This is a genomic window from Paracoccus sp. DMF (assembly GCF_004407025.1).
GTDB lineage: Bacteria > Pseudomonadota > Alphaproteobacteria > Rhodobacterales > Rhodobacteraceae > Paracoccus > Paracoccus aminovorans_B.
This window is the reverse complement of record NZ_SOKV02000015.1, coordinates 1-55236: the sequence shown is the minus strand read 5'-3', so window position 1 is coordinate 55236 and position 55236 is coordinate 1. Positions and strand designations below refer to the sequence as shown.

The window sequence follows — 55236 nt, the reverse complement described above, 5'->3', positions numbered from 1 at the left end:
TCGCAGGCGCAGACCACCAACCTGGCCGTGGTGGCGCCGGGCATCGCCGAGGCGCTGCTGGCGACCGCCATCGGCCTGGTCGCGGCCATCCCGGCCGTGGTGATCTACAACGTCTTCGCCCGCGCCATCACCGGCTATCGGCTGCGGCTTGCCAATGCCTCGGCCGGGGTGCGCCGGCTGGTCAGCCGCGACCTCGATTTCCGTGGCGCCGTCGCGCGCTCGGAGGTCTGAGCCATGGCCGGCGGCATTCGCGAAACCCAGGGCGACGATCTGGTCGAGAACCACGAGATCAACGTCACCCCCTTCATCGACGTGATGCTGGTGCTGCTCATCATCTTCATGGTGGCGGCGCCGCTGGCGACGGTCGATGTGAACGTGGACCTGCCGGTGTCGAACGCGACCCCGGCGCAGCGGCCGGACCAGCCGGTCTATGTCACCGTCAAGCCCGACCTGACGCTGGCGATCGGCAATGAGGACGTGCCCGCCGGCGGGATGGCCGCTGCCCTGGGCGCGGCGACCGAGAACAACAAGGAAACCCGCATCTTCCTGCGTGCCGACAAGGAAGTGCAATATGGCGACCTGATGGGCGTCATGAACACGCTGCGCGAAACCGGCTATCTGAAGATCGCGCTGGTCGGGCTGGAAGCCGCGCCCGCGGCGCCCGGCACCGCACCTGATGCGGCGGCGGCCCCTGCCCCGGCCGCGCCCACCGCTGCCGCGCCCGCAACCGGAGGAGCACCCCGGCCATGACCACCAGATCCGCCATGGCGCTGCGCGACGGCGCGCTTTGGGGCGGGGCGGCCGTCCTGGTCCTGGCGGCGCATCTGGGCGGGGCGCTGTGGCTTTTGCACAGCGCCGAGGCGGCCGCGCCGCCGGGCCTGCCCGAGCCGGTCTTCGTCGAGCTGGCCCCGCTGCCCGAGGCCGCCGCGCCGCCGGAAGAGGAAGAGATGCCCGAGCTGGCCGAGGCCGAACCGGAGCCCGAGCCCGAGATCGACCTGCCGCTGCCGGAGCTCGAACAGATCCCGGACATGAACACGCTGTTCCCGCCGCCTCCCGACGCGGTGGTGCTGCAAAAGTCCGAGCGGCCGCGCGAGCGCCCCGAGAAGCCCGAGCCCGAGCCCGAGCCCGAGCCGAAGATCGTCGAAAAGAAGCCGGTGGAGAAAAAGCGCGAGGTCAAGGAGCGCGCGCCCGAGAAGCAGGAGGCCCGCAAGGCCACCACGCAGGTGCGCGCGCCGAAATCCGACCGCACCGCCGCGCCCACCGCCGACGCCGGCGTCGCCAGTCCGCGCCAGATCGCCAGCTGGCAGTCCAAGGTGAACTCGACCGTGTCGCGCCACATGAGACGCACCCGGATCAAGGGACAGGGCGCGATCGTGGTGAACCTGAACTTCACCGTGGATCCCAGCGGCCGGGTGGCGGGCGCCAGGCTGGCCAGCTCGACCGGGAATGCGGCGAATGACGCGGCGCTGAGCCGCCAGGTCGCGCGGATGCCGCGCCTGCCCGCGCATCCCTCGGGCAGGAGCATGACCCTGACCCTGCCGGTCAGGATCGACTAGCCGCGAGCCGCCGGCCGCCTTGGCCGGCGGTTTCCATTGCAGCCGTCCCCGCCGCGTCAGGTTGGAATCGCCGCCACGCCCAGCACCGGCGCAAGGCCGCGCACCACCTCGGCCAGGGCGCGGGCATCAGCCCCGGCCTCGGCATTGCGGCGCCAGACCACCGCCAGGTCGCGCGAGGGCGCCGGATCGGCAAAGGGCACGATCCGCAGCCGCCCGTCGCGGTTCTCATCCGCCAGCGCCAGTTGCGGGATCAGCGTCATGCCCATGCCGCTGGCCACCATCCGCATCAGCGTCGCCATCGAGGCCGCCTCGAGGTTCAGCTTGCGGCGCGGGTTGCGCAGCCCGCAGACCTCCAGCGCCTGGTCGCGCAGGCAATGCCCGTCGGCCAAGAGCAGCAGCCGCTCGGCCTGGATGCTTTCGGGCCGCGCCGGGCCGGACAGATAGGTGGTGTCATCCTCGGACAGCGCGATCAGGAAGCTGTCGCGCAGCACCGGCACGGCCTCGAGCCCGGCCTCGCCCACCGGCAGCGCCATGATGCCGGCGTCGAAACGGTGGCTGGCGACGCCGGCGGTCAGATCGTCGGTGACGACCTCGTGCAATTCCAGCTCCAGCGCCGGATGCGCGGCCCGCAGCGCCGGCACCAGATGCGGGATCAGATAGGGCGCCACGGTCGGGATGATCGCCAGCCGCAGCCGTCCCGACAGCGCCGAACGCCCGGCCCGCGCAGCCGCATCCAGCCGCTTGGCGGTGTCGATCAGCTCTTGCGCCAGCGGCAGCAGCCGCTCGCCCAGGGCGGTCAGCCGCACCGGGCCGGCGCCGGCGCCCCGCTCGAACAGCGCGCCGCCCAGACGGCCCTCCAGTTGGGCGATCTGGCTCGACAGGCCCGGCTGCGAGACATGCACCGTCTCGGCCGCACGGCCGAAATTGCCCATCCGGGCGACGGCAAGGAAATAGGTGATCTGGCGCAGGGTGAAGTTCATAACCCCAGCCTATCACCGGCAGCCGTAATGACAATCCCGGCTTAAACGGGCAGCCGGTCCACCAGCAGCTTGTCGATGCGGCGGCCGTCCAGGTCCACGACCTCGATGCGCCAGCCCTGCCAGTCGACGCGGTCGCCGGCCTGCGGCAATTGCCCGGCCAGCTCCAGCACCAGCCCGGCGGCGGTGGAATAATCGTGATCCTCGGGCAAGGGCACGCCCAGGCGGTCGGCGAATTCGTCGGCCGGCATCCAGCCGGCGACCAGCAGGCTGCCGTCGTCGCGCTCGACGATCTTGGGCTCGTCGTCGTCCAGGCCGGCATATTCGCCGGTGATCGCCTCCAGCACGACCATCGGCGTCACCACGCCCTCGAAATGGCCGTATTCGTCATAGACCAGCAGCATCTGTCCCGGCGCGGCGCGCAACCGGGCGATGACCTCGGGCGCATCCATGGTTTCGGGGATGATCGGGGCCGGATGCATGACCTCGCGCAGGTCGATGGCCTGGGCGCGGCTTTGCGACATCAGGTCGACGCTCGCCACCACGCCGATCAGGTTGTTCGGATCGCCGTCGCCCACCGGCAGGCGGGTGCGGCGGCTTTCGTGGAACTTGCGCGCCATTTCCTGCCAGCTGTCGGCGACATCGATCACCGGGATGTCGCGGCGCGGCGTCATCAGCCCGCGGGCCGAGCGGTCGGCAATGCGCATGACGCCGGCGATCATCTCGGTTTCGGCGCGGTGGATGACGCCCGCCGTCTCGGCCTCGGAAATCATCAGCCGGATCTCTTCGTCGCTGATGCCCTGGCGATCGCCACCCGACTGGCCCAGCGCCGCCAGCACCAGCTTGCCCGAGCGATCCAAGAGCCAGACCAGCGGCGCCGCCACCTTGGAAATGGTCCGCATCAGCGGCGCGACGCGGGCCGCCATCTGCTCGGGCGCGCGCAGCGCGATCTGCTTCGGCACCAGCTCGCCCATGATCAGCGACAGATAGGTGATCGCCACCACCACGCCGCCCATGCCCAAGGGCTGCGCGACCGAGACCGGCACGCCCCAGCCCGGCAGCGCCGCCGCCAGCCGCGCGCCCAGCGTGGCGCCGGAAAAGGCGCCCGACAGCACGCCGACCAGGGTGATGCCGATCTGCACCGAGCTCAGGAACCGTCCCGGATCCTCGGCCAGCACGAGCGCGGTCGCCGCGCCCCGGTCGCCACGCTCGGCCATCACCTTCAGCCGCGCCGGGCGGGCCGAGACGATGGCCAGCTCGGACATGGCCAGAAGGCCGTTCAGCAACGTCAGGACAAGGACAATCGCAATCTCAATCCACATGGGAGGGACTCGGGTGCTTTCTGGGATGGGCCGGGCCGAGAGCGCGGCGGAAGGCCGCCCGTCTCTCACAAGGATCGTCGATCATGCGCGTATCGGCGTCTGGCTCCGCTTGGGTCATGCGCCAATATAGACCGCCCGCGCCGCAGGGCAACGCTTGTCGCGGCTTTTTTGCCCGAAAGCCCCGGCCGGGCAGAGGTTTGCGCAAGTTGACGTTGCGGCAAGACTTTCCCCCGGATTGCAGTGGCTTATGGAAATCCGCCTGCCGGCGCCCTAGCCTGCCACCCCGAGATGCGTGTTGAATGGTGTCATGATGGTCGCAAGCGAAAGCCGAGATCCCGAGAAAATCGTCTTCGTCCTGCAGGGCGGCGGGGCGCTGGGCGCCTATCAGGCCGGCGCCTATGAGGCGCTGTGCAGGGCCGGGCAGGAACCGGAATGGCTGGCCGGGATCTCGATCGGCTCGATCAACGCGGCGCTGATCGCCGGCAACCCGCCGAGCCAGCGGCTCCAGGCGCTGCGCCGCTTCTGGGAAGGCGTGACCGGCGCGCCCTGGCTGATGGGCACGCCGCTGGAGGGCGCGCTGCTGCCCGACCAGATGCGCGCCTTCTGCAACGAAAGCCGGGCGACGATGACCACCATGCTGGGCGCGCCAGGCTTCTTTCGCCCGCGCATGCCGGACGTGTTCTCGTTCCTGCCCGGGCTGATGCGCCAGACCAGCTGGTACGACACCGCGCCCCTGCGCGAGACGCTGCTGGAGCTGGTGGACTTCGACCTGCTGAACCGTGCCGGCCCCCGGCTGACGGTCTGCGCCGTCGATGTGCAGACCGGCAATTTCACCAGCTTCGACAGCAGCGAGACCCGGATCACCGTCGATCACATCATGGCCTCGGGCGCGCTGCCGCCGGGCTTCCCCGCGGTCGAGATCGACGGCCGGCACTATTGGGACGGCGGGCTGGTGTCGAACTCGCCCCTGCAGGTGGTGCTGGAAAAGCCGCACCAGCGCCCGCTCTGCATCTATCATGTCGATCTCTATCCCTCGCGCGACGGCCTGCCCCATACCATGGCCCATGTCGAGCAGCGCGAGCGCGAGATCCGCTTCTCCAGCCGCACCCGCCTCAACACCGACGAATTCCGCGCCCGCCATGCCCTGGCCCGCGCCGCGCGCCGGCTGCAAGCCCGGCTGCCGGCCGAATTCCGCGACGATCCCGATCTGAAGCGGCTGATCGAGGCCGGCCCCTCGCAGCCGGTCAGCCTGATGCACCTGATCCATCGCCACGCCGATTACGAAGGCACGTCCAAGGATTACGAATTCTCGCGCCTGTCGATGCTGGACCATTGGCGCGACGGGCTGGACGACGCGGAACGCTCGCTGCGCCATCCGGCCTGGACCGGCCGCAAGCTGCCCGAGGACGGCATGCTGGTCTTCGACATGCACGACCCGCATCGCGACGACCTGGCGGGCTGAGCCCCCGGGGCCGTCGCGAGCGGGGCGCACGGCCTCAGCGGCGCTGGAACAGCCCGCGCGCCTGGCGCGGCGCGGCGGTCAGGTATTGCGGCGACACCGGCAGACTGTCGCCCAGCTTCGCCGCCGCATGCCAGGGCCAGCGCGGATCGTAAAGCGCGACGCGGCCGATGGCGATCAGGTCGGCATCGCCGGTGCCCAGGATCGCTTCGGCCTGTTCGGGCTCGGTGATCAGCCCCACGGCGATGACCGGCATCGAGACGGCCGCCTTGACCGCCCGCGCCAGCGGCACCTGGTAGTTCGGCCCGACCGGGATCGCCTGCCGCGGGTCGAGCCCGGCCGAGGAGACATGGATCGCATCGCAGCCCCGCGCCTCGAGCGCGCGGGCAAAGGCAACGGTGCTCTCGACGTCCCAGCCGCCCTCGACCCAGTCGGTGCCCGAGACCCGGACCGTGACCGGATAGCCCTCGGGCACGGCGGCGCGCACGGCGTCGAAGACCTCCAGCGGAAAGCGCATCCGGTTCTCCAGGCTGCCGCCATAGTCGTCCTCGCGCCGGTTCGACAGCGGCGACAGGAATTCGTGCAGCAGGTAGCCATGCGCGCAATGGATCTGGATCGCGTCGATACCCAGCCGCAAGGCGCGGCGCGCGGCTTCGGCAAAGGCGTCGCGGATGCGGGCCAGCCCGGCCGCATCCAGCGCCTCGGGCGGATTGTCATCGGCGGCATAGGCCAGGCCCGAGGGCGCCAGCGTCTGCCAGCCGTCCACCGCATCCGGCGCGATCTGCGCCCCGCCGTCCCAGGGCCGCGCGGTCGAGGCCTTGCGCCCGGCATGGGCCAGCTGGATCGCGACCGGCATGTCCGCCCAGTCGCGGATCGCCCGCATGACCCGGCCCATCGCGGCCTCGGTCGCCGCGTCGTAAAGCCCGACATCGGCATGCGAGATGCGCCCCTCGGGCGTCACGGCGGTCGCCTCGATGGTCAGGATGCCGGCGCCGGACTGCGCCAGGCTGCCCAGGTGCTGCATGTGCCAGTCGGTCATGCAGCCATCCTTGGCGGAATACTGGCACATGGGGGCGATGACGATGCGGTTGCGAAGGCTGTGCCGACCCAAGGTGATCGGCTCAAATAGCTTGGACATGAGGCGCTCCTGCAAGTTGCCCCTGTCAGTTATGCCGCCCGCGCCCCGGCGCAACCCCCAGCACCCCGGCTTTCTTTCTTGTGGAAATATCCCGGGGGACGCCTGGCCGGCCCCGTCGAGGGGCCGGCCAGGCGGGGGGCAGAGCCCCCGCGCGCCCCGCTCAGAAGCTGTTGCGTTCGTGATAGGTGCGCAGGAAGTTCTGGATGCGCGCGTCCTTCGGCACCTGGAAGATGCCCTGCGGGCTGTCCACCGCGACCAGCTCGCCCTTTTCCATGAAGGCGACCTGGTCGGCGACATGGGCGGCGAAGCCCATCTCATGCGTCACCACGACCATGGTCATGCCCTCGGCGGCCAGCGCCTTCATCACGTTCAGCACCTCGCCCACCAGCTCCGGGTCCAAGGCCGAGGTCGGCTCGTCGAAGAGCATCAGCCGCGGCTCCATGGCGATGGCGCGGGCGATGGCGACGCGCTGCTGCTGGCCGCCCGACAGCCGCGCCGGGTGGTTGCCCATCTTGTCGGCCAGGCCCACCTTGGCCAAGGCCTCGGCGGCGCGCCGCTCGGCCTCGGCGCGCGCCAGGCCGCGCACGCGGATCAGCCCCTCGGCCACGTTCTGCTGCGCGGTCATATGCGGCCACAGGTTGAACTGCTGGAACACCATGCCGATGCCGCGCCGCATCTCGCGCAAGCGGCGGCCGGTCATCTTGCGGCCCGGGCTGTCATAGCCGATCAGCTGGCCGTCGATGCGGATCTCGCCCGAGTCGTATGCCTCGAGGAAGTTGATGCAGCGCAAGAGCGTCGACTTGCCCGAGCCCGAGGGCCCGATCAGGCAGGTCACCTTGCCGGGCGGGATGGACAGGTCCACGTCCTTCAGCGCGTGGAAGGGGCCGTAGAACTTGTTGACCTTGCGGATCTCGACGGAGGATGCCTGCATCGCTCAGGTCCTTTCGATCAGATGTTGGGTGATGCGGCGCTCGAACCGGCGGCCGAGCCGGCTGATCGTCTCGACCAGCAGCCAGAAGAACAGCGCCAGCACCAGGTTCGCCTCGACATAGCGGAAGGTCTCGGTCGACATGCGGCTGACCTGATACATCAGCTCGGGCACGGTGATGATCGACAGGATCACCGTCTCCTTGGTCAGGATGATCGAGAAATTGACCAGCGCCGGCAGCGCCGAGACCAGGCCCAGCGGCAGAAGGATGCGGCGGATGATGGCGGGCTCGGCCATGCCGATGGCACGCGCCGCCTCGATCTGACCATGCGGCACGGCGCGGAAGCCCGAGCGGAAGATCTCGGCGAAATAGGGGCTGCCATAGATGGTCAGGCCCAAGAGGCCCGCCGGCAGCGCGTCCAGGCGCAGCCCGACCAGCGGGCCGCCGTAATAGAGCACGAAGAGCTGGACCAGGAAGGGCGTGCCGCGGATCACCTCGATATAGACCTGGATCAGCCAGCGCACCGGGCGCGGTGCGTAACGCTGGATCAGCGCGATCACCAGCCCCAGCGCCATGCCGAAGATCGTGCCGAGGATCCAGCACAGCACGGTGATGCCGAAGCCGCGCAGCAGCATCGGGCCGTATTGTTCGATCAGGTCCATCACACGGCCGTCCTGTGTTCAAGGTAGCGTCCCAGCGCCGCAAGGCACAGGTTGATCGCCAGATAGATGCAGGCCGCCGCGATATAGACTTCAAGCGGGCGGAAGGTGGTCGCGGCCTGGGCCTGGCTCGCCCGGGTGATCTCCAGGATGCCCACGACCGAGACCAGCGAGCTGGCCTTGACCAGCAGGATCAACTCGTTGACCAGCGCCGGCAGCGACAGGGTGAAGGCCTGCGGCAGGATCACCCGGATCCAGGTGTCGCGCGGGGTCATGCCGATGGCGGTGGCAGCCTCGGTCTGGCCGCGCGGCAGGGCGGCGATGGCGCCGCGCCAGATCTCGCTGATATAGGCGCTGGCGCAGACGCCGACGCAGATCACCGCGGCGGCGGTGGCCGGGATGTCGACCCCGATCACCGGCAGCGAGTAATAGAAGACCAGAAGCTGCACCAGCAGCGGCACGCCGCGCAGGAAGCTGACCCAGAGCCCGCCGAAGGCGCGCAGCGCCGGATAGGGCGACAGCCGCGCCGCGCAGACCAGCGTGCCGATCACCAGCCCCAGGCCGATGCCCAGGACCGAGATCAGCAGCGTATAGCGCGCGGCCCAGAACAGCGGCTGGAAGCTCTCAAGAAAGACAGGGATGGAAAACATGCACGCCTTGTCCTGACGATGGCGGGCGGGGACCATCCCCGTTGCCCGCGTCTTGCGTCCGGCGCGCGGCAGGGCGCCGGAAGGTCCGGGCGGGGCGCTGGCCCCGCGCCGGCATGGCTTGGGTGGCGGGGCTCAGTTCGCCGGGACTTCGCGCGGCAGTTCGGTATAGCTGCCCAGCCATTTCTCCTGGATCGCCTTGACGCGACCGTCGTCGGTCATCTTCAGGATGGCGTCGTTGATCGCCTTGGCGAAGCTGTCGCTGTCGGCATCCTTGCGCAGCACCCAGGCGAAATAGGTCGGCTGGCCGAATTGCGCCGGCTCGAACAGCGCGAAGCTCTCGGGGCGGTTCTTGACCAGATAGGTCAGGTTCGGCAGCGAGCCCGCCACCGCGTCCAGCCGGCCGGCGACCAGGTCGGCATAGGCCTCGTCGGTGGTGCCGTATTCCTTGACGTCCACGCCGCCCAGGCTTTCGCCATAGGCTTGCAGCTGCTTGAACTGCGCGGTGCCCTGCTGCACGCCGACGGTCTTGCCCTTGATGTCCTCGGGCTTCTTCAGGTCGCTGTTCGCGGCCTTGACCAGCGAGACGGTGGCATCGGCGATCGGCAGGGTGAAGGTGTAGCGTTCCAGCCGCTCGGGGGTGATGGTGACGGGCGCGATGACGATGTCGAATTTCTTGACTTCCAGGCCCGGCAGCTCGGCGGTCCAGGGGATGTCCTGATAGACCGGCTCGACGCCGATTTCCTTGGAAACCTCGTCGAACAGGTCCTTGGTCATGCCCTCATAGGTGCCGTTCGACAGCATGTCGAAGGGGGCATAGTGCATGTCGGTCGCGGTGACGATCTTGCCCGCCGCCTTGATGTCGGCCAGCTGGTCGGCCTGCGCGGCGGTGCCCAGCGCGATCAGGCTGATGGCGGCGGCTTTCAGGCTCATGTGAAAACTCATGTCTTTCTCCGTTGTTGGACAGGTGACGGGCCGCGGGGGCGGTGCGTTGCGCACCCGCGCCCCTTGGATCAGAGAATCCCGGGCAGATTCAACCCGTGCTCCCGCGCGCAGTCCAGCGCGATCTGATAGCCCGCGTCAGCATGGCGCATGACGCCGGTGGCCGGGTCGTTCCACAGCACGCGCGCCAGCCGCGCATCGGCATCCTCGCTGCCGTCGCAGCAGATCACCATGCCGGAATGCTGCGAGAAACCCATGCCGACGCCGCCGCCATGATGCAGCGACACCCAGGTCGCGCCCGAGGCGGTATTCAGCAGCGCGTTCAGCAGCGGCCAGTCGGACACCGCGTCCGAGCCGTCCTGCATCGCCTCGGTTTCCCGGTTCGGCGAGGCGACCGAGCCCGAGTCGAGATGGTCGCGGCCGATGACGATGGGCGCTTTCAGTTCGCCGTTCCGCACCATCTCGTTGAAGGCGAGGCCCAGCTTGTGGCGGATGCCAAGGCCGACCCAGCAGATCCGCGCCGGCAGGCCCTGGAAGCTGATGCGCTCGCGCGCCATGTCCAGCCAGTTGTGCAGATGCGGGTCGTCGACCAGTTCCTTGACCTTCTGGTCGGTCTTCAGGATGTCCTCGGGATCGCCCGACAGCGCCGCCCAGCGGAACGGCCCGATGCCCTTGCAAAACAGCGGCCGGATATAGGCCGGCACGAAGCCGGGGAAGGCAAAGGCGCGCTCGAAGCCCTCTTCCAGCGCCATCTGGCGGATGTTGTTGCCGTAATCGACGGTCGGGATGCCCTGGTCGCAGAAGGCCACCATCGCCTCGACCTGCTTGCGCATGCTGGCGCGGGCGGCGCGTTCGACGGCCTTGGGATCGGTTTCCTGGCGCGCGCGCCATTCGGCGACGGTCCAGCCCTGCGGCAGATAGCCATGCACCGGGTCGTGGGCCGAGGTCTGGTCGGTCACGATGTCGGGACGCACGCCACGCTTGACCAGTTCCGGGAACACGTCGGCGGCATTGCCGATCAGCGCCACGGATTTCGCCTCGCCGGCCTTGGTCCAGCGGTCGATCATCTCCAGCGCCTCGTCGAGGCTGTGGGTCTTTTCATCGACATAGCGGGTGCGCAGGCGGAAATCGGCGCGGGTCTCGTCGCATTCCACCGCCAGGCAGCAGGCGCCGGCCATGACCGCGGCCAGAGGCTGGGCGCCGCCCATGCCGCCAAGCCCGGCGGTCAGGATCCACTTGCCCTTCAGATCGCCGCCATAGTGCTGGCGCCCGGCCTCGACGAAGGTCTCGTAGGTGCCCTGCACGATGCCCTGGCTGCCGATATAGATCCAGGAACCGGCGGTCATCTGGCCGTACATGGCCAAGCCCTTCTTGTCCAATTCGTTGAAATGGTCCCAGTTCGCCCAATGCGGCACCAGGTTCGAGTTGGCGATCAGCACCCGCGGCGCATCCTTGTGGGTGCGGAACACGCCGACCGGCTTGCCCGATTGCACCATCAGGGTCTGGTCGTCCTCGAGCTTTTTCAGCGCATCGACGATCAGGTCGAAATCCTTCCAGGTGCGGGCGGCGCGGCCGATGCCGCCATAGACCACCAGCTCATGCGGGTTCTCGGCCACGTCGGGATGCAGGTTGTTCATCAGCATCCGCATCGGCGCCTCGGTCAGCCAGCTTTTCGCGGTGATCTCGGTGCCGGTGGCGGGAAAAATGTCGCGGGTATTGTGACGGGGATTGTCCATGGTGCTCTCCGTTCAGGCCAGCATATTGCCGGAAATGATGATGCGTTGGATTTCGCTCGACCCTTCGTAGATGCGCATGATGCGCAGGTCGCGGGCGATGCGTTCGATGGGGAAATCGCGGGTATAGCCATAGCCGCCATGCAGTTGCAGCGCGGTATCGGCGATCTTGCCGGCCGCCTCGCTGGCGGCCAGTTTCGCCATGCTCGAGGCCAGCGAGAAGCGCCCGCCGTGGTCATGGGCATGCTGGCGCTGGCGCGCGGCATCCTGCGACAAGAGCAGCGCCGAACGCCAGGCGACGCCCATGTCGGCGATCATCCAGCGGATGCCTTGGCGGTCGGTCAGCCGCTCGCCGCCGATGACGCGGTCCTTGGCATAGGCGATGGCGGCGTCCATCGCGGCTTTCGCCAGCCCCAGGCATTGCGCCGCGACCTCAATGCGGCCGTTGTCCAGCACCTGCATGGCGGTGCGAAAGCCCCTGCCCTCCTCGCCCAGCAGCGCGTCCTGCGGCAATTGGCAGTCGAGGTTCAGGGTGAACACATGCCCGCCCTTCAGCCCCATGGTCTTTTCCGGCGCGCCCGGCTCCAGCCCTGGCGTGCCTTTCGGCAGGATGAAGGCCGAGATGCCGCGATGGCCCTTGTCGGGATCGGTCACCGCATAGACGACGATGAAATCCGCCACACCGCCGTTCGAGATGAAGCATTTCGTGCCCTTGAGGTGCCAGCCGGTTTCCGTGCGGCGGGCGCGGGTCTTCATGTCGGCGGGGTCCGAGCCGGCGGTCGGCTCGGTCAGGGCGAAGGCGCCCAGCGCCTCGCCCGTCGCGGCCTTTTGCAGCCATTCCTGCTTCTGCGATTCAGACCCGCCGATCAGGATCGAGTCGGTCGCCAGGTAATGCGCCGTCAAGGCCGAGGCCGTGGACCCGCAGGCCCCCGCCACGATGGCGACCGCGCGCAGCAGCGCCGGGGCCGAGATGCCGCTGCCGCCATAGGCTTCGGGCAGGTTCGCACCCATCATGCCGGCCTCGCCCAGCACGGCAAGCTGGTCATGGACGAAACCCGAAGTCTCATCCGTTTCCGCCGCTTTGGGCGCGATCTGCTCGACGCAGATGCGCTCCAGCACGTCGCAGAACAGCCGTTCCTCCTCGGCCAGCATGGGCCAGTCGTCGCTCATGCGGTTTCCTCCAATCCGAATGCGCGCAGGATGGCGGCGCGGTCGCCGCCCAGCGCGGGGGCCGGGCTGCCGGCCAGGGGTTTCTCGCCGTCGAAACGCACCGGCTGGCCGACGACCGGAGTGCGGCCCAGCAGGCTGACCAGACCGCGCGCGCGGGCGTGGTCACTGTCGGCCGCCTGGGCGATGTCCCAGATCGGCGCGGCGGGCAGGCCGGCACCGGCCAGCGCCGCCACGGCGGCCTCGGTGCTCAGGCGCGCGGACCAGGCCTCGATCAGCGCCTTGATCTCGGGCTCATGCGCGGTGCGCGCTTCGTCGCTGGCGAAACGCGGGTCCGCCGCCGCCTCGGGGGCACCGATCAGCTGCGCCAGCGCGGCGAATTGCTTGCCCGACAGCACCGCGATCACCACCTGCCCGTCGCTGGTGGCAAAGCAGCCAAAGGGCGTCGACAAGGGATGGCGGTTGCCGACCCGCTGCGGCAGCTTCCCGGCATAGAAATGCAGCGCATGGCTGGTGGTCAGCATGGAAAACAGCGCGTCATACATCGCCACGTCCAGCACCGCGCCCTGCCCGGTGGCGTTGCGCCCGACCAGCGCCGCCATGATGGCCCAGCTCGCGAACAGGCCGGCCAGCAGGTCGGCGATGCTTTCGCCGGTCTTCAGCGGCGCGCCGCCCTCCTCGCCCGTGCCGGCCATCAGGCCCGACATGGCCTGCACCACCAGGTCATAGGCCGGCAGGTCGCGGAACGGGCCGTCCTGCCCAAAGCCCGAGATCGAGCAATAGACCAGCCGCGGATTTTCTGCGCGCAAGTCCTCGGCGCCCAGCCCCAGCCGGGCCGCGACGCCGGGGCGGAAGTTTTCCACTACCACGTCCACCTGCGCCGCGATGGCACGCGCCAGCGCCAGGTCGGCCGGGTTCTTCAGGTCCAGCACCAGGCTTTGCTTGCCGCGGTTGTTCAGCGTGAACAGCGCGCTTTCGCCGTCCTTGACCGGGCCGATATGGCGGTAGTCGTCGCCCGCGGGCGGCTCCAGCTTGATGATCTCGGCCCCCAGGTCGGCCAGCAGCGCCGTCGCATAGGGCCCCGCCAGCACCCGCGACAGGTCCAGCACCTTGATGCCCGCAAGCGGCTTCATGGCCGCAACTCCGGCGCCAGCGCCGCAAGGCGGGTCAGGATCTCCTTCAGCGGCCCCCGCAGCGCCTCGGCCTTCTGCGCGTCATAGGCAAAGGGCGGGGCCTCGGTCGCCAGATGCGTCACCTGCGCCAGTTCCATCTGGATGGCGTGGACGCCCTGCCCCGGCTGGCCGTAATGCCGCGTCGTCCAGCCGCCCTTGAAGCGGCCGTTCAGAACATGGGTCCGGCCCGTCGCGGCTGCGACCTCCTGCGTGGCGGCCTCGATGGCCGGCGCGCAGGACGCCCCGCCGTTGGTGCCGATGTTGAAATCCGGCAGCACGCCCTGAAACAGGAACGGGATCACCGAGCGGATCGAGTGGCAGTCGTAAAGGATCGCAACCCCGTGCTTCGCCTTCACCCGCGCGATCTCGGCGGCCAGCGCGGCGTGATAGGGGGCGTGGAACTGCGCCTTGCGCGTGGCGATCTCCTCGGCACTCGGCTCCACCTCCCAGATCGGCGCGCCGTCGAAATCGGTCAGCGGCACCAAGCCGGTGGTGTTCTGGCCGGGATAGAGGCTCGCGTCGTCCGGGCCGCGGTTCGCGTCGATGACATAGCGGTGAAAGGTCGCCCGCACCGTGGTCGCGCCGGGCAGCAGCCCGTCGTAAAGCCGCTCGATATGCCAGTCGGTATCGGCCAGCACCCGGCCGCGCGGGTTCAGCGCCGCCTCGACATGGGCCGGCAGCCAGGTGCCGGTGTGGGGCAGGCCCAGGATGACCGGGCTGTCCCCCTGGACGACCTCGACCGGGATCATGCCGTCACCTCGGCCAGCAGACCCGCGGGCACCGCCGCGACCAGGGTGCCGTCATGGATCAGCCGCGCCGCCTCGGCCAGGTCGGGGGCCATGTAGCGGTCCTGGTCCAGCGCCGGGATGGTCGCGCGCAGCGTGGCGATGACCTTCTGCAGCGGACCCGAGGTCTTCAGCGGCGCGCGGAACTCGACGCCGGCGCTGGCGCACAGCGCCTCGATGCCCAGGATATGCGCGAGGTTCGCGTTCATGCGGCGAAGCCGGCGCGCGCCATGCGCCGCCATGCTGACGTGATCCTCCTGGTTGGCCGAGGTCGGCGTCGAGTCGGTGCTGCACGGCGTCGCGAGATGCTTGTTTTCCGACATCAGCGCCGCCGAGGTGACCTCGGCGATCATCAGCCCCGAATTCAGCCCCGGATCGGGGGTCAGGAAGGGCGGCAGGTCGTGGCTCAGCGCCGGATCGACCATCAGCGCGATGCGGCGCTGGGAAATCGCGCCGATCTCGGCGATCGCCAGCGCGATCTGGTCGGCGGCGAAGGCCACCGGCTCGGCATGGAAGTTCCCGCCCGAGACGATGCGGCCGGCCCCGACCAGCACCAGCGGGTTGTCGGTCGCGGCATTGGCCTCGATCTCCAGCGTGCGCCCGACTTGGATCAGCAGGTCGATGCAGGCGCCGGTGACCTGCGGCTGGCAGCGGATGCAATAGGGGTCCTGCACCCGGCTGTCGCCGATCCGGTGGCTTTCGCGGATCTCGGAGCCCTCCATCAGCGCCCGGATGGTCCGCGCCGCGACGATCTGGCCGCGATGGCCGCGCAGGGTGTGGATCTCGTCCAGGAAGGGCGCGGTCGAGCCCATGATCGCATCCGTGGACAGCGACGAGGTGACCAGCGCCGCCCGGGCGCTGGCGAAGGCATCGAACAGCCCCGCCAGCGCGAAGGCGGTCGAGACCTGGGTGCCGTTGATCAGCGCCAGACCCTCTTTCGCGGCCAGCACCACGGGCCTCAGCCCGGCGGCAGCCAGCGCCTCGGCCGCGGGCATCTCGCAGCCGTCATAACTCGCGCGGCCCTCGCCCAGCATGGCGGCGGCCATATGCGCCAGCGGCGCCAGGTCGCCCGAGGCGCCGACCGAGCCCTGCGACGGGATCACCGGCAGCACGCCGCGGGCCAGCATCGCCTCGATCAGCGCGATGACCTCGGGACGCACGCCCGAGGCGCCGCGGCCCAGCGACAAAAGCTTCAGCACCATGATCAGGCGCACGGTTTCCAGCTCGACCGGCTCGCCCACGCCGCAGCAATGCGACAGGATCAGGTTGCGTTGCAGCGTCGCGGTGTCCTTGGACGCGATCTTGATCGAGGCGAGCTTGCCGAAGCCGGTGTTCACGCCATAGACCGGCACGTCGCCATTGGCGGCGGCCTCGATGCGGGCGGCAGAGGCGGCGATGCCGGGCCGGGCGCTGTCGGCCAGCCGCACGGCCAGGCCCTCGCGCCAGACGCGCTCGAGCTGCGCCAGGGTGGTTTCGCCGGGGATCAGGATCAGTTCAGACAAAGTCGCCTCCGAAGATGCGGGAGTGAAGCGGGTTGAAGCCGATGCGATAGGTCAGCTCCGCCGGATGGGCTGCGTCCCAGACCGCCAGGTCGGCGCGCAGATCGGCGGCGATCACGCCCCGGTCGGTCAGGCCCAGGGCGCGGGCGGCGTTGCGGGTGACGCCGGCCAGGCATTCGCTGGGCGTCATGCGAAACAGCGTCGCGCCCATGTTCATCGTCAGCAGCAGCGAGGTCAGCGGCGAGGTGCCGGGGTTGCAGTCGGTGGCCAGCGCCAGCGCCACCCCGGCATCGCGCAACGCCTGGACCGGCGGCAGCCTGGTCTCGCGCAGCGTATAGAAGGCGCCGGGCAGCAGCACGGCGACGGTGCCGGAGGCCGCCATGGCATCGACCCCGTCCTGGCCCAGCCATTCCAGGTGGTCGGCCGAAATCGCGCCATGCTCGGCCGCCATGGCCGCGCCATGCAGGTCGGACAGCTGCTCGGCATGCAGCTTGACCGGCAGGCCGAGGGTCTTGGCATGGTCAAAGATCGCCGCCATTTCCGCGCGCGAAAAGGCGATGCCCTCGCAGAAGCCGTCCACGGCATCGGCCAGATCCTCGGCATGGGCGGCGTCCATCCCGGCCAGCACCACGTCGCGGATATAGCCTTGGCGGTCGTCCTTGTATTCCGGCGGCAGGGCATGGGCGGCCAGCCAGGTGGTGCGGACCTGGACCGGGCGGCGCGCCTCGATCAGCCGGGCGACTCGCAGCATCTTCAGCTCGTCGGCGACGGTCAGGCCATAGCCCGACTTGATCTCGATGGTGGTCGCGCCCTCGGCGATCAGGTGGTCGACGCGGGTCAGCGCGGCTTTCAGCAGCGCGGCCTCGTCCGCCGCGCGGGTGGCGCGGACGCTGGACAGGATGCCGCCGCCGGCGCGGGCGATCTCTTCATAGCTGGCGCCCTCTAGCCGCATCTCGAACTCGCGGGCGCGGTCGCCGCCAAAGACGATATGGGTGTGGCAGTCGATCAGCCCCGGCGTGACCAGCCGCCCCCCCAGATCCTGCCGCGTCGCGCCGGCATAGCGCGCCGGCAGATCGGATTCGGCGCCGACCCAGCTGATTCGCGCATCCTCGACGACGACGGCGCCGCGCTCGATCAGCCCGTAACCCCCTGACGGATCAGCCATGGTCGCGATCTGGGCATTGCTGAAAACCTGCATCGGCCATTCGTCCCGGATTGATTTCTCGTTGGCTCTATGTCTAAACTTAATTCCAGTCTATGTCTAAACTTATTTTTGCACAGAAAAGGGCGGCGCAATGGAAAAGATCTGGGCAGAGCGGGCCTTGCTGCCCGATGGCTGGGCGGAAAATGTCTGCGTGACGGTGGATCGGGGCCGAATCGCCGCCGTCGAGGCCGGCGTCACCGGCGGCGCGGCCGTGCCGCTGCTGCTGCCGGCGCTGGCGAACCTGCACAGCCACGCCTTCCAGCGCGCCATGGCCGGGCTTAGCGAGGCCAGGGGGCCGGAGCCGCGCGACACCTTCTGGACCTGGCGCCAGATCATGTATCGCTTTCTCGACCACCTGACGCCCGATGACGTCGAATCCATCGCGGCGCTGGTGCAGATGGAGATGCTGGAGGCCGGCTATGCCACCAATGTCGAGTTCCATTACCTGCACCACCGTCCCGGCGGCGGCCACTACGACAATATCGCCGAGATGGCCGAACGCATCGCCGCCGCCGCCGCGCGCTCGGGCATCGGCCTGACGCTGCTGCCGGTGCATTACCAGTTCGGCGGCGTGGACCGTCGGGCCTTGGCGCCGGGCCAGAACCGGTTCGGCACCACGCCCGAGGAATTCCTGCGGCTGGTCGAGGGGGCCGAGACCGCGCTCAGCGCCCTGCCCGCCGACGCCGGCATCGGCATCGCCCCGCACAGCCTGCGCGCCGTCTCGCCCGAGGGGCTGGCGGAATGCGTGGCGCTGCGCCCCGGCCGCCCGCTGCACATGCACCTGGCCGAGCAGGTGCCCGAGATCGAGGAGATCAGCGCCGCCTATGGCCGCCGCCCGGTCGAATGGCTGCTCGACAACCACAGCCCCGACCGGCGCTGGACCCTGATCCACCTGACCCACATGACCGAGGACGAGACCCGCCGCCTGGCCGCCACCGGCGCCGTGGCGGGCCTGTGCCCGATCACCGAAAGCTCGCTGGGCGACGGCATCTTCAACGGCACGATCTGGACCCAGGCCGGCGGGCGCTACGGCTTCGGCTCGGACAGCAACATCCGCATCTCGCTGGTCGAGGAGTTGCGCACGCTGGAATACAGCCAGCGCCTGCGCGACCGCGGCCGGGCGATCCTGGCCACCCCGGAACGCTCGACCGGGCGGGTGCTGTATCAGGCCGGGCTCGACGGCGGCGCCACGGCGGCGGGGCGCGAGACCGGGGCGATCGCACCCGGGCTCTGGGCCGATCTGGTCGCCATCGACCGCGCCAATCCGGTACTGGCGGGCCGCAGGGGCGACCAGATGCTCGACAGCCTGGTCTTTGCCGGCCATGACGGTCTGGTCCGCGATGTCTGGGCCGCCGGCCGCCATGTCGTGCAGGGCGGCAGACATATGGACCATGACCGCATCATCGCCGATTATCTGGCCACCATCGCCCGGCTTCAGGACCGCATGTGACCGAGAAATCCGCCAGCAAGGCGCAAGCCATCACCAGCGAGGTGCGCCGCCGCATCGTCGACCGCGAATGGCGGCAGGGCGACCGCATCCCGGACGAGGCCGAACTGGCCGTCGAATTCGGCGTCGCCCGCGCCACGGTGAACAAAGCCCTGCAACTGCTGGCCGAAGAGGGGCTTCTGGACCGCAAGCGCCGGGCCGGCACCCATGTCACGGTGAACCCGGCCCGCAAGGCCACGCTGACCATTCCCATCGTGCGCGAGCAGATCGAGGGCGCGGGCATGGAATACAGCCACCGCGTCGTGGCGCAGAAGCGCTCGCCCCTGCCGGCCGAGGCCGCCGCCCGCATGGCCCTGCCCGAGGGCCGGATGCTGATCCACCTGCGCACCGTGCATTACGGCGACGGCCGGCCCTTCCAGGTCGAGGACCGCTGGATCAACCCGGTCGCGGCGCCGGGCGCCGAGGCCATCGACTTCCAGCGCATCAACGCCAACGAATGGCTGGTCAGGAATTTCCCCTGGTCGCGGGCCGACATGGCCTTTTCGGCCGAGAACGCCGATGCCCGCAACGCAAGGCTGCTGGAAACCCGGCAGGGCACCGCGCTTCTGATCCTGCAGCGCACCACCTTCAACGACCTGGGCGCGATCACCTCGGCCCGGCTGGCCTTTCATCCCGGTTACATGCTGATCGCCACGCCCTGACCTTCGCGTCCGCCCGACCTTCACTTCCGCCTGGCCTTGCCCTATGAGGGCGCCAATCCCGAAAAAGGAATCCCCATGGCCAGCGCCAATCTCAACATCATGATCAAGGCCGCGCGCAAGGCGGGCCGCAGCCTCGTCAAGGACTTCCGCGAGGTGGAAAACCTTCAGGTCTCGGTCAAGGGTGCCGGCGATTTCGTCAGCCGCGCCGACCGCGAGGCCGAACGCATCATCAAGGAAGAACTGCGCAACGCCCGCCCGAACTATGGCTGGCTGGGCGAGGAGACCGGTGAGGAAGCCGGCGAAGACCCGACCCGGCGCTGGATCGTCGACCCGCTGGACGGCACCACCAACTTCCTGCACGGGTTGCCGCATTGGGCGGTCAGCATCGCGCTGGAGCACAAGGGCGAGATCGTCGCCTCGGTCGTGTTCGACGCTGCCAAGGACGAGCTCTTCACCGCCGAGCGCGGCGACGGCGCCTTCCTGAACGACCGCCGCATCCGCGTGTCCGGCCGCCGGCAGATGATCGAGGCGATCTTCGCCACCGGCGTGCCCTTCGCCGGGCGCCCGACCCTGCCCGCGACGCTGCGCGACCTCGGGCGGCTGATGCCGCTGACGGCGGGCGTGCGGCGCTGGGGCGCGGCCTCGCTGGACCTGGCCTATGTCGCGGCCGGCCGCTTCGACGGCTATTGGGAACGCGGCAACCAGCCTTGGGACATCGCCGCCGGCATCCTGCTGGTGAAAGAGGCCGGCGGCCGGCTGGAGCCGATCCGGGGCGAGAACCCGCTGGAGACCGGCTCGGTCGTGACCGCGAACCCGCAGCTTTTCGGCGAATTCGCCGAGATCATCCGCCGCCCGGACTAAGCCCCCGGTTGACCTTTCCGCCGCCGGGGCGCATGGCGGGGGTCCAGCCTTGGAATCGCGCCATGCCAGACAATCCCCAGACCGGGCCCCAGGCCGGGTCCCAGACCGGACCGCTGATGTCGCCGGCCTCGCAGCCCCCTGCCGTCCCGCCGCCGCTGGCGCGCCCCCGCGCCGACCGGCAGGGCACGGCCATCCTGATGATCTGCGGATCGACCTTCATCTTTGCCGCGCAGGACGGGGTGTCGCGCCATCTGGGCGCGGTCTACTCGCCGATCTTCATCGTCATGCTGCGCTATTGGTTCTTTGCGCTGTTCGTGATCCTGCTGTGCGCGCGCAGCCCGGGCGGGCTGTCCCGCGCGATCCATTCGCGCCGGCCGCTGGTGCAGATCGGGCGCGGCGTCCTGCTGGTGGTCGAGGTCGTGGTGGTGATCGAGGCCTTTGTGCGGCTGGGGCTGATCAACACCCATGCGATCTTTGCCTGCTATCCGCTGCTGATCTCGGCGCTGTCGGGGCCGATCCTGGGCGAAAAGGTCGGCTGGCGCCGCTGGGCCGCCGTCGCGGTGGGCTTTCTGGGCATCATGATCGTGCTGAACCCCGGCAGCGGCGCGCTGAGCCATGACGCGATCCTGCCCTTTGCCGGGGCGCTGATGTATGCGGTCTACGGCCTGCTGACCCGGCTGGTGGCGCGCGACGACAGCGCCATGGTCAGCTTTTTCTGGACCGGCATCGCCGGGGCATTCGCCAGCACGCTGGCGGGGGTCTGGTACTGGCAACCCATCGCCGGGCCGGACATCCCCTGGCTGCTGACGCTGTGCGTGACCAGCGTGATGGGGCATTTCCTGCTGATCAAGGCCTATGAACTGGCCGAGGCCTCGGCCTTGCAGCCGTTCTCCTATACCCAGCTCGTCTGGATCAGCATCTTCGGCGTGACCATCTTTGGCGAGACGCTGGCCCCGAACGTGGCCATCGGCGGCGGCATCGTGGTCTTTGCCGGCATGTTCACCTGGTGGCGTTCGCGCCAGCGCGAGCGGGCGGCGGCGGGGCGCTGACCGCCGCCTCGACCAGCGGGGGCTCGAGAGACGGCCCCAGCACCTCGGCCAGCACCCCGCCCGAGCCATAGGCCGCCAGCGTCCGCGCCGGCATCAAGGGCCGGGCCGAGCCCGCCAGCAGGATCGGTGGCACCTCGGGCGCCGGCAGCGCGCCGCCTCCGGTCAGATCCCATGTCGGCACCAGCGGAACGGCCGCGCCCTTGATGCGGGCGCGATAGATCGGCAGCGACTCGGCCACGCGCATGACATAGTTGCGGGTCTCGTCAAAGGGGATCATCTCGACCCAATCGACCGGATCGACCGCGCCGCGCAGATCGCCGAAATCCTTGAGCCAGCGCGCCGAACGCCCCGGCCCGGCATTGTAGCCCGCCGCCACCAGCGCCACCGAAGGCCCGAAGCGGTCGCGCAGCCCCGCCAGATAGGCCGCGCCCAGCCGGGCGTTATAGGCCGCGTCGCGGGTCAGCCGCGCCTGATCGAAGGGCTCGCCCAGCTTGCGCGCCATGGAGCGCGCGGTATCGGGCATGACCTGCATCAGCCCCAGGGCGCCCGCATGCGACGAAACCGTGTGGTTGAACTCGCTTTCGCGCCGGGCGATGGCCATGACCAGTTCCGGCGGCAGGCCCAGCGGCTTGCTTTCAAGCCCGGTCAGCGGGAAATAGGCGGCGGGATAGACCACCCCCTTGGCGGCGGCGGCCTTGGCCAGCCGCAGCGCGTGCCATGGCATGCCCATTTCCAGCATCATCCGGGCCATGCGGCCGATATCCTCGGGCGCGGCGGTTTCGGCCAGATGCAGGAAAAACCGCTGGCCCTGATCGGGCTGGCCGGCCACGACCAGCCAGACGCCGGCCTGCCAGACCGGATTGTCGCGCAGGGCAGAGCCGCGCCATTCCGGCAGGCTGGCCTCGGACCGGCCGGGGATCGCCAGCGCGGGCTGCATCGGCAGGCCCAGCTTTTCGGCGGCAAGCTGGCCATACCAGGCCGATTGCCAGCCGGCGGCGGCGGTATAGGCGGCCTCGGCCCCGGCGCGGTCGCCCTTGGCCTCCAGCGCGCGGCCCTGCCAGTAATGCGCCCGCGACAGCGAAATCGGGCTGGCGACGGCCTGTTCCAGCGCGTGGAAATGCGCATGCGCCCGGTCGAACGCCCCGGCCCGCAGCGCGGCATAGCCCGCCAGCCATTCGAGGTCGGAAAATTCGTCGCTGCCCGGCGGCATGAAATGCCCGCCCGCCAGCTTCTCGGCCAGTGCCCAGTCGCCGTGCCGCAGCGCCAGCCGCGCGTAATCGGCGCGCTTGCCGGCCCATGCGGCGGGGTCGCGCAGCGCCTCGGCGCTGGTCGAGCGTTCCAGCATCAGATCGCGCGCCAGATCGGGCATCTTGGCCCAGACCCGCCAGCGGAAGCGGTCCAGCGCCAGACCGGCATCGCCCCGCTGCGCCTCGGGCAGCGCCAGGATCAGCGCATCGACGCCCGCCTGCCCCGATTGCAGCGCCAGCCGCGCGCGGCCCAGGGCCTGCGCCGGGATCGAGGCCAGAGGCAGCGTCACCTGCGCCGCCTGCCATTCGCCCAGATCCAGCAGCCGCATCAGCCGCGCATCGTGCAGCGCGGCGACCTGCGTGCCATGCGCGGCCAGAAACACCTCGGTCTCGGGCTTGCTCAGCGCCTGCTCGGTCCAGAAGCGTTGCGCCTCGGCCGTTGCGGCGGCGGGGTCGGTGGCCTGCAAGGCGGCGATCAGCGCCATGGCGCCGGTCAGCGTGTCGGGCCGGCGCGCGCCGAACCAGCCGATAATCTCGGCCGGGGGCAGGTCGGCGCGCAGCAGCCCGTCGCCGCGCTTGTAGAACAGCGCCATGCCCGGCCAGTCGGCGTGGCGGGCGGCGAAATCGCGGTATTCCGGCCAGTTGCCCTGCCCGGCGCGCAGCCGCTGCCAATCGACCAGATCGCGGGCGATGGGGCCGGATTGCGCGGCCTCGCGCCCGGCAGCGGCCCAGTCGCGGGCGCCGGCGGCCGACAGCGCGCGCGCCAGATGGCCGGCATCCTCGGCCCCTGCGGGCAGGGCAAAGCCCAACCCCAGCGCCAGCAGCGGTCCCAGAATCCTGTCGCGGAAAGGATACATCATGGCCTCATTTCTGCGGGACGCGGGCGGGCGGCGCAACTCACATCCTTGGCAAGCCGCGCGTCGGGATGTAAGCCCCTTTGCATCACAAAGCTCAGGATACCCACATGTTCAAAGGCTCCATGCCCGCGCTGGTCACGCCCTTCACCCCCGACGGGGAGCTGGATCTCCCGGCGCTGGAGAAGCTGGTGGACTGGCATATCGCGCAAGGCACGCACGGTCTGGTGCCCGTCGGCACCACCGGCGAAAGCCCGACGCTGAGCCATGAGGAACACCGCAAGGTCATCGAGGAGGTCATCCGCATGGCCGCCGGCCGTCTGCCGGTGATCGCCGGCGCCGGCTCGAACTCGACCCGCGAAGGCATCGGGCTGGTGCAGCACGCGCAGGCCGCCGGCGCCGACGCCGCGCTGGTGGTGACGCCCTATTACAACAAGCCGACGCAGGCCGGGCTGATCGCGCATTATGCCGCGCTGCATGACGCCAGCGACCTGCCGATCATCATCTACAACATCCCCGGCCGCTCGGTCATCGACATGACGCCCGAAACCATGGGCGAGCTGGCGAAACTGCCGCGCATCATCGGCGTCAAGGACGCCACCGGCAAGCTGGAGCGCGTCTCGATGCAGCGCGCCACCTGCGGCGCCGATTTCGTGCAGCTGTCGGGCGAGGATGCGACCGCGCTTGGCTTCAACGCCCATGGCGGCGTGGGCTGCATCTCGGTCACCGCGAACGTCGCGCCGAAGCTCTGCGCCGAGTTCCAGGAGGCGACGCTGGCCGGCGACTACGCCAAGGCGCTGGAATACCAGGACAGGCTGATGCCGCTGCATGTGGCGATCTTCCTGGAACCGGGCGTCGCCGGGGCGAAATACGCCATGTCGCGGCTGGGGCTGTGCACCGACCGGGTGCGGCTGCCGCTGGTCGGGCTGAGCGATGCGACCAAGGCCCGGATCGACGAGGCCATGGCGCATGCCGGGCTGATCTGAACCGGCCTTCGCCAGGGGGCAAGGGGGCGGCTGCGGGCCGCCCTTTTTCATGCGCGGGGCTCGTCCTCTTCGGCATGGGTCGCCCAGACCTGGCCCGGCGCGGGCGGCGGCAGGTCCTCGGGGCGCCAGCCCAGATGCATGTTCGCCTTGGCGATCATGTAGCCGGTGATCGGCGCGGTCAGGAACAGGAACAGCGCGATCAGCAGCTCGTGCCAGGTGAACTGCCCGGTCCGCGCCGGAAACCAGACCATCGAGGCGATCAGCACCGCCCCCACGCCCAGCGTCGCCGATTTCGTCGGCGCATGCAGCCGCGTCATCGGGTCGGGCAGCCGCACCAGCCCCCAGGAGCCGACCAGCCCGAAGAAGCCGCCCACCACCAGCAGCACCGAAACGATGATCTCGGCCACCATGCCCACCCCTTCCTATTCGATGATGTCGCCGCGCAGGACAAATTTCGCATAGGCCACGGTCGAGATGAAGCCGACCATGGCGAAGAGCAGCGCCGCCTCGAAATAGATGCCGGTGCCGCGGTCGATGCCGAAGATCGCCAGAAGCGCGATCATGTTCAGCGCCATCGTGTCCAGCGCCAGCACCCGGTCGGCCGGCCCCGGCGCAAAGACCACACGGTAAAGGCAGCAGAGCAGCGCCAGCCCGAAGCAGCCATAGGCGAAGAGAAGCGCATAAAGGATCATTCGAAGATCTCCTTCAGCCGGGTCTCGTAGCGGGTCTTGATCTCATCCCGTACGGCATCGGGGTCGGGGGCATGCAGGCAATGCACCAGCAGCGCGCTCCCGTCCTGCGACAGGTCGCAGCTGACCGTGCCGGGGGTCAGGGTGATGGTGCCGGCCAGGGTGGCGATGGCCTCGGGGCGGTGCAGCGCCAGCGGCACGGCGATCCAGGCCGGACGCAGCGCGCGGCGCGGCTTGAACAGCACGATCAGCGCCACGGTGACATTGGCCTTGGCGATGTCCAGAAGCACCAGCGCCAGATAGGCCGGGATGCGCCAGGGCCGGCGAAAGCCCTGCGTGCCCGGCCAATAGGGCGCGGTCAGCAGCGGCACGGCGATGCCGACCAGCACGGCAAAGACCAGCGAGCCCCAGGCCCAGCGGTTGACCAGCCCCAGCCAGACCAGCGCCAGCACCAAGGACAGCACGGGATGCGGGAACAGCCGGCGCATCATTTCGTGCCCTCCTGCCCCGAAAGCACGGCCTCGAGATAGGCCGACTGGTCGTGCAGCTGCAGCGCCGTGTCATGGGCCAGGCGCATGGCCGGGCCGGCAAAGACGGTCAGCGCGACAATGCCCGCCAGCAGCGCGGCGATGGCGGCAAGCGACAGCCCCTGCCCGGCCGGGGCGCGGGGCGCGGCGGTGCCGGCCTCACAGCCCTTCCAGAACAGCAGCGAGCCGGCGCAGGTCATGCCATAGATCGCGACGAGCGAGCCGAGCAGGATCACCGCCCAGACCCAGATGACCGCCGGCGTCTCGGCCGTGGCCTGCATCACCAGCAGCTTGCCAATGAAGCCGGACAGCGGCGGCATGCCGGTGACCGCGATGGCGGTGGCGAAGAACAGCACCGCGACCAGCCCGTTGCCGGGCATCGCCGGGCGCGGGCGCAGCCACAGGTCGCCCCGGCGCGCGCCGATCAGGTCCACGACCAGGAACAGCGCGCCCGCCGCCAGCGTCGAATGCACCAGGTAATAGACCGCCGCCGCCGTGGACTGCGGGTTCTGCTGCGCCACCGCGATCATCAGCGTCCCGACCGAGCCGATGGCCGCGAAGGCCGCCAGCCGCCCCAGGTGCCGGCTGCCCAGCACGCCGATCTGCCCCAGCGCCAGGGTGAACAGCGCGGCGGGCAAGAGCAGGTCCATGACCACGCTCTCGACCACCGTGTCCTGCGGAAAGACCAGCGTCATGAAGCGCATGATGCCATAGGCGCCGACCTTGGTCATCACGGCGAACAGCGCCGCCACCGGCCCGGGCGCATTGGCATAGGTCGCGGGCAGCCAGAAATGCAGCGGCACCAGCGCGGCCTTGATGGCAAAGACCAGCACCAAGAGCACGGCGCCGGTGCGCAGCAGCGCGGAATCGCCCGGCGGGATCGCCGCCACCCGCGCCGCCATATCGGCCATGTTCAGCGTGCCGGTCACCGCGTAAAGCACCCCCAGCGCCGCCAGGAACAGCACCGAGCCCGCCAGGTTATAGGCGATATACTGCACGCCCGCGCGCAGCCGCATCTCGCCCCCGCCATGGACCATCAGCCCGTAGCTGGCGATCAGCAGCACCTCGAAGAAGACGAACAGGTTGAAGGCGTCCCCGGTCAGGAAGGCGCCGCAGATCCCCATCAGCTGGAACTGCCACAGCGCATGGAAATGCCAGCCGCGCCGGTCCCAGCCCGAGCCCACGGCGTAAAGCTGCACCGCCAGCGCCAGCACCGCGGTCAGCAGCAGAAGCAGCGCCGCCAGCCGGTCCAGCACCAGCACGATGCCGAAGGGCGCGGCCCAGTTGCCCAGGCGATAGACCCGGATCGTATCGTCCGCGGCCAGCAGGTTCAGCCACAGCGCCAGCCCGACCAGCGCCGCCGTGCCCAGCAGCGACAGGCCGCGCTGCCAGCGCAGGTTGCCGCGCAGGCCCAGGATGATGACGGCGCCCAGCACGGCGGGCAGCAGCACGGGGGCGATTAGCAGGTGGCTCATGCGTCGCCCCTCTCGTCGCTCTCGGGCGGGCGGCGGTCGGCGCGGGGCATGTCAACGCGGTCGTCGCCTCCGGCCAGATAGGCGCCCAGCGCCATCATCACCGTGACCGCGGTCATCCCGAACGAGATCACGATGGCGGTCAGCACCAGCGCCTGCGGCAGCGGGTCGGTATAGGTGCCCGCGCCCTCGCGCAGCACCGGCGGGGCGTCGACCACCAGCCGGCCGGTCGAGAACAGGAACAGGTTGATCGCATAGCTCAGCATGGTCGTGCCCAGCACCACGGCAAAGCTGCGCTTGCGCAGGATCAGATAGATCCCGGCGGCGGTCATGACGCCGATGGCGCTGGCAAGCAGGAATTCCATCAGCGCCCCCTGGTTCCGGCGGCCCGCGCCACGCGCGACAGCGCCTCGAGCGCCAGCATCACCGCGCCCAGCACGCACAGGAACACGCCCAGGTCGAAGCCCATGGCCGAGGCCAGCTCGAACGGCTCCAGCCCCGGCAGCGTGACATAGCCATAGGTCGAGGTCAGGAAGGGCAGCCCCCAGGCCCAGGCGCCGATGCCGGTCAGCCCGGCCGCGATCACGCCGGCGCCGATCAGCGCGTGATAGGGGATGCGCTGGCGATGCTGCGCCCAGGCCAGGCCCGAGGCCATGTATTGCGCGACCAGCGCGATGGCGACCACCAGCCCGGCGATGAAGCCGCCGCCCGGCGCATTGTGGCCGCGCAGGAAGATATAAAGCCCCGCGACTAGCAGCAGCGGCAGCACCAGCCGCGTCGCCACCACCATCAGCAGCGGATGCGGATCACCGGCGCGGCGCGCGGCCCGCCAGCCGTCCAGATGCCAGCCGCCGGCGCCCTTCAGCAGGCTTTCGGTCAGCGCGAAGATGGTCAGCGCGGCGATGCCCAGCACGGTGATCTCGCCAAAGGTGTCATAGCCGCGGAAATCCACCAGGATCACGTTCACCACATTGTCGCCGCCGCCCAGCTTGTGGCTGTTCTCGATCATGTAGCCCGAGATCGGCGGCAGCGCGAAATCGCTGCGCATCATGGCATAGGCCAGCCCGCCGAAGCCCAGGCCGCCCAGCGTGGCGATGAAGGCGTCGATGCCGCGCTTGCGGTCGCGGCTGTCGATGGGCGTGCGCTTGGGCAGGAAGTTCAGCGCCAGCAGCAGCAGGATCACCGTGACCACCTCGACCGAGATCTGGGTCAGCGCCAGGTCCGGGGCCGAAAGATAGACGAAGCTGGCCGAGACCATCAGCCCGACGATGCCCACCAGCACCAGCGCCAGCAACCTCTGGCGGTGAAAGGCCACCATGCAGCCGGTCGCGACCAGCAGCGCCAGCCAGCCGATCAGCGGCATCGCCTGCACCTGAAGCATGGGCCGGGTGGCGCCGCGCCAGTTTCCGGTCGAAAACGCCCAGAGCCCGCAGGCCAGCACCGTCAGGGTCAGCGCGGCAAAGGCGCGCGACATCGAGCCATTGGTCAGCCGGTCGGTGACGAAGCCCGATGCCGTCGCCGCCGCCCGCGTCACCGCGTTGAAACCGGCCTTGCCGTCCGGCCGCGCCATGCCGTCGCGCACGCCGATCAGGCGCCGGTTCAGCGCCAGCAGCAGGACGCCCGCCGCCACCGCCGTGCAGGACATCAGCAGCGCCGGGGTGACGCCGTGCCACAGCGCGAAATGCGGATGCGCCTCGGCCCCGGTTGTCGCCTGGGTCGAGGCCTCGACCAGCCAGCCCGCCACCAGGTTGGGCATCAGCCCGATCAGCACCACCAGCAGCGCGAGCAGCGCCGGCGGCAGCCACAGCCCCGGCCCCGGATCATGCGGGTGATGCGGGTAATCCTGCCGCTGAGGCCCCAGGAACACCTGCCAGACCAGCCGCAGCGAATAGCAGACCGACAGCGCCGCCCCCAGCGTCGCCAAGGCTCCGATCAGCCAGGGATTGCCCTGCCAGGCGGCATGGCCGGCGTTTTCCAGCATAAGTTCCTTGGACAGGAAGCCGTTCAGCGGCGGGATGCCGGCCATGGACAGCGCCGCGACGGTGGTGATGGCGAAGGTCAGCGGCATCAGCCGCCGCAAGCCGCCCAGCCGGGCGATCGAGCGGGTGCCGGCCTCGTGATCGACGATGCCGGCGGCCATGAACAGCGCCGCCTTGAACGTGGCGTGGTTCACGATATGGAACATCGCCGCCAGCGCCGCGGCCTTGGTGCCGAAGCCCAGCAGCATGGTGATCAGCCCCAGGTGCGACACGGTGGAATAGGCCAAGAGCGACTTCAGGTCGTCGCGGAACATGGCGATCCAGGCGCCCAGCACCATGGTGACAAGGCCGGTGCCGGCGACCAGGTGGAACCACTCGGGCGTCCCCGAGAGCACCGGCCAGAGCCGCGCCAGCAGGAAGATCCCGGCCTTCACCATGGTTGCCGAATGCAGATAGGCCGAGACCGGCGTCGGCGCCGCCATGGCATGCGGCAGCCAGAACTGGAACGGGAACTGCGCCGATTTGGTAAAGGCGCCGAGCAGGATCAGCAGCAGCGCCGGCAGATACAGCGGGCTTGCCTGGATCGCCTCGCGCGCCAGCAGGATCTGCGAGATGTCGTAGCTGCCGGCGATCCGGCCCAGGATCAGCATGCCGGCGATCATCGCCAGCCCGCCCATGCCGGTCACGTTCAGCGCCATGCGCGCGCCCTGCCGGCCCTCGGGCAGGTGCTTCCAATAGCCGATCAGCAGGAACGAGGACAGCGAGGTCAGCTCCCAGAACACCAGCAGCAGCAGGATGTTGTCCGACAGCACGATCCCCGTCATCGCGCCCTGGAACAGCATCAGGCAGCTGTAGAACACCGGCGCCGAATCGCGCGCCGCAAGGTAGAAGCGGGCATAGGCGATGATGAGCAGCCCGATGCCCAGGATCAGGATGCCGAACAGCAGCCCCAGCCCGTCCAGCCGGAAATTCGCATCAAGCCCCAGGCCGGGAAGCCAGGCGATGCGCGTTGCCACAGCCTCGCCGGCCAGGATGGCGGGGATGTGCAGGCACAACCCGATCAGCGCCGCCAGCGTGACCGCGCCGCAGGCCAGCGCGATGATCCCGCGCCCCTGGCGCGCAAGCAGCCCCGGCAGCAGGGCGCCCAGAAAGGGCAGGACGGCGATCAGTGCTGGCGACATGGTCCCTCGTTCCGGTTCCCGTCTATCTCTGGACCGGGGGACGGATTGTCAACCGAATGACAAAGCCGCTAGGCGATGTTCGCCTTTCGTGCTAGCCATGGCGAAAAAGGGAATGAGGCATGAAGATCATCGGCATAGACCCGGGCCTGCGCAACATGGGCTGGGGCGTGATCGCGGTGGACGGCCCGCGCCTGCGCCATCTGGGCAATGGCATCGTGCGTTCCGAGGCGGGCGAGCTGGGGCCGCGGCTGGCGACGCTCTATCGCGGGCTCTGCGCGGTGATCGCCGAATTCCGCCCCGATGCGGCGGCGGTCGAGCAGACCTTCGTCAACAAGGACGCCACCGGCACGCTGAAGCTGGGCCAGGCGCGCGGCATCGCCCTGCTGGCCCCGGCCGAAGCCGGGCTGGAGATCGGCGAATATGCCCCGAACGCGGTGAAAAAGACCGTGGTCGGCGTCGGCCATGCCGCCAAGGAGCAGATCCAGCACATGGTCCGCTTCATGCTGCCCGGCGTCGAATTCGCCGGCCCCGACGCGGCCGACGCGCTGGCCGTCGCCATCTGCCATGCCCACCACAGCCAGGGCCGGGCGCTGCGCATCAAGGTGCCCGCATGAGGAGGTTCGCATGATCGGGCGCATCGCCGGCATCATCCTGCACCGGGCCCAGGATCACGTACTGATCGACGTGCGCGGCGTGGGCTATATCGTCCATGTCAGCGAACGCACCGCCGCCGCGCTGCCCCCGGCCGGGCAGGCGACCGCACTTTATACCGAGCTGCTGGTGCGCGAGGATCTGCTGCAGCTCTTCGGCTTTCCGACGCTCTTGGAAAAGGAATGGCACCGGCTGCTGACCTCGGTCCAGGGCGTGGGCGCCAAGGTCGGCCTCGCGATCCTCGGCACGCTCGGCCCCGAGGGGCTGGCCCGCGCCCTGGCGCTTGGCGACTGGTCGGCGCTGCGCAAGGCGCCGGGCGTCGGGCCGAAGCTGGCGCAGCGCGTGACCATGGAGCTGAAGGACAAGGCCCCCGCCGTCATGGCCATGGGCGGCAACCTGACCGTCGATCCCGGCCCCCTGCCCGAGCCCTCGGCCGAGGTGATCGAGACGCCCGCCGCCCGGACCGCCCCGGCAGCGCCGTCCTCGGCCCAGGCGACGTCGGATGCGCTCTCGGCCCTGGGCAATCTGGGCTATGCTCCGTCCGAGGCCGCCTCGGCGGTGGCCGAGGCCGCGGCGCGGGAACCGCAGGCGGCCACGGCGGCTTTGATCCGCGCGGCCCTGCGGCTGCTGGCCCCCAAGGAGTGACGACCATGACCGGAAACCTGCGCACCTTCGTCCTGATGGCCGCCCTGACCGCGCTGGTCATGGGCATGGGCTATCTACTGGGCGGCCAGGGCGGCGCGGTGATCGCGCTGGTGCTGGCCGGCGCCGGCAACCTGTTCGCCTGGTGGAACAGCGACAAGATGGTGCTGCGCCAGCAGGGCGCGCATCCGGTCACCCGCCAGCAGGCCCCGGAACTGGTCGACATGGTCGCGGAACTGGCGCAGCGCGCCGGCCTGCCGATGCCGGCGGTCTATGTGCTGGAGACCGAACAGCCCAATGCCTTCGCCACCGGCCGCAACCCGCAGAATGCCGCCGTGGCGGTGACGCAGGGCATCATGCGGGTGCTGAGCCGCGACGAGCTGGCCGGCGTGATCGCGCATGAACTGGCCCATATCAAGCATCGCGACACGCTGACCATGACCGTCACCGCGACCATGGCCGGCGCCATCGCCATGCTGGGCAACATGCTGATGTTTTCCAGCCTGTTTGGCGGACGCGACAACCGCGGCGGCGGGCTCGCCGGCATCCTGGCGATGATCTTTGCCCCGATGGCGGCGGGGCTGGTGCAGATGGCGATCTCGCGCACCCGGGAATACGAGGCCGACCGCATGGGCGCCCAGATCTGCGGCCAGCCGATGGCGCTGGCGGGCGCACTGGCCAAGATCTCGCGCGCGGCCGGGCAGGTGGTGAACGTCCCGGCCGAGCGGAACCCGGCCTCGGCGGCGCTGTTCATCGTCAACCCGCTGCACGCGCTGCGCATGGACAGGCTGTTCGCCACCCACCCGCCGGTCGAGGAGCGCATCGCCCGGCTGCAGGCCATGGCCGGCGGCTTTGCCGCCTCGCGCGTGCCGGGCGTCTCGGGCGGCGCCGGTCCCTGGGGCGACCGATGAGCCAGCCGGACCCGATGCTGCGCCCCGACCCGATCGAGGGCGAGACCGAGGACCGCGCGCTGCGCCCGCAGATGCTGGCGGATTTCGTCGGCCAGGCCGAGGCCCGCGCCAACCTGCGCGTCTTCATCGAAAGCGCCCGCATGCGCGGCAAGGCGATGGACCACACGCTGTTCCACGGCCCGCCGGGTCTGGGCAAGACCACGCTGGCGCAGATCATGGCGCGCGAGCTGGGGGTGAATTTCAAGATGACCTCGGGCCCGGTGCTGGCGCGGGCGGGCGATCTCGCCGCGATCCTGACCAACCTGGAAGCGCGCGACGTGCTCTTCATCGACGAGATCCACCGCATGAACCCGGCGGTCGAGGAGATCCTCTATCCGGCGATGGAGGATTTCGAACTGGACCTGGTGATCGGCGAAGGCCCGGCGGCGCGCACGGTGCGCATCGAGCTGCAGCCCTTTACCCTGGTCGGCGCCACCACGCGGCTGGGCCTCTTGACCACGCCGCTGCGCGACCGTTTCGGCATCCCGACCCGGTTGCAATTCTATACCATCGACGAGCTTGACCATATCGTGACCCGGGGTGCGCGGCTGCTGGACATCCCCTCCGAGCCCGCCGGCACGCGCGAGATCGCGCGGCGCGCCCGGGGCACGCCGCGCATCGCCGGGCGCCTGCTGCGCCGGGTGATCGACTTTGCCCTGGTCGAGGGCGACGGCAGGCTGACGCGCGAGATCGCCGACAGCGCGCTGACCCGGCTGGGCGTGGACCATATCGGCCTCGACGCCGCCGACCGGCGCTATCTGACGCTGATGGCCGAGCATTACGGCGGCGGGCCGGTCGGGGTCGAGACCCTCTCGGCCGCGCTGTCGGAAAGCCGCGACGCCATCGAGGAGGTGATCGAGCCCTATCTGATGCAGCAGGGCCTGGTCGCCCGCACGCCGCGCGGCCGGATGCTGGCGCGGCTGGGCTGGCGCCACCTCGGCCTCGACGCGCCGCGCACGCAGGAAAGCCTGTTCGATGACTGACCCGACCGACCGCATCCGCGACAGTTTCGACCGCCAGACCATGATGCAGACGCTGGGCGCCACCTTGCTGAGCGTCGAACCCGGCAAGGTCAGCATCGCCGCGCCGATCCTGCCGACGGCGCTGCAGCAGCACGGCGCCGGCCACGCCGGGCTGGCCTTCAGCATCGGCGATTCGGCCGCGGGCTATGCGGCGCTGTCGCTAATGCCCGAGGGCTCCGAGGTGATGACGGTCGAGATGAAGATCAACCTGATGTCGCCGGCGCTCGGCGACCGGCTGCTGGCCGAGGGCCGGGTCATCCGCCCCGGCCGCCGCATCATGGTGGTCGCCGCCGATGTCTGGGCCGAAACCGCCGGGGGGCGCAAGCATGTCGCCATGCTGCAAGGCACCATGATCCCGGTCTAGGTCGCAGATCCGGTGCCGCTGCCGCCGGGGGCTTTGCGCCCCCGGACCCCCGCAGGATATTTTCGCAAGAAAGAATGATCCGCCCACAAGACGGTTGGTTTCTTTCTTGCATGAATATCCTGGGGGAGCGCGGCACGCGCGGGGGCAAAGCCCCCATGGCGATCAGTCGTGCGGGCCGTCCGAGAGCACCCGATCCTCTTGCGCGATGAAATGCTCCATCATCAGCCGCCACAGGGCTTCGGCAAGGTCGGGGTCCAGACCCGCAGGGCCGGCAAGGCGGCGGGCATTGGCGGCGACTTCCTCGACGCGGCTGTCGATGCGGGCCGGCAGCCCTTCGCGGGCCTTGATCCGCGCCGCCTCGTCGATCAGCGCCGAACGCTCGGCCAGCATCGCGATCAGCCGGGCGTCCAGCGCGTCGATGCGGGCGCGCAGATCATGCATCGCGGAGTCGGGCGCCAGGTGCGGGTCGGAGGTGCTCATCCCTTCCCATGCCCCGATGCGCGCGCCGTGACAAGCCGGGGTATCGGCGGAATGTGGCGCAGATGTCGCACATCATGGGCGAAATTTCGCCTATGACGGAACATTCTGGCGTGAATGCGCATTTCGCTCTTAGCTGGGAGCGAGGTCATGCTCTCCGCATTACAGGGAAAGGATCTGAGGAATGACGGCCGCCAGTTTCGTGATCAATATCGGTTTCGGCCTGGGTCTGGCGCTTGGCGCGGTGGCGCTGCTGCTGCTCTAGCCCTCTCCTGACCGATCCCGCGGCAAGAAAGAACCCCCGGATCATCGATCCGGGGGTTTTCCTGTTCAGCCCTGCGGTTGCGGCGCGACCTCCGGTGCCGGTCCGGCGCTGCCGGCGCGCGGGATCGAACTGACCGAGGGGATCGAGGAGCTGGGCGTGTTGTCGTCGCCGCCCAAGGCCTCGCCGCGGATGACGCGGCCGATATCCTCGCCGGTCAGGGTCTCGTATTCCAGGAGCCCCTTGGCGAGGCGCTCGAATTCCTCCTGCTTCTCGTTCAGGATGCGCCAGGCCTCGCGATAGCCTTCCTCGATCAGACCGTGCACCTCCTGCTCGATCAGCTCCTTGGTCGCGGCCGAGACGGAGAAGCCGCCGGTATTGCCCTGGTAGCCCTCATGCGCCTCGGCATAGTCGATGTTGCCGACCTTGTCGGACATGCCCCAGCGCATCACCATGGCGCGCGCCAAGGCCGAGGCCTGCTGGATGTCGCCCGCCGGGCCGTTTGAGACGCCTTCCTCGCCGTATTTCAGGATTTCGGCGGCCTTGCCGGCCATGGTCATGGCGAGCTTCTGCTTGGCCTCGTCCTTGTGATAGTTCAGCCGGTCCATCTCGGGCAGCGACACCACCATGCCCAAGGCGCCGCCGCGCGGAATGATCGTCGCCTTGTAGACCGGGTCGCATTTCGGCAGCGACAGGCCGACGATGGCATGGCCGGCCTCGTGATAGGCGGTCTTTTCCTTCTGCTCGGGGGTCAGGACCATGCTGCGGCGCTCGACGCCCAGCATGACCTTGTCCTTGGCATTCTCGAAATCCTCCATAGCGACGAAGCGGCGGCCGATGCGGGCGGCGGTCAACGCGGCCTCGTTCACCAGGTTCATCAGGTCGGCGCCCGAAAAGCCGGGCGTGCCGCGGGCGATGATGCGCAGGTCGACGTCGGGGCCGACCGGCACCTTGCGGGCATGCACCGAGAGGATCTTTTCCCGGCCCTTGATGTCCGGGTTCGGGACATAGATCTGGCGGTCGAAGCGGCCGGGGCGCAGCAGCGCGGGGTCGAGCACATCCTTGCGGTTGGTGGCGGCGATGATGATGACGCCCTCGTTGGCGTCGAAGCCGTCCATCTCGACCAGAAGCTGGTTCAGGGTCTGCTCGCGCTCGTCATTGCCGCCGCCGATGCCGACGCCGCGGGCGCGGCCGACCGCGTCGATCTCATCGATGAAGACGATACAGGGGGCGGATTTCTTGGCCTGCTCGAACATGTCGCGCACGCGGCTGGCGCCGACGCCGACGAACATTTCCACGAAGTCGGAACCGGAGATGGTGAAGAAGGGCACGCCCGCCTCGCCCGCGATGGCGCGGGCCAGCAGGGTTTTACCCGTGCCGGGCGGGCCGACCAGCAGCGCGCCTTTCGGGATCTTGCCGCCGAGGCGGCTGAATTTCTGCGGGTTGCGCAGGAATTCGACGATCTCTTCCAGTTCTTCCTTGGCCTCGTCGATGCCGGCGACATCGTCGAAGGTCACCCGGCCGTGCTTTTCGGTCAGCAGCTTGGCGCGCGACTTGCCGAAGCCCATGGCCCCGCCTTTGCCGCCGCCCTGCATGCGGTTCATGAAGAAGATCCACACGCCGATCAGCAGGATGAACGGCAGCCAGACGCCCAAGAGCGACATGAAGCCCGACTGCTGCTGGCGCTCGACCTTGACCTCGACACCCTTGTCGATCAGCCGGTCGGCGATTTCCTCGCCCTGCGGCCGGACGGTGGCATATTGCTTGCCGTCCTTGCCGAGAATGCCGATCGTCTCGCCGTCGATGGTGACGGAGGAAACCTCGTCCTTGTCCACCCGCTCGATGAACTCGGAATAGCTGATCTGGCGGCTGTTCATCTGGGAAGATCCGTCGCTGAACAGGTTGAACAGCGCCAGGATCATCAGAAACAGCACGACCCAGAAGGCGATATTGCGCGCGTTGCCCAAAGGCAGGTCCTCCGCGGGTAAACAGGCTTTCGAGTGAAAATAGGGATTCCCGCGTCAGGTTCAATGCACATAGAGCATGGCGCGGAATTCCGGCAGGCCGCGCAGCGGTGTCGCGGCGATGCCGGGGGCGGGTTGCAGCAGCGGCGCGGCCAGCAGGGCCTGATCCTGCCAGATGCCGGGGGTCGCGGCAGCCTCGTCGCGCGTCAGGCCCGAATCGCGCCAGCCGAGGCCGGAGAGCGGCGCGTGGCCCAGCGCGCGGACCTGCTGGCCCGGTTGCAAGCCGGTGACGCGCCAGCGGCCGTCCCAAAGCGCCGGATCGCCGGCGACGGGGGCGGCGCGCAGGCTGGCGGCGGGTTCGCGGATCAGGTGCAGCCAGCCGGCGCGGGTGCGGGCGATGACGCCCTCCAGCGTGACCTGCCGGCCCTGCGCCAGTTCCGCCAGCGCGCGCTGCACCGGCGCGCGGCGCGGCGGATAGCCGGCGCCGGTGACAAAGCGCAACCCTGCGACAAGAAGTCGCCGGCGGATCTCGGCCGGGGCGGCCAGGAAGGCGGGCAGCGGCAGGTCCAGCCCGCCGGCGCGGGACTGCGCGCCCTGCGCCGCCTCGGCCGCGTAATGCGCCAGCGCATCGCGGGCCATGCCGAGATTATCCAGCGATTGCGCCAGTTGCGGCAGCGGCAGGTCCAGCCCCGCCATGGCCTTACGCAGGCGAATGCGGTGGAAATCGTCGCGCTCGTTCGAAGGGTCGTCGATCCAGCCGATGCCGCGCGCCGACAGCCAGTCGCGCAGTTCCGCGCGCGAGATCGCCAGCAGCGGCCGCAGCCAGAGCGCGCCTTCGGCCTCGCGCCGGTCGGCCATGCCGCAAAGCCCGTCCAGCCCGGCGCCGCGCGCCAGCCGCATCAGCAGCGTCTCGGCCTGGTCGTCCAGCGTATGGCCCAGAAGCACGGCGGAAAGCCCGTGCCGCCGCGCCCAATCGGCCAGCAGACGCAGCCGGGCGTCGCGCGCGGCGCCCATCAGGTTGCCGCCGCCCTCGCGGTGCCACGGCAGGATCTCATGCGGGATGCCAAGGCTGGCCGCGGCCTGACCGGCGCGGCGCGCCTCATCGGCGGAACCGGGGCGCAGGCCGTGGTCGACCGTCGCCGCCATCAGCCGCGCCCGGCCCCAGCCCTGCGCCAGATGCATCAGCGCGGTGGAATCGCCGCCGCCCGACAGGGCGATGCCCAAGGTTGGCAGGGCGCCGGCCAGCCGGTCCAGCGCGGCATGGGCGCGGTGCTCGACCGTGCCCGGCTCAGCCGCCATCCGCCAGGTCCGCGGCCGCCTCGGGGTCCATGCCCTCGACCGCCTCGTCGGCGGCGCCCTCGATCAGCGCCTCGCAACCGGATTCGGCCATGCGCTTCTCGGCCTCGGCCGCTTGCGGCGCCGAGGGGAAGCGGCTGGTGATTTCCTGAAGATAATAGCAGCCCTCGGCCGGCCCGCCCTCGGCGGACATGGCCCGCGACAGGCCCAGCAGCGCATCCGGCGCCTGCGGCCCATCCGGGTTGGCGGCAAAGCTTTCCAGCCAGGCGATGCCGGCGCCGTCCAGGTCGCCGGCGGAATCCAGCGCCGCCCCGCGCAAGAACAGCGCCTCGGCGGTCAGCGGACCGCCGGCATGGGTCTTGGCGACGGCCGCGAAGAGGTCCGCAGCACGGCGAAAGTCACCTTGACCGAGCACCTCCCGGGCCCGGTCGAAATCGGCCTTTTCCGCCGCGGTGGCGGCCCCGGCCGAGGGGGTCCTGGCGGGCGCGAGCGCCCCCTGCTGGTCCGAGGACGGCAGCGGCGACGATCCGCCCTGCTCGCCCAGCGTCGGCGTGGTCAGGCTGCCCAGGTCGCAGCCCTCTTCCATCTCGCACAGGCGGAACTCGATGTCGCCGATGCGGGTGGTGCCGTCCCGGACCACGCGGTCGATGCGGTTCTGCAACTGCTCGGTCTGGCCGGTCAGCTGCGCCAGCCGCGCCTCCATCGCGTTCATGCGGTCGATGGCGCTGTCGCCGCCCGCCGCGGCAAAGCCGGCCTGGCCCGAGGCGACGAGCTGGCCGCGCAGGTCCTGCAGATCGGCCGAAAGCTGGTTCAGCTCGGCCCGGATGTCGGCCAGGGTCTGCGCGTCCTGCGCCGCCACCGGCAGCGCCGCCAGCGCGAAGCCGGCCGCAAGAAGCAAGCGGCGCATCACATGCCCACCCCGGGGCTGACCACCGTCACGGCGCGACGGTTCTTGGTGAAGCAGTCCTCGGTCGAGCAGATCGCCAGCGGCCGTTCCTTGCCATAGCTGACGGTGCGGATACGGCCGGGCTGCACGCCTTGCGAGATCAGGTATTCCTGCACCGAATTCGCCCGCCGTGCGCCCAGCGCGAGGTTGTATTCGCGGGTGCCCTGTTCGTCGGCATGGCCCTCGATCAGGGCCGAGAAGCCGGCGTTCTGGTTCAGCCAGCCGGCCTGGTTGGCCAGCGTGGTGCGGGCCTCGGGCGTCAGCGTCGACTGGTCCAGCGGGAACAGCACCGTGTCGCCCGCCGTCGCCTTGAAATGCTCGGCCGTGCCGGGCAGCGCCGAGGCGCCGACCCCGCCCGGGCCGCCGGCCCCGGCATAGGGGTCCTGCACCTGCATGTCCTGCGCCGGCCGGGCACAGGCCGCCAGCGCGAGAACGGCACCGATTGCGGCAATCTTGAGGAAAGTTTTCATGATCCTGTCCATCTTACGCGCTTAGGGCAGCAGCGGACCCCAATCGGGGTCCGATGCCGCGCCACTGATCTCGACCGGGCGCATGTTGCGCCCGGTGATGTCCACCGAATGCAGCCGGGGCTGGCCATTGCCGCCCGGCGTCACGCGGGTGAACATCACCACGCGGCCATTGGGGGCCCAAGTCGGGCCCTCGTCAAGGAACGATTCTGTCAGCATTTTCTCTTCCGAGCCATCGGTGCGCATGACGCCGATGTGGAACTTGCCGCCGACCTGCCGGGTAAAGGCGATCATGTCGCCGCGCGGCGACCAGACCGGCGTGCCATAGCGGCCGTCGCCGAAGCTGATCCGCTTCGGCTCGCCGCCGTTCGCGCCCATGACGTAAAGCTGCGGCGTGCCCGAGCGGTCGCTTTCGAAGACGATCTGCTTGCCGTCCGGGCTGTAGCTGGGCGAGGTCTCGATCGAGGGCGCGTTGGTCAGCGCCCGCTGCGCGCCCGAGGCCGCGTCCATCTGGTAGATGTCGGTATTGCCGCCCTGCTCCAGCGAATAGACGATCCAGCGCCCGTCGGGCGAGAAGCGGGGCGAGAAGCTCATCGAGCCGTTGCCGCCGGCGGAAAGCTGGCGCGCGCCGAGGCTGTTCACGTCCATCAGCATCGCCTGCGGGAAGCCGGTGGCATAGCTGGTGTAAAGCAGCCGCGAGCCGTCGGGCGAGAAGCGCGGCTTCAGCACCAGCGCGGAATCGTCGGTCAGCCATTTCACGTTGGCGCCGTCGTAATCCATGATGCCGATGCGCTTCCTGCGGGCGTCCTTGGGCCCGCTTTCCTGCACGAAGGCGACGCGGCTGTCGAAATAGGGCCCCTCGCCGGTCAGGCGGGAATAGACCTGGTCTGCGGCCTTGTGCGCCGCGCGGCGCCAGTTGCCGGTCGCGGCGTCGAACTGCATGCCGTCGCCCAGCGGCTGGCCGGCGAAGACGTCGAACAGGCGAAACTTGACGATGACCTTGCCGCCCTCGACCCGGACGGCGCCGGTGATCAGGGCCTGGGCATTGATCGCCTTCCAGTCCTCATAGCTGACCGGCGCGTCGAAGCTTTCGGGCCGCGCGATATGGGCCGAGGCCGGGATCTCGCGGAAAAGGCCGGTGCCGGTCAGGTCGGCGGCGATCAGCTTTTGCACCTGGCCCAGGTATTCGCCGGCGCCGCCCTCGTCGTGGAAGGCCGCGATGGCGAAGGGCATCGGCTCGATCACCCCGTCGGTGATCTCGATCCGCAGCGGGCCGTCCTGCGCCAGGACCGGCGCGGCAAGCCCAAGGCCGGCAAGGGCCATGACGGAAGTCAGAAGAAATTGTCGCAACATGAATCGCCCTCGTAAGGTCTTGGTTGCAGGATAGAGTGTCGCGGGCGGGGATACCATGTCACTTGACCCGCGCCCCGCCGCTGGCGTTGAAGTCGATGATGACATCCTTCCAGCGGTTGTATTTTTCCGGCGGCAGCTTGTAGCCGCCCTTCTCGCACATCAGGATCGCCCGGCGCGCGGCCTCATAGGCCTGTTTCGCCGCCGCGTCCGAGCCGCCGTCATGGCCGATCATCCGCAGCGAGCCCTTCTCGACCGTGCCGTCCGGCGCCATCGCGAATTGCACCGAAACCGTGGTCCGGCTGGCCTCGGTCGAAAGCGAGCCGCGGTTCCAGCATTGCTCGACCGCGACGCGGAAGCCGTCCTTCTCGCCCTGGCTCAGCGGCGGGCCGCTGGCGGCGGCGCCACCGCCGCCCGAACCGGCCGAGCCTTCGTCCTTCTTCTGCGCTTCGGCCAGGGCCTTCTTGGCGGCCTCGGCGGCCTTGCGCTCGGCCTCGGCCTTTTCCTTGGCCTTGGCCTCGGCGGCGGCTTCGGCGGCAGCCTTCCTAGCCGCGGCGGCTTTCTCGGCGGCGGCCTTTTCCTCGGCCTCCTTCCTGGCCTTGGCCTCGGCGGCCTTCTTCTCGGCGGCGGCTTTCTCGGCCTTCTCGGCAGCCTCCTGCTCGGCGGCCTTTTCGGCGGCGGCGCGGCGGGCGGCTTCGGCCTTGCGTTCTGCGGCCTTGCGTTCTGCGGCCTTCTGCTCGGCGGCCTTTTCGGCAGCGGCGACCTTCTGCTCGGCGGCTTCTGCCTCGGCCTTCGCCTCGGCCTCGCGGCGGGCGCGTTCCTTGGCCTGGCTGGCCTTGCGGGCGGCATCGGCTTCGGCCTCGCGCGCCTCGGCTTCGCGGCGCTCATCCCTGGCGCGTTCCTCGGCGGCACGGCGGGCGGCGTCCTGCTGCGCCCTCTTGGCGGCGGCCTGTTCGGCGGCGGCTTCCGCGGCCTCGCGGGCCAGCACCGCCTCGCGCTGGCGCGCGGCCTCGGCGCTGGCGCGGCGGGCCTGCACGGCCTCGGCCAAGCCCTCGGGACGACCGCGCGGGCGCGACGATTCCACCGGCGCCTGGGCCGAGCGCTGCGGGATCGGCGCCGGCGATTGCGCGGGATTGCGCACCGGATCGGGGCGGTCGGCGGGCTGCGGCAAGGCAGCCAGCTCGACGGCATTGTCGGGCTGGGCCGGCTGCGGCGCGTCGGTCGCGGCGGCGACCGGCCGGGCGGCAGCCTGGAAATCCGACAGGTCCGGCCGCGCCTCGGGCCGTTCCGCGGGCGTGGCCAGGTCGGCCGCCTGCCCGTCCGGGCTGGGCGGGCTCACGGCCTCGACTGCGCCGGGGCGGTTTTCGTCGGCGGGCGCGCGCGGCTGGGCCGGGGTGGTCGAGGCGGTGTCGCTGACCGGGCCGTGGCCTGCGGCAGCGGCGGCCAGCGACTGGAATTCGGCATCGGTCATGGTCGCGACCTCGGCCATGCGCACGGCCTCCAGCGGCTGCGGCCGGAACAGCGCGCCGCCGACCAGCGCCGCGCCCAGAAGCGAGGCATGCGCCACGCCCGAGACCCAGTAGCCGATGCGATCCGCGCGTTCCATGGGCTCAGCCATTCCCGCCAGCGCCGGCGCCCGCGTCCATGCGCGGCCCGCCGGCATCGGTGACCAGCACGATATTGTTGAAGCCGGCGGCATTCAGCGCGCCCATGACCTGCATGACGCGGGCATAGGGAATGGCGCCGTCGGCACGCAGGTAGATCTTGTCGCTCTGGCGCTCCTCGGCCACGGCGCGCAGGCGCGACACCAGCTCGTCCTCGGGCACTTCCGAGGTCATGACCAGGATCGGCCCCTCGGGCGTGATCGAGACCGCGAGCGGCTCCTCGGGCTCGGCCGGCACCGCCTGGGCGGCGGTCTTGGGCAGTTCCAGCGGCACGCCCACGGTCAGAAGCGGCGCCGCGACCATGAAGATGATCAAGAGCACCAGCATCACGTCCACGAAGGGCGTGACGTTGATTTCCGCCATCGGCTGGCTGCGGGCGCGGCCCCGGCCCTTGCGTCCGCGCTTGACGACCCCGGCGCCCATCTATTCGTCGTCCAACTGGCGCGACAGGATGGTCGAGAACTCGTCCGCGAAGGATTCGTAATTCCCGGTGATGCGGTCGCTGTCGGTGCTGAGCTTGTTGTAGAAGATCACCGCAGGAATGGCCGCGAGCAGGCCCAGCGCGGTCGCGACCAGCGCCTCGGCGATCCCGGGCGCCACCACGGCGAGCGAGGTGTTCTGCGAGATGGCGATCTCCTCGAAGGCGGTCTTGATGCCCCAGACGGTGCCGAACAGCCCGATAAACGGCGCGGTCGAGCCGACGGTGGCGAGGAAAGGCAGCCCGCCGGTCAGCCGGTCGTTCTCGCGGTTGATCGCCACGTTCATGGCGCGGTCGATGCGCGCGGTGGCGCCGGCGATCAGGTTGCCGTCGTCGCGATGGCTGCGGCGCCATTCGGTCATGCCGGCGGAAAAGATCCGCTCGGCCGCGCCCGAGGGCGTGTCGCCGATGCGGTCGTAGAGATCCTCGAGCGGTTGGCCGGACCAGAAGGCGCGGTCGAAACGGTCGGCGTCGCGCCGGGCGGCGGCATAGGTGATGAATTTCTGGATGATGATCGACCAGGCCCAGAACGAGGCCAGGATCAGGATCACCATGACGATCTGCACGGTCAGCGAGGCGCGTGCGAACAGCGCGATCAGCGAGAAATCGACCGGCTGCCCGGCTCCGGCGAGTTGTTCCATGGAATGTGGCCTGTCCTTTGGGCCGCTGCGGCGCGGCTTCTGCCTTGGGCAAGTAGCAGAAGCCCGCCTGCGGCAAAACCCTGCCGGTGTCAAATCTGCGTCAAGTGCCGCAGGGGCTGGCGCGCGGCCCCGGGCCGCATTGACCCGCGCGCGCGATCTGGCTAGCACGGCACCTGGCGGCATCTTGCCGCCCCGCACGGATATTAGCGCAGAATTTACAGTTTCGCGGCATGAACCGGCAGGCGGCCGCGACCCGGTCGCCGCCACCATCGCCAACCGGAACGGAGGCCCGGCATGCAACCGACATCATCCCGCCCCTCGGGCAGGGCGTTTTCGCAGACCTACCGCATCTATTACGCCGATACCGATGCCGGCGGCATCGTCTATCACGCCCGCTACCTGGAGTTCGCCGAGCGCAGCCGGGCCGAGATGCTGCGCCAGGTCGGCCACCCGCTGGTCGGCCCGGCGGGCGAGCAATTCGTGGCCCGGGCGGCGGCGCTGTCCTGGCAGAAGCCGGCGCGGCTGGATGACTTGATCACCTGCGAGACTTCGGTGATGCAGGCGCGCGGCGCCAGCATCCGCATCCGCCACGCCTTCTTCCGGGGGGAAGAGGCGCTGGTCGAGATCCAGATCGACCTTGTCCACGTCAACAGCGCGATGCGGCCGACGCGGGTGCCCGACGCGCTGCGCGCGCGGCTGGCGCCGTTCCTGGAAAGCCCCGCACCCGGCGCCTAACGCTCGGTTGCACCCTTGCCGGCGAGGATGCGGTCGCGGAACTTCTCGATCCGCGCCACCCGGGTCGCGGATTGCCGGGCCTGGTTCAGGTTGAAGAAATAGCTTCTCTGCCGTCCCGGGGTCAGGGCGTGGAAGGCCTCGGCCAGCTCCGCGTCGGCATCCAGCGCCTCGGCCAGCTCGTCCGGCATCTCGATCCGGCTTTCCGGCTTCGGCGGCTTGGTCCCGGCCTCGGCGTGGTCCATCAGCTGCCGCAGATAGGCCCGGATCACCGGCGCCAGCGCCGCGACCTGCGCCGGGTCGGTGAAGCGGATCGTGCCCGGCGTGGCGCTGTTCGGCCCCTGCGGCTCGAGCACGCCCTCGGTATCGCGAAGCAGGCCCGGATTCATGAAGCTCAGCCGGAAATCGCCCCGCAGCGCCCCCAGGATCGCGATATTGCGCCCGGCATGCCTATAGACCGGATGCGCCCATTTCACCGTCTCGGCCAGGCCCATCTCCAGGCAGAGCCGGCGCAATGCGACCAGCCCCTCGTTCCAGACCAGGGCCGAGCAATCCGGGGTCGCAAAGCGGGCACAGCGGCCGCAGCCCCTGGTGAAGAAATCCCCGACCTCGGTGATCATCGCCATGCGCCGTTCCTCCCTGCCCTGTCGACCGCCGTGGATCCGCGCCAGGATCCGGCGCCGTCACAACATAGAGCAGGATGGCCGCATTTCCATGCAGGACGCGGCGCGTCCCGCATGGCGCGCGGGCCCGAGCCTTACAGCCCCTTCGAGCGATAGGTGCTGGCCACGCGCTCGATGGCGACGATATAGGCGGCGACGCGCAGGTCGGTCACGTCGTTGCGGCTGTGCCACAGCTCGCGCATCGACTGATAGGCCGTCCGCATCGTGTCATCCAGCCCCGAGCGCACCAGCGCCAGCTCGTCCGAGCCGGTCAGGAACTTTTCCTTGAAGTTCGGCTTCAGTTCCCAGCCCAGGCCCCGGTCGGCCGAAAGCCGTTCCAGCTCCGCCACCAGCAGGCGCGAGCGCGCCTCCTCGGCCCGGCGCTGCATGCGGCCGAAGCGGATATGCGACAGGTTCTTGACCCATTCGAAATAGCTGACGGTCACGCCGCCCGCGTTGGCATACATGTCGGGGATGATCAGCACGCCCTTGTTGCGCAGGATCTCGTCCGCGCCGAAGGTGACGGGGCCGTTCGCCGCCTCGACGATCAGTCGGGCCTTGATGCGGTCGGCATTGCCGAGATGGATCACCCCCTCCATCGCCGCCGGGATCAGGATGTCGCAGGCATGCTCCAGCACCGAGGCGCCATCCTCGACATAGGTGGCATTGGGGAAGCCGCGCACGCCGCCGGTCTCGGCGATCCAGGTCTTCAGCGCCTCGATGTCGAGGCCGCGCTCGTCGATGACCGCGCCGTCGCGCTCGATCACGCCCACTACCTTCACGCCATCCTCCTCGGACAGGAACTTGGCGGCGTGATAGCCGACGTTGCCCAGGCCCTGCACCACGGCGGTCTTGCCCTCGAGCGCGCCCTCCAGGTTGGCCAGCGTCACGTCTTCCTTGTGGCGGAAGAATTCGTGCAGCGCGTATTGCACGCCGCGGCCCGTCGCCTCGACCCGGCCGCGGATGCCGCCCGAGTTCAGGGGCTTGCCGGTGACGCAGGCCTTGGCGTTGATGTCGGTGGTGTTCATGCGCGCATATTGGTCGACGATCCAGGCCATCTCGCGCTCGCCGGTGCCCATGTCGGGGGCGGGCACGTTCTGGGCCGGGTTGATCAGGTCGCGCTTGATCAGCTCATAGGCGAAGCGGCGGGTGATCTGCTCCAGCTCATGCACCTCCCATTGCCGCGGGTCGATGCAGAGCCCGCCCTTGGAGCCGCCGAAGGGGGTCTCGACCAGCGCGCATTTGTAGGTCATCAGCGCGGCCAGCGCCTCGACCTCGTCCTGGTGGACGGAAAGCGCATAGCGGATGCCGCCCTTGACCGGTTCCATATGTTCGGAATGGACCGAACGGTAGCCGGTGAAGGTCTCGATCTTGCCGCGCAGCCGGACACCGAAGCGCACGGTATAGGTCGAGTTGCAGACCCGGATCTTTTCGGCAAGACCCGGCGACAGGTCCATGTGCCGCACGGCACGCTGGAACATCAGGTCGACGGATTCGCGGAAGCTGGGCTCGCTGTCTAGGGGCATGGTCGGGGGTCTCCTGCGGCTGACGCCTGGGCGGTCCGTCCAGCATAGCGCCGGATCGGTGTTTGTGGCCAAGGATTTAGAGGCAGTGCTTCGGAAAGGCCAATGCCGATCGGGGCTTGGTCATTCCGTTTGCGCATAGATTAATGCGATGACGTTCCGGCCACGGGGCCGAAGGCCGCGCTGCGGGGGCGGTTTCCAGATCCTTGCGCACGATGTTGTCGAGCATCGCGTCCGCCAGCAGGCGCTTCAGTCCGACCATCGACAGTTTGCTCGCCAGTTCGGCTTCTTCAGGAGAAAGCTTCTCGGCCCAGCCAGGCGATTCCGCCTCGCTCTTGGCCGCCCTGCCGCATCGCGAGACACCCTACCGCCGTCAACGCTGATAGTCGTACTCGAGCTTCCTGAATACCCGCAGGACAAGCGCGGCATCATCAAGAGGCAGTTTCCGTGATTAAAAGAGCAGAACTATCCGCCTCTCATCATCGGGTGGCAATAATCACAAAGATTTTCCGCTTGCGCGGAAAATTTCCGAACAATATCAACTACAGGCCGGGTGGATCGACAGTTCGTCCTGCCCTTTTTCTCAGATAGCGTTACCTCACCGCGCCCATGAAAAAGCCGGCGCGTGGCCGGCTTTGTCAGATAATGGGTTTACGCGACGTCGGCGCGTCTAAAGATCATTGTGCTCTGCAATCCCAAGGGGAGTGGGAGTGCACCGTTGGAGATTTGATAGTTGAACTTATCGTCAGGGGATCGACCCGACCGTTCGATCAGCTCAGTCAGGGAAATATGCACCGCCTGAAACTCCTCAAAAGATTTTTTGCAGCTGTATTTCCCACCTCGGATACCTGCGCTCTTGCGTGTCGTCGGTGGAGCAAGAAAGCCTGCCTGCCTCAAGCGATAAACTGTGGGTCTGCTGATCTTTAGAATTCGCGCGACGCTCCATGAAGATACAACGGGTTCTTGGGGTTTGCTGTAGATACCGTGCAAGGAGCTTGGATCGACCCGGAATGCTCTAAAGTTGTCGGCGCATTCTCCCTCAAAATACAGCGGGATACGGCACTCAAGGATGAGCTTTGTGAGTACCGCAATCGCTACACCACGCCTGCAAGCTGCTGTTGAGACATCAATAAGATAGTTGTTCGCCCCTGCGGGCTTTGCCAGCCTCCGTAACTGTTCCAGGAATGCTTTCAAATCTTCTTGCCGGTAGATTGTCGACCTTTTCCCATATTCGGATTGCTTTGGGATGAGGCCATGGCGTGCAAGCCGCGCAAGCACCACTGTTTCAACTCCAATCTCTTTCGCAGCTTCTTTTGCACTGATGCGTGCTCCGAGCTCTGCGATGATGTCGGTCAGCATGGCAGTCGGAATATATCGCGTCAGTGTGTAAAATCTGTCGCTGGCGTGCGGTTTTGCCATTCCCAAAGTGACCAGTTTCTGGCCGAGCCTATGGTGAGGGATGCCGAACACCTGCTTTGCCGTCGAGAATGAGTGCAACAGTTGCTCAGGGCAATGCTTGCCGAGGACAGTCGAACCCACCGTAACCGGAAAGTTTTTAAAAATGAAATCCCGGACAATGTCACGCACGACATCAAAATCCCGGTCATCGTCGCGAAAGCGCAGCCAATCGAAGAATACGCCGTAGTGTGAACGGTAACGTTTTTCCCCGACTGGATGCGAATCTTGAATTTCCTTGAGCTTTTGACGCAACGCCTCCGGACCCCCGCGAAGGATGCTCAAGCCAGCGGTGCCGGCCGCTGCCCATTGCGCGTCGGCAAGTTCCGCTCGCTTTACCCTTGGTCCCAAGGTCAGAAGCGCGCCAAGCATCTCGCAAGTCTGCGCTGCAATATGAAACGGCAAGCGGTCCAGCCAGCTTTTTCCGGGTCCGGTCAGGATTCGATCGGTCAAATACCGCTCCAGTTCCGGATCCTGAGACGCAGCCAAATCACCAGCTGTTGGTTGAAACCCGTCGAGCATGGGGACGTGATCAAAACAATCATTGCCGTTCTTTGGCTTGGGAACTGCAACGAGATGGCGCCCGTGCTTCACACAGGTGCGGATCGCCGCGAGTTGCCAGACCCCATGATGGACGATTTCTGTCGTGTTGCGCACCTCGCTGATACACATGGGGCAAATCCGAAGCGTTGTCCGTATGAACCCCGTGAATTTGATGCGTTCGTTTCCGAGTCGAAACCTACCCGGTTCAATCAGGGAAGGTGTTGCCGCTTGCAGCGGGACGGGATCGATATCGCCCAGAACTGCCAACCTTTGGATTTCGACCGGATCGCCGTTTACAAGCGCGAAGTAGTCGATCCCAACGTCCGAGCAGAAGGCGATCAACCGGGGCACGCCATTCCGCCGAGCCAGGCGAGAGGCGAAGGATGTCGCGGATTCCCCCACGATCGTGGGGACTGTCAACGGTAACGGTTTTGTTGCCGTGAACATCAACATTTCTCCCGTGAGAAGACCTGCCGCGCATCAATCCGGTAAAAATCGGGGATGATGAACGGATTGAATGAATCGTCGCAAGCGGTCCGCAGGTGATAGGCGCGGGCAAAATCCTGCGATGCCAGCTGGCGGGCACCGTTGAGGAAGGCCTGTTCGATGGCCGCCAGCGTCAGTTCGATGACCAGGCCGAACTGATTGGCTGCCGCGTGGATCAGCCGTTCACCATGTGCAAGTTCGACAATGCCGGGGGCTGGCGGTAGTCCGGCGCGCTTGCAGTAGTTTTCCACGAGATCCAGCACGTCATTGCCATGCGCGGCCGGCGACAGGCTGTTGAAATGCACCGTCTGCATCCGCCGCGCCAGTTGTGGGTCATGGTTCAGGATGTCCTCCAGCTCCGGCGTCCCAGAGAGGATGATCCCGACGGGCCAGTCTGGATCGGTCATCAGGGTTTTCAGCATCGAGGCCACGGCATTCAACTCGTGCTTCGTGCCCCGGGATGCCAGATCCTGCGCCTCGTCCAGATGAACGAACAGCACCTGCCGTTCCTTCAGGTGATGACGGACCAAATCCCAGATGTACCAGGCCTGCCGCTCCGAGCTGATCTGATAGCCCAAGGCGCGCAGCAAGGTGTAGCCGACGAATTTCAACGTCGCCGGCGATGGCACGCGAAGGCTGATGATCGGCGCATCCCAATGGCGGGTCGTTGACAGCTGCTGGCCAACACCGGAAAGCAGGTGGTGCATCGCCGCGCTTTTCCCGGTGCCCGAGGGGCCGGACAAGGCGAGCCCATGGGCTTCGCTTGATCGGCCTGCGTCAAGATCGGATAGGCGCTTGGCGACCAGCATGGCAAAGCGCGCCTCAAGCGGCTCGAACCGTTCGTGATGGATGAAATGCTCCCGAAGTGCGGCAATTTTCTCGGCGGCGTTACGAATGATGTCATTGCTCATCGTCGAATCTCCAGCGGTTCCGGCGTTCACGCGCGGGCGGTGATTGGTCATGGTGGTCAGTGAGGTTCTCGGATGGCCCACCTGCACGCGGCACGATCTGGATGCCGTCAGAGAGAGGCTCGGAAGAAGGCCGGGCATGCCCGAGGCGCTCGGCATCGGAGCGCAAGGGGAAGTGCAGTGCGGATTGATTGCGCTCCACGTCTAGGTCGGTGACGCGGAACGACGTCAGTTCACGCAGCACAAAAGCACGCCGGTTGATTTCCGAAATCCGCTCAATCGCTCGGCGGACCATGGGTGCATCCAGTTCGGCATCCCGTTGGTGCTTGATGCGGAGTGTCCGGGTGACTTCTTGAAGCTCGTCATAGCTGATACCGTCGAAGCCGCTCTGGTTGGCCATGGCGGGATGCCATGTCGCACCCACCTTGACGGCGATCCAGCCGATATCGCGCAGATCTGCGCGGATTTCGACATTGCGTTCCGGCGCATGCAGGAAAGCCTCGCGCAACGCCTCGCAGCTATAGGTCAGGCCCGCGAACAAAACGCCATCGCCGCGCAACTTGCGCCGCAATGGCCTGCCGAAAGCCTTGCGCAAGGCCAGACCATCGGGAACCGGCGGCGTGCCGTGTTCGGCGACCAGGCGCGACCACGCCTGATTGGGCGTCTCTCCACCCAGCGATCCGTGGGGTTGATTGTGATAGATGTCGACGACATAGGTCAGCAGGATCGTGATCAGGTCGTCGTCGCAGAGGCACGCCAACTGCTCCGACGGATAATCGCCGCGCTCAACGGTATCGAAGAAGGTCCGGCCGACCAGAAGGGGCATAAGCTGGTGCCCATAGGTTCGGAAGAAGGTTTCGATATGACCGCGCAGCCAAGGCAGGCCAGCAGGCGGAAGATGCGCGGTGATGCCGAGCGACGAGACTGTCCCCTGAAATTCGTCGGAAACGAAGGCGCCGCCCTGGTCCGTCACCAATGTCCCGATACCCCCATGATGGTGCCAGGTGCTTTCGCATCCTGCCGCATGCGCGATCGGCGTCTTGTCGACGAAATGTCGCGCAGCGCCTTGATCGCATCGCCCGAGTTTGGCGTCTCGGCCAGACGCATGGAGAGAATACACCGGGTCGTACAATCAATAGCGACATATAGCCACCGGCGCCCGGCCTCGAACCGTGCCTGCCTCTCTGCGGGGAGATGGTCCCAAATGCCGGACAATGTCAGTAGTGAGATCACATCGAGGCGGTTTTCGTCCATTTCGACACGTTCCAGCGGCTGCTGGACGTCAGGGCCATTCTCGTAAAGCGTGAATCTGGCATTTGCCGCCGCGGTGCCGAATCGCTTGGCATGTACATAGTATGGATCGGCCTGGGCAAGACGGCGCTTGATGGTTTGGCGCGACGGCACAACCAGTTCGGGCAGGCCAGCTTCAACCCGACGACGGTTTTCGCGGCGGAAGAGCTCCAGCGTGTCTGCAACGGCCTGCGTTCTGGTTGGGCGTTGCGTGTCGGCATAGATTTCGATGACCTGGTTCATCAACGCCTCAGTGCGATGACACCAGCGCGGCTTGCGATTGCCGCAGCGATGCATCTCCGGAATCAGCACTACCGCCGAATATCCGGCCCGTTCATAGCGCCGCACCCATCCGAGGCCTGTCCGGCTACAGGGAAGCTGGCGGGTGATGATGTCGGCGCCCGGCCGAACGACCCTGCCGCTGGCCGGCCCCTCACCAACGCGGCGCTGGATTTCGGCGGCCAGCCTCTCACGCGCTTTCAGATATCCATCATGCGTCCGGTTGATAAGACCAAGCGATTCCAGGTACAGAAACGCGTCGCAGAAGGCCTTGCACCAGAGCACGAACCGCCGAACCGACTCGCGCAACTCATTGACGACATCAACCGGCTTGCGACTGCGTATCTCTTGCGCCGAACGATCGGAATAGCCTGCAATATAAGTGGTATCCGGTCGACGCAGCAACTCGGCCAGTTCCTCATGGGAATACCACTCGGTGATTCCGGGCTGCCCAACACGCTCGAACAGACCGCCCTTGTCGTCGATCTCCAGCGGGCGCATCGCAATGCCCGCCGTGGTGATCAGATCGGATTTGGAGAAACGGAACCGGATCGTCATACCGCCACCTCCGTCAAAACGGGACGGGTCCGGGCAAGTTGGCGTGCGGCCGCCGCGGCGGCCGCGCGGTCAAGATGATGGTCGGTGATCAGCATCACCCGATCGGCAAATTGCTTTGGTGTCGCGGCGGCCACCCTCTCCAACTCGGAGAGAAAGTTGCGCGCAATTACTCGCTGCATCGGTTTCACCGCCACGGCGATGCGTTGGCCATCCGTCTTCGTCACGAGAAAATCGAAGATATGCTTGGCCGGACGGCCATCACGACCAACATAATGCACGACCGGCGGCTGGTCCCAGATGTGCTGGATATCGTCACGCACCAAGGTCAGGCACAGGAAGGCATATTCCAGCACGCTTTCGAACTGCAGGATGCGCGGTCGGGGAAAGCCTGGCAGCTTGGCGACCATGGCGCCCCGGAGACTTGCCCGGGATCGGCGCGATATCGTGCGGGTCGCATGGCTCGGTTCCGGCCCGCGATAGATCAGGTTTTGGTTCATGATGTTCGGAGCGCGGCGGCCACCGCCTCATCGGCGGTGACGGGGCGATCTCCCCCTTTTGGACGTGTTGAACAGCCCTGCCGGCCACCGCGACCGGCAGGTTGACTTTTTGTTCGACTCGGGGGATGAATGAGGTGTCGCGACCAAACGACAACCAAAAGGGGCGCCTGTGTCAGCAGGGGCCCTTTTTCATATCCCGTTGTCAGCTATGTCCGGTCTTGACGCCCTCCTCTGCCTCGTAACGATCAGGAAAGAGCAGCTGCGGGGTGGTCCCAAGCTGGTCAGCGATTTCGCGCTGCACACGATGCGACCGGCGGTAGCCTTGGCTGACCACGGTCACGCTGCTTTGCGAGATGCCGAGCGACCGGGCGATCTTAGCCATCGACGAACCTACCAGCCGAAGCCGGCATTTGAGGATTTCATGGCCCTCGAGATCGACCTTCATCGGGATGCAAGTCCTTGGTCTGCAGAGTTGCGCTGCGAATCAGAGATTCGGAAAATCTCCATCTATGCAACAACTTCTGCGTTGGCTCTCATTTTTGCAGAGTTTGACCGGTAATACATCCGGCCAAGCTGAGAATTCACCACGACGCTCGGCTTATTTGGTGCTAACTTCACCGATATCCCATGCATATAGGGCGATCGAGACCTTACTGCCTAGCCATCATACATTCCGGAGATTGGGATGATTGGGTTGTCTGAAGAAGAAGTAACCGCTCTCGAGGCCGCCAAAGCGTCTGCGCTCGCCGCTCAGATTATTATTGATCGGCTGGTGAGAAAAAGCCGCGATGCTCGCTTGACCGAGATCCTTGCAAGAAAAACGGCCCGGCCTGCTGCCATGCCGAAGATTTTGCCGGAAAAGATCCCGGAACGACAAGATTTTCCAAAGCCAGCTTCGCGTATGCCACAGCATCCTAAGAATCGCTGGAACTGGAAGCCACCTGCACCACCTGAAACTGCGATCGTTCGTGAGACCTTCGATCTTGTGAAATCATTCGGTGGACTGGCATCCACACATTCGCTTGACCACACTCAAACCAAACGGGCGCTGCGAGAGGCGGGAATTGATATCTGCGAAGAAATCGCGCGGGACGGGGTCGCGGCATCTCTGTCTAGGAGTTGAGCCGTCGCCACGGGGTCGGTCGCGACACCATCGCCAGGTGGATCAGGAAGACGGGTCGCATCGTCAACCCGCGCAACGGCAACCGACGCTACGACGAAGCACTCATCTTGGAAACTTTTAGAGTAACCCGTTCGGTCAACAAGGCAGCCATAGCGGCCGAAGTATCGTGGGCTACCGCGCGCGCTGTTCTCTCACGATCTGGAAAACGGGCGGAAGGGAAATTGAAACCTGTTTCCGTCTCGCGGCCTGGAGGGGGAGTGGCACATCAGTCTTCACCCCATTCCTGATCAAAGAATCGCTTTTCGTTCTCCCAATCGGACGGGCCGCTAAACCCCAGATCCTTCGCGAGTTTCTGAATCTCTGCGACCCGCTTCGCCATCTCGCCTGGCGGATCAGCTGGGAGATCGGTGTGTTCGTGCGGTTTGCTTTCCATAACCCTTCCTGAAACAGTACCGCCACAAGTAATAGCGTCCCTTGGCCGTCCCGCCCTGCATCAGCAACGGCACCCTCCATGTCAGGTGATCTTATCATGGCCCCCTTCAGCGCCAAATATCTTGAAACCGCACTGCCGCCGTGCGGGTATAGCGGGCGGTATGCCGGGGATCGCGATGGCCGAGATAGTCCTGGATCAGCCGCAGGTCACGCCCGGCATGGGCCAGGGTATGCCCGCAGGAATGGCGCAGCATATGAGGATGCACTGCGCCGAGCCCGGCTCGTGCCGCGATGCGGGTCAGGAGATAGTTCACCGCCTGCCGCGTCAGCGGCTGGCCACGCTCCGACAGAAACAGCCAGGGCATTGGATCAGCGCGACCGGTCAGATGCCGACGTAACACCCGAATCTCATCCCCTGCCAGCGGCTGGCTGGTGGAAAGCCCGTGTTTCAGCCGCTGCACCCAGAGTTGGCCAGAGGGCAGATCGAGATCTGTCCGGCGCAAGGCTATTAGCTCGCTGACCCGCAGCCCGTGCCGATACATAGCAGCAGCATGAGATGATCGCGCGCGCCGTGTCGGCCGGACCTGGCCGCAGCCAGCAGGCGCATGACCTCGTCCGGGGTCAGGTAGTCTCGGCGACGCAGGTGCGCATCGACCGGCGTGCTGCTGTCACTCTTGACAAAACGCCGGCCGGTGCGCGGTCGGGTCATGTGATTTTGCCCTGCGATTGCTGGTGCTGACCTCGCCTACTCTTTACAAAACACGCCTTCTGTAAAGAGTGCGCTCTTGTCACACTGAACCGCGCCGGGTTTGCCGGAGGCTGATTTTGGTTAGTTACGCGGCCATGGGTTCAGTTTCCAGAGCTGCGTAGAAGTTGGCCTCGGCTTCTGCTGGCGGGATGTTCCCGATGGGCTCGAGAAGACGACGGTTGTTGAACCAGTCCACCCATTCGAGCGTCGCGTATTCAACGGCTTCCAAGCTTCGCCATGGGCCACGGCGGTGGATGACCTCAGCCTTGAACAGGCCATTGATCGTCTCGGCCAAGGCGTTGTCGTAACTGTCGCCGACGCTGCCCACCGAGGGTTCGATACCGGCTTCCGCCAAGCGCTCAGTGTAGCGAATAGACAGGTATTGCGAGCCCCTGTCGCTGTGGTGAACCAGCCCCATGCCCTTTCCGGGGCGGCGATCATGCACCGCCTGTTCCAAGGCATCGAGAACGAACCCCGCATGCGCCGAACTGCTGACGCGCCAGCCAACGATCTTGCGAGCATAGGCATCGATGACAAAGGCGACATAGACGAACCCCTTCCAGGTGGCGACATAGGTGAAATCCGATACCCAAAGCATGTTCGGGGCCGGAACGCGGAACTGGCGGTTCACCTTGTCCAGCGGA

At 67.9% G+C, this 55236-nt stretch carries 57 protein-coding genes (1 of these 57 only partly in view); 16 read left to right on the top strand and 41 right to left on the bottom strand.

The features are described from left to right. The 3 genes in view from exbB to E3D03_RS10470 are tightly spaced (at most 3 nt apart) and all read left to right on the top strand, a layout consistent with a single transcriptional unit that may run on beyond the window. Window positions 1–231 carry the end of a tonB-system energizer ExbB gene (gene exbB, locus E3D03_RS10480; RefSeq protein WP_263566915.1) on the top strand. Its footprint begins 954 nt before the window's first position, so 231 of the gene's 1185 nt are visible here — the last part of the coding sequence; its start codon lies off the left edge, out of view; its stop codon occupies window positions 229–231. 3 nt (window positions 232–234) lie between these two features. Beyond that, on the top strand, window positions 235–750 hold the full coding sequence (gene exbD / locus E3D03_RS10475; RefSeq protein ID WP_263566914.1) for a TonB system transport protein ExbD: 516 nt from the start codon (window positions 235–237) through the stop codon (window positions 748–750). Continuing rightward, window positions 747–1556: an energy transducer TonB gene (locus tag E3D03_RS10470; protein WP_263566913.1), complete on the top strand. Its 810-nt coding sequence runs from the start codon at window positions 747–749 to the stop codon at window positions 1554–1556. Before exbD ends, E3D03_RS10470 begins: the two co-directional genes overlap by 4 nt. 56 nt (window positions 1557–1612) lie before the next feature. On the opposite strand, the gene E3D03_RS10465 is transcribed toward E3D03_RS10470, so the two are convergent. Beyond that, window positions 1613–2536 carry a hydrogen peroxide-inducible genes activator gene (locus E3D03_RS10465; RefSeq protein WP_263566912.1) on the bottom strand — a complete coding sequence of 308 codons (924 nt, stop codon included), beginning with the start codon at window positions 2534–2536 and terminating at the stop codon, window positions 1613–1615. A 41-nt stretch (window positions 2537–2577) separates the two neighbouring features. Further along, window positions 2578–3855 (bottom strand): hemolysin family protein, encoded by a 1278-nt coding sequence (locus E3D03_RS10460; RefSeq protein ID WP_263566911.1) that lies wholly within the window; start codon window positions 3853–3855, stop codon window positions 2578–2580. A gap of 310 nt (window positions 3856–4165) precedes the next feature. Here E3D03_RS10460 and E3D03_RS10455 point away from each other — a divergent pair, with 310 nt between their 5' ends. Next, window positions 4166–5317 carry a patatin-like phospholipase family protein gene (locus E3D03_RS10455; RefSeq protein ID WP_263566910.1) on the top strand — a complete coding sequence of 384 codons (1152 nt, stop codon included), beginning with the start codon at window positions 4166–4168 and terminating at the stop codon, window positions 5315–5317. Window positions 5318–5351: 34 nt separating this feature from the next. On the opposite strand, the gene E3D03_RS10450 is transcribed toward E3D03_RS10455, so the two are convergent. From E3D03_RS10450 to hutI, 11 genes are all read right to left on the bottom strand, one after another. Continuing rightward, the gene (locus tag E3D03_RS10450; protein ID WP_263566909.1) at window positions 5352–6452 is read right to left on the bottom strand and encodes an NADH:flavin oxidoreductase/NADH oxidase; all 1101 of its coding nucleotides are present in this window, start codon (window positions 6450–6452) and stop codon (window positions 5352–5354) included. A gap of 160 nt (window positions 6453–6612) precedes the next feature. Continuing rightward, on the bottom strand, window positions 6613–7383 hold the full coding sequence (locus E3D03_RS10445) for an amino acid ABC transporter ATP-binding protein (protein WP_263566908.1): 771 nt from the start codon (window positions 7381–7383) through the stop codon (window positions 6613–6615). 3 nt (window positions 7384–7386) lie between these two features. Continuing rightward, on the bottom strand, window positions 7387–8043 hold the full coding sequence (locus tag E3D03_RS10440; RefSeq protein WP_263566907.1) for an amino acid ABC transporter permease: 657 nt from the start codon (window positions 8041–8043) through the stop codon (window positions 7387–7389). Further along, complete coding sequence (locus E3D03_RS10435; RefSeq protein ID WP_017999508.1) at window positions 8043–8690, bottom strand: amino acid ABC transporter permease; 648 nt, start codon at window positions 8688–8690, stop codon at window positions 8043–8045. Before E3D03_RS10435 ends, E3D03_RS10440 begins: the two co-directional genes overlap by 1 nt. A gap of 132 nt (window positions 8691–8822) precedes the next feature. Beyond that, on the bottom strand, window positions 8823–9632 hold the full coding sequence (locus E3D03_RS10430) for a transporter substrate-binding domain-containing protein (RefSeq protein WP_263566906.1): 810 nt from the start codon (window positions 9630–9632) through the stop codon (window positions 8823–8825). Window positions 9633–9700: 68 nt separating this feature from the next. Continuing rightward, window positions 9701–11365 carry a urocanate hydratase gene (gene hutU, locus E3D03_RS10425; protein WP_263566905.1) on the bottom strand — a complete coding sequence of 555 codons (1665 nt, stop codon included), beginning with the start codon at window positions 11363–11365 and terminating at the stop codon, window positions 9701–9703. Between the two features lie 12 nt (window positions 11366–11377). Further along, window positions 11378–12532, bottom strand: a complete 1155-nt coding sequence (locus tag E3D03_RS10420; protein WP_263566904.1) for an acyl-CoA dehydrogenase family protein — start codon at window positions 12530–12532, stop codon at window positions 11378–11380. Next, window positions 12529–13662, bottom strand: a complete 1134-nt coding sequence (locus E3D03_RS10415) for a CaiB/BaiF CoA transferase family protein (protein WP_263566903.1) — start codon at window positions 13660–13662, stop codon at window positions 12529–12531. The genes E3D03_RS10420 and E3D03_RS10415 overlap by 4 nt, the downstream gene beginning before the upstream one ends. Then, window positions 13659–14450 (bottom strand): N-formylglutamate deformylase, encoded by a 792-nt coding sequence (gene hutG / locus E3D03_RS10410; protein ID WP_263566902.1) that lies wholly within the window; start codon window positions 14448–14450, stop codon window positions 13659–13661. The genes E3D03_RS10415 and hutG overlap by 4 nt, the downstream gene beginning before the upstream one ends. Continuing rightward, a complete protein-coding gene (gene hutH / locus E3D03_RS10405) occupies window positions 14447–15988 on the bottom strand; it encodes a histidine ammonia-lyase (RefSeq protein ID WP_263566901.1) in 1542 nt (513 codons plus the stop codon). Before hutH ends, hutG begins: the two co-directional genes overlap by 4 nt. Then, window positions 15981–17183 (bottom strand): imidazolonepropionase, encoded by a 1203-nt coding sequence (gene hutI / locus E3D03_RS10400; protein WP_263566900.1) that lies wholly within the window; start codon window positions 17181–17183, stop codon window positions 15981–15983. Before hutI ends, hutH begins: the two co-directional genes overlap by 8 nt. 97 nt (window positions 17184–17280) lie before the next feature. Here hutI and E3D03_RS10395 point away from each other — a divergent pair, with 97 nt between their 5' ends. The 4 genes from E3D03_RS10395 (at window position 17281) to E3D03_RS10380 (ending at window position 21247) form a co-directional block, all read left to right on the top strand. Continuing rightward, window positions 17281–18639, top strand: a complete 1359-nt coding sequence (locus E3D03_RS10395; RefSeq protein WP_263566899.1) for a formimidoylglutamate deiminase — start codon at window positions 17281–17283, stop codon at window positions 18637–18639. Beyond that, window positions 18636–19337: a GntR family transcriptional regulator gene (locus E3D03_RS10390; RefSeq protein ID WP_263566898.1), complete on the top strand. Its 702-nt coding sequence runs from the start codon at window positions 18636–18638 to the stop codon at window positions 19335–19337. Before E3D03_RS10395 ends, E3D03_RS10390 begins: the two co-directional genes overlap by 4 nt. 75 nt (window positions 19338–19412) lie before the next feature. Continuing rightward, a complete protein-coding gene (locus E3D03_RS10385) occupies window positions 19413–20198 on the top strand; it encodes an inositol monophosphatase family protein (protein ID WP_263566897.1) in 786 nt (261 codons plus the stop codon). Between the two features lie 62 nt (window positions 20199–20260). Continuing rightward, window positions 20261–21247: a DMT family transporter gene (locus tag E3D03_RS10380; RefSeq protein WP_263566896.1), complete on the top strand. Its 987-nt coding sequence runs from the start codon at window positions 20261–20263 to the stop codon at window positions 21245–21247. Here E3D03_RS10380 and E3D03_RS10375 read toward each other — a convergent pair. Beyond that, complete coding sequence (locus E3D03_RS10375) at window positions 21198–23351, bottom strand: lytic transglycosylase domain-containing protein (RefSeq protein ID WP_263566895.1); 2154 nt, start codon at window positions 23349–23351, stop codon at window positions 21198–21200. The genes E3D03_RS10380 and E3D03_RS10375 overlap by 50 nt on opposite strands. A gap of 107 nt (window positions 23352–23458) precedes the next feature. Here E3D03_RS10375 and dapA point away from each other — a divergent pair, with 107 nt between their 5' ends. After that, entirely contained in the window at window positions 23459–24334 is an 876-nt protein-coding gene (gene dapA / locus E3D03_RS10370) for a 4-hydroxy-tetrahydrodipicolinate synthase (protein ID WP_263566894.1), read from the top strand. 47 nt (window positions 24335–24381) lie between these two features. On the opposite strand, the gene E3D03_RS10365 is transcribed toward dapA, so the two are convergent. From E3D03_RS10365 to E3D03_RS10340, 6 genes are read right to left on the bottom strand one after another with little or no spacing between them, the layout of a single operon-like run. Next, window positions 24382–24744, bottom strand: coding sequence for a Na+/H+ antiporter subunit G (locus E3D03_RS10365; RefSeq protein WP_062562008.1), 363 nt, complete (start codon window positions 24742–24744; stop codon window positions 24382–24384). Between the two features lie 12 nt (window positions 24745–24756). Continuing rightward, window positions 24757–25026, bottom strand: a complete 270-nt coding sequence (locus E3D03_RS10360) for a K+/H+ antiporter subunit F (protein ID WP_062562007.1) — start codon at window positions 25024–25026, stop codon at window positions 24757–24759. Continuing rightward, window positions 25023–25514 carry a Na+/H+ antiporter subunit E gene (locus E3D03_RS10355; protein WP_263566893.1) on the bottom strand — a complete coding sequence of 164 codons (492 nt, stop codon included), beginning with the start codon at window positions 25512–25514 and terminating at the stop codon, window positions 25023–25025. The genes E3D03_RS10360 and E3D03_RS10355 overlap by 4 nt, the downstream gene beginning before the upstream one ends. Beyond that, window positions 25511–27025, bottom strand: a complete 1515-nt coding sequence (locus E3D03_RS10350) for a monovalent cation/H+ antiporter subunit D (protein ID WP_263566892.1) — start codon at window positions 27023–27025, stop codon at window positions 25511–25513. Before E3D03_RS10350 ends, E3D03_RS10355 begins: the two co-directional genes overlap by 4 nt. Beyond that, complete coding sequence (locus E3D03_RS10345; protein WP_263566891.1) at window positions 27022–27387, bottom strand: Na+/H+ antiporter subunit C; 366 nt, start codon at window positions 27385–27387, stop codon at window positions 27022–27024. Before E3D03_RS10345 ends, E3D03_RS10350 begins: the two co-directional genes overlap by 4 nt. Beyond that, complete coding sequence (locus E3D03_RS10340) at window positions 27387–30182, bottom strand: monovalent cation/H+ antiporter subunit A (RefSeq protein WP_263566890.1); 2796 nt, start codon at window positions 30180–30182, stop codon at window positions 27387–27389. Before E3D03_RS10340 ends, E3D03_RS10345 begins: the two co-directional genes overlap by 1 nt. 119 nt (window positions 30183–30301) lie before the next feature. Between E3D03_RS10340 and ruvC the strand changes: the two genes are divergently transcribed. Genes ruvC through E3D03_RS10315 form a run of 5 tightly spaced genes read left to right on the top strand, consistent with a single transcriptional unit; the run spans window position 30302 to window position 33811 of the window. Then, window positions 30302–30796, top strand: a complete 495-nt coding sequence (ruvC, locus tag E3D03_RS10335) for a crossover junction endodeoxyribonuclease RuvC (protein WP_062562002.1) — start codon at window positions 30302–30304, stop codon at window positions 30794–30796. A gap of 10 nt (window positions 30797–30806) precedes the next feature. Continuing rightward, window positions 30807–31478, top strand: coding sequence for a Holliday junction branch migration protein RuvA (ruvA, locus tag E3D03_RS10330; RefSeq protein ID WP_263566889.1), 672 nt, complete (start codon window positions 30807–30809; stop codon window positions 31476–31478). Window positions 31479–31483: 5 nt separating this feature from the next. Then, window positions 31484–32386: a zinc metalloprotease HtpX gene (gene htpX / locus E3D03_RS10325; RefSeq protein WP_263566888.1), complete on the top strand. Its 903-nt coding sequence runs from the start codon at window positions 31484–31486 to the stop codon at window positions 32384–32386. Beyond that, window positions 32383–33408, top strand: coding sequence for a Holliday junction branch migration DNA helicase RuvB (gene ruvB, locus E3D03_RS10320; protein WP_062561999.1), 1026 nt, complete (start codon window positions 32383–32385; stop codon window positions 33406–33408). The genes htpX and ruvB overlap by 4 nt, the downstream gene beginning before the upstream one ends. Then, complete coding sequence (locus E3D03_RS10315; RefSeq protein ID WP_062561998.1) at window positions 33401–33811, top strand: PaaI family thioesterase; 411 nt, start codon at window positions 33401–33403, stop codon at window positions 33809–33811. Before ruvB ends, E3D03_RS10315 begins: the two co-directional genes overlap by 8 nt. A gap of 162 nt (window positions 33812–33973) precedes the next feature. Here E3D03_RS10315 and E3D03_RS10310 read toward each other — a convergent pair whose 3' ends face one another. From E3D03_RS10310 to tolQ, 9 genes are all read right to left on the bottom strand, one after another. Then, entirely contained in the window at window positions 33974–34291 is a 318-nt protein-coding gene (locus E3D03_RS10310; protein WP_263566887.1) for a chorismate mutase, read from the bottom strand. A gap of 327 nt (window positions 34292–34618) precedes the next feature. Then, window positions 34619–36517, bottom strand: coding sequence for an ATP-dependent zinc metalloprotease FtsH (gene ftsH, locus E3D03_RS10305; protein ID WP_062561996.1), 1899 nt, complete (start codon window positions 36515–36517; stop codon window positions 34619–34621). Between the two features lie 60 nt (window positions 36518–36577). Beyond that, window positions 36578–37813, bottom strand: a complete 1236-nt coding sequence (gene tilS, locus E3D03_RS10300; protein WP_263566886.1) for a tRNA lysidine(34) synthetase TilS — start codon at window positions 37811–37813, stop codon at window positions 36578–36580. After that, the gene (locus tag E3D03_RS10295) at window positions 37803–38717 is read right to left on the bottom strand and encodes a tetratricopeptide repeat protein (RefSeq protein ID WP_263566885.1); all 915 of its coding nucleotides are present in this window, start codon (window positions 38715–38717) and stop codon (window positions 37803–37805) included. The genes tilS and E3D03_RS10295 overlap by 11 nt, the downstream gene beginning before the upstream one ends. After that, on the bottom strand, window positions 38717–39226 hold the full coding sequence (gene pal, locus E3D03_RS10290) for a peptidoglycan-associated lipoprotein Pal (RefSeq protein WP_062561993.1): 510 nt from the start codon (window positions 39224–39226) through the stop codon (window positions 38717–38719). The genes E3D03_RS10295 and pal overlap by 1 nt, the downstream gene beginning before the upstream one ends. 21 nt (window positions 39227–39247) lie before the next feature. Then, the gene (gene tolB, locus E3D03_RS10285) at window positions 39248–40558 is read right to left on the bottom strand and encodes a Tol-Pal system beta propeller repeat protein TolB (RefSeq protein ID WP_411969814.1); all 1311 of its coding nucleotides are present in this window, start codon (window positions 40556–40558) and stop codon (window positions 39248–39250) included. Window positions 40559–40634: 76 nt separating this feature from the next. Further along, window positions 40635–42179, bottom strand: a complete 1545-nt coding sequence (locus E3D03_RS10280; protein WP_263566883.1) for a protein TolA — start codon at window positions 42177–42179, stop codon at window positions 40635–40637. A 4-nt stretch (window positions 42180–42183) separates the two neighbouring features. Next, window positions 42184–42660, bottom strand: a complete 477-nt coding sequence (locus tag E3D03_RS10275; protein WP_062561990.1) for an ExbD/TolR family protein — start codon at window positions 42658–42660, stop codon at window positions 42184–42186. After that, window positions 42661–43356, bottom strand: coding sequence for a protein TolQ (tolQ, locus tag E3D03_RS10270; protein ID WP_062561989.1), 696 nt, complete (start codon window positions 43354–43356; stop codon window positions 42661–42663). A gap of 294 nt (window positions 43357–43650) precedes the next feature. On the opposite strand from tolQ, the gene E3D03_RS10265 reads away from it, so the two are divergent. Beyond that, a complete protein-coding gene (locus E3D03_RS10265; protein WP_263566882.1) occupies window positions 43651–44091 on the top strand; it encodes a YbgC/FadM family acyl-CoA thioesterase in 441 nt (146 codons plus the stop codon). Here the strand turns inward: E3D03_RS10265 and E3D03_RS10260 are convergent. The 9 genes from E3D03_RS10260 to E3D03_RS10220 all read right to left on the bottom strand — a co-directional run bounded on the left by E3D03_RS10260 (window position 44088) and on the right by E3D03_RS10220 (window position 52734). Beyond that, complete coding sequence (locus tag E3D03_RS10260; protein ID WP_263566881.1) at window positions 44088–44714, bottom strand: YdeI/OmpD-associated family protein; 627 nt, start codon at window positions 44712–44714, stop codon at window positions 44088–44090. The genes E3D03_RS10265 and E3D03_RS10260 overlap by 4 nt on opposite strands. A gap of 131 nt (window positions 44715–44845) precedes the next feature. Then, window positions 44846–46276 (bottom strand): Glu/Leu/Phe/Val family dehydrogenase, encoded by a 1431-nt coding sequence (locus E3D03_RS10255; protein ID WP_263566880.1) that lies wholly within the window; start codon window positions 46274–46276, stop codon window positions 44846–44848. 76 nt (window positions 46277–46352) lie between these two features. Further along, the gene (locus E3D03_RS10250; RefSeq protein WP_263566879.1) at window positions 46353–46535 is read right to left on the bottom strand and encodes a hypothetical protein; all 183 of its coding nucleotides are present in this window, start codon (window positions 46533–46535) and stop codon (window positions 46353–46355) included. Between the two features lie 389 nt (window positions 46536–46924). Further along, window positions 46925–48718, bottom strand: coding sequence for a TniQ family protein (locus E3D03_RS10245; protein WP_263566878.1), 1794 nt, complete (start codon window positions 48716–48718; stop codon window positions 46925–46927). Continuing rightward, a complete protein-coding gene (locus tag E3D03_RS10240; RefSeq protein WP_263566877.1) occupies window positions 48718–49668 on the bottom strand; it encodes a TniB family NTP-binding protein in 951 nt (316 codons plus the stop codon). Before E3D03_RS10240 ends, E3D03_RS10245 begins: the two co-directional genes overlap by 1 nt. Beyond that, on the bottom strand, window positions 49658–50638 hold the full coding sequence (locus E3D03_RS10235) for a Mu transposase C-terminal domain-containing protein (protein ID WP_263566876.1): 981 nt from the start codon (window positions 50636–50638) through the stop codon (window positions 49658–49660). Before E3D03_RS10235 ends, E3D03_RS10240 begins: the two co-directional genes overlap by 11 nt. Next, window positions 50635–51792: a hypothetical protein gene (locus E3D03_RS10230; RefSeq protein ID WP_263566875.1), complete on the bottom strand. Its 1158-nt coding sequence runs from the start codon at window positions 51790–51792 to the stop codon at window positions 50635–50637. Before E3D03_RS10230 ends, E3D03_RS10235 begins: the two co-directional genes overlap by 4 nt. Further along, the gene (locus tag E3D03_RS10225) at window positions 51789–52199 is read right to left on the bottom strand and encodes a Tn7 transposase TnsA N-terminal domain-containing protein (RefSeq protein WP_263566874.1); all 411 of its coding nucleotides are present in this window, start codon (window positions 52197–52199) and stop codon (window positions 51789–51791) included. The genes E3D03_RS10230 and E3D03_RS10225 overlap by 4 nt, the downstream gene beginning before the upstream one ends. Window positions 52200–52491: 292 nt before the next feature. Then, entirely contained in the window at window positions 52492–52734 is a 243-nt protein-coding gene (locus E3D03_RS10220; RefSeq protein ID WP_263566873.1) for a transcriptional regulator, read from the bottom strand. A 240-nt stretch (window positions 52735–52974) separates the two neighbouring features. Between E3D03_RS10220 and E3D03_RS10215 the strand changes: the two genes are divergently transcribed. Then, window positions 52975–53412 (top strand): hypothetical protein, encoded by a 438-nt coding sequence (locus E3D03_RS10215; protein WP_263566872.1) that lies wholly within the window; start codon window positions 52975–52977, stop codon window positions 53410–53412. Between the two features lie 265 nt (window positions 53413–53677). Here the strand turns inward: E3D03_RS10215 and E3D03_RS10210 are convergent, their stop codons facing one another. The 3 genes from E3D03_RS10210 to E3D03_RS10200 form a co-directional block, all read right to left on the bottom strand. Continuing rightward, window positions 53678–53845: a hypothetical protein gene (locus tag E3D03_RS10210; RefSeq protein WP_263566871.1), complete on the bottom strand. Its 168-nt coding sequence runs from the start codon at window positions 53843–53845 to the stop codon at window positions 53678–53680. Between the two features lie 106 nt (window positions 53846–53951). Then, window positions 53952–54386: a tyrosine-type recombinase/integrase gene (locus E3D03_RS10205; protein ID WP_263566870.1), complete on the bottom strand. Its 435-nt coding sequence runs from the start codon at window positions 54384–54386 to the stop codon at window positions 53952–53954. 291 nt (window positions 54387–54677) lie between these two features. Continuing rightward, window positions 54678–55236: IS3 family transposase (locus E3D03_RS10200; protein ID WP_263566869.1), on the bottom strand; the 559-nt coding region annotated here is incomplete at its 5' end.

Coding starts and splice junctions, on each gene's coding strand:
- E3D03_RS10395 (WP_263566899.1), top strand. CDS start 17,281: ATGGAAAAGATCTGGGCAGAGCGGGCCTTGCTGCCCGATGGCTGGGCG.
- tilS (WP_263566886.1), bottom strand. CDS start 37,813: ATGGCGGCTGAGCCGGGCACGGTCGAGCACCGCGCCCATGCCGCGCTG.
- E3D03_RS10470 (WP_263566913.1), top strand. CDS start 747: ATGACCACCAGATCCGCCATGGCGCTGCGCGACGGCGCGCTTTGGGGC.
- E3D03_RS10380 (WP_263566896.1), top strand. CDS start 20,261: ATGCCAGACAATCCCCAGACCGGGCCCCAGGCCGGGTCCCAGACCGGA.
- E3D03_RS10240 (WP_263566877.1), bottom strand. CDS start 49,668: ATGAGCAATGACATCATTCGTAACGCCGCCGAGAAAATTGCCGCACTT.
- E3D03_RS10295 (WP_263566885.1), bottom strand. CDS start 38,717: ATGCGCCGCTTGCTTCTTGCGGCCGGCTTCGCGCTGGCGGCGCTGCCG.
- E3D03_RS10350 (WP_263566892.1), bottom strand. CDS start 27,025: ATGAGCCACCTGCTAATCGCCCCCGTGCTGCTGCCCGCCGTGCTGGGC.
- hutI (WP_263566900.1), bottom strand. CDS start 17,183: ATGCAGGTTTTCAGCAATGCCCAGATCGCGACCATGGCTGATCCGTCA.
- E3D03_RS10280 (WP_263566883.1), bottom strand. CDS start 42,179: ATGGAACGCGCGGATCGCATCGGCTACTGGGTCTCGGGCGTGGCGCAT.
- E3D03_RS10265 (WP_263566882.1), top strand. CDS start 43,651: ATGCAACCGACATCATCCCGCCCCTCGGGCAGGGCGTTTTCGCAGACC.
- E3D03_RS10230 (WP_263566875.1), bottom strand. CDS start 51,792: ATGACGATCCGGTTCCGTTTCTCCAAATCCGATCTGATCACCACGGCG.
- tolQ (WP_062561989.1), bottom strand. CDS start 43,356: ATGGAACAACTCGCCGGAGCCGGGCAGCCGGTCGATTTCTCGCTGATC.
- E3D03_RS10415 (WP_263566903.1), bottom strand. CDS start 13,662: ATGAAGCCGCTTGCGGGCATCAAGGTGCTGGACCTGTCGCGGGTGCTG.
- E3D03_RS10215 (WP_263566872.1), top strand. CDS start 52,975: ATGATTGGGTTGTCTGAAGAAGAAGTAACCGCTCTCGAGGCCGCCAAA.
- hutU (WP_263566905.1), bottom strand. CDS start 11,365: ATGGACAATCCCCGTCACAATACCCGCGACATTTTTCCCGCCACCGGC.
- E3D03_RS10435 (WP_017999508.1), bottom strand. CDS start 8,690: ATGTTTTCCATCCCTGTCTTTCTTGAGAGCTTCCAGCCGCTGTTCTGG.
- E3D03_RS10420 (WP_263566904.1), bottom strand. CDS start 12,532: ATGAGCGACGACTGGCCCATGCTGGCCGAGGAGGAACGGCTGTTCTGC.
- htpX (WP_263566888.1), top strand. CDS start 31,484: ATGACCGGAAACCTGCGCACCTTCGTCCTGATGGCCGCCCTGACCGCG.
- E3D03_RS10210 (WP_263566871.1), bottom strand. CDS start 53,845: ATGGAAAGCAAACCGCACGAACACACCGATCTCCCAGCTGATCCGCCA.
- E3D03_RS10360 (WP_062562007.1), bottom strand. CDS start 25,026: ATGATCCTTTATGCGCTTCTCTTCGCCTATGGCTGCTTCGGGCTGGCG.
- E3D03_RS10355 (WP_263566893.1), bottom strand. CDS start 25,514: ATGATGCGCCGGCTGTTCCCGCATCCCGTGCTGTCCTTGGTGCTGGCG.
- E3D03_RS10250 (WP_263566879.1), bottom strand. CDS start 46,535: ATGGTCGGACTGAAGCGCCTGCTGGCGGACGCGATGCTCGACAACATC.
- E3D03_RS10430 (WP_263566906.1), bottom strand. CDS start 9,632: ATGAGTTTTCACATGAGCCTGAAAGCCGCCGCCATCAGCCTGATCGCG.
- E3D03_RS10310 (WP_263566887.1), bottom strand. CDS start 34,291: ATGAGCACCTCCGACCCGCACCTGGCGCCCGACTCCGCGATGCATGAT.
- E3D03_RS10220 (WP_263566873.1), bottom strand. CDS start 52,734: ATGAAGGTCGATCTCGAGGGCCATGAAATCCTCAAATGCCGGCTTCGG.
- E3D03_RS10245 (WP_263566878.1), bottom strand. CDS start 48,718: ATGTTCACGGCAACAAAACCGTTACCGTTGACAGTCCCCACGATCGTG.
- E3D03_RS10225 (WP_263566874.1), bottom strand. CDS start 52,199: ATGGTCGCCAAGCTGCCAGGCTTTCCCCGACCGCGCATCCTGCAGTTC.
- ruvB (WP_062561999.1), top strand. CDS start 32,383: ATGAGCCAGCCGGACCCGATGCTGCGCCCCGACCCGATCGAGGGCGAG.
- E3D03_RS10465 (WP_263566912.1), bottom strand. CDS start 2,536: ATGAACTTCACCCTGCGCCAGATCACCTATTTCCTTGCCGTCGCCCGG.
- E3D03_RS10255 (WP_263566880.1), bottom strand. CDS start 46,276: ATGCCCCTAGACAGCGAGCCCAGCTTCCGCGAATCCGTCGACCTGATG.
- ruvA (WP_263566889.1), top strand. CDS start 30,807: ATGATCGGGCGCATCGCCGGCATCATCCTGCACCGGGCCCAGGATCAC.
- E3D03_RS10375 (WP_263566895.1), bottom strand. CDS start 23,351: ATGTATCCTTTCCGCGACAGGATTCTGGGACCGCTGCTGGCGCTGGGG.
- E3D03_RS10445 (WP_263566908.1), bottom strand. CDS start 7,383: ATGCAGGCATCCTCCGTCGAGATCCGCAAGGTCAACAAGTTCTACGGC.
- ruvC (WP_062562002.1), top strand. CDS start 30,302: ATGAAGATCATCGGCATAGACCCGGGCCTGCGCAACATGGGCTGGGGC.
- E3D03_RS10315 (WP_062561998.1), top strand. CDS start 33,401: ATGACTGACCCGACCGACCGCATCCGCGACAGTTTCGACCGCCAGACC.
- E3D03_RS10455 (WP_263566910.1), top strand. CDS start 4,166: ATGGTCGCAAGCGAAAGCCGAGATCCCGAGAAAATCGTCTTCGTCCTG.
- pal (WP_062561993.1), bottom strand. CDS start 39,226: ATGAAAACTTTCCTCAAGATTGCCGCAATCGGTGCCGTTCTCGCGCTG.
- E3D03_RS10460 (WP_263566911.1), bottom strand. CDS start 3,855: ATGTGGATTGAGATTGCGATTGTCCTTGTCCTGACGTTGCTGAACGGC.
- E3D03_RS10450 (WP_263566909.1), bottom strand. CDS start 6,452: ATGTCCAAGCTATTTGAGCCGATCACCTTGGGTCGGCACAGCCTTCGC.
- E3D03_RS10340 (WP_263566890.1), bottom strand. CDS start 30,182: ATGTCGCCAGCACTGATCGCCGTCCTGCCCTTTCTGGGCGCCCTGCTG.
- E3D03_RS10260 (WP_263566881.1), bottom strand. CDS start 44,714: ATGGCGATGATCACCGAGGTCGGGGATTTCTTCACCAGGGGCTGCGGC.
- hutG (WP_263566902.1), bottom strand. CDS start 14,450: ATGATCCCGGTCGAGGTCGTCCAGGGGGACAGCCCGGTCATCCTGGGC.
- E3D03_RS10205 (WP_263566870.1), bottom strand. CDS start 54,386: ATGTATCGGCACGGGCTGCGGGTCAGCGAGCTAATAGCCTTGCGCCGG.
- E3D03_RS10345 (WP_263566891.1), bottom strand. CDS start 27,387: ATGGAATTCCTGCTTGCCAGCGCCATCGGCGTCATGACCGCCGCCGGG.
- dapA (WP_263566894.1), top strand. CDS start 23,459: ATGTTCAAAGGCTCCATGCCCGCGCTGGTCACGCCCTTCACCCCCGAC.
- E3D03_RS10275 (WP_062561990.1), bottom strand. CDS start 42,660: ATGGGCGCCGGGGTCGTCAAGCGCGGACGCAAGGGCCGGGGCCGCGCC.
- E3D03_RS10385 (WP_263566897.1), top strand. CDS start 19,413: ATGGCCAGCGCCAATCTCAACATCATGATCAAGGCCGCGCGCAAGGCG.
- exbD (WP_263566914.1), top strand. CDS start 235: ATGGCCGGCGGCATTCGCGAAACCCAGGGCGACGATCTGGTCGAGAAC.
- E3D03_RS10365 (WP_062562008.1), bottom strand. CDS start 24,744: ATGGTGGCCGAGATCATCGTTTCGGTGCTGCTGGTGGTGGGCGGCTTC.
- E3D03_RS10440 (WP_263566907.1), bottom strand. CDS start 8,043: ATGGACCTGATCGAACAATACGGCCCGATGCTGCTGCGCGGCTTCGGC.